The sequence below is a fragment of the Kosakonia sp. S57 genome, from assembly GCF_016516575.1.
In the GTDB taxonomy this organism is placed as follows: Bacteria; Pseudomonadota; Gammaproteobacteria; order Enterobacterales; family Enterobacteriaceae; genus Kosakonia; species Kosakonia cowanii.
Genome location: NZ_JACVUL010000031.1, coordinates 1 through 53644 on the forward strand (window position 1 = coordinate 1; position 53644 = coordinate 53644).

The following is a 53644-nucleotide window of genomic DNA, read 5'->3' on the forward strand; positions in this document are numbered from 1 at the left end:
CCAGACCTTGTCATTCACGCTTCGGTTCGCCGATTTCAGCGGGGACACAACTCCCTCGCTGTGAGACTTGATGTAAAGGGAAAATCTGTGTTGCTGAAGGAGTGCCTGATGGCGGCTGCGCCTTATCAGGCCTACAAAACCCTGTTTCTGAAACGGCGTAGGCCGGATAAGCGCAAGCGCCATCCGGCATTGGCGTTCAAAAAGGTTGCCGGATGGCACCTGAACCTTATCCACCCGACAAATCATCCTTATTAATCCCGAGCCGTTTCATACGGGAGAGCAGCGTCGTGCGCTTCAGCCCCAGCCGCTGCGCGGCGCCTTTTGGCCCGGCGACCACGCCGTTGGTCTCCTTTAACACGCGCACAATCAGCTGATACTCATCCTCCCCGTCGCGCGGCGACTCGGCGGGCGGCGTCGCGGGCATGGGCGGCATGGCGATCTCCGCCATCGAAAGCTGCAACACATTGCCGCGCGTCAGCAGCACCGCGCGCTCAATCATATTCTCCAGCTCGCGCACATTCCCCGGCCACTCCATCGCGCTTAGCACCCGCAGGGTTTCCGCCGGAATACTGTCGATATTGCGCCCCATCTTGCGGGCGATTTTGAAAGTGAAGGCTTTCACCAGCAGCGGAATATCTTCCGGGCGCTCGCGCAGCGACGGAAGCTGGATAGGGAACACATTCAGACGGTAGTAAAGATCGCTGCGAAACTCGCGATCGGCGACCATCTTCTTCAGATCGCGATTGGTGGCGGCGATCAACCGCACATCGGTGCGGATCAATTTGTTACTGCCGAGCCGCTCAAACTCCTGCTCCTGCAACACGCGCAGCAGCTTCGGTTGCAGCTCGAGCGGCATATCGCCCACCTCATCAAGAAACAGCGAGCTCTTATCCGCCAGCTCAAAGCGGCCGATGCGCTGGGCGCTGGCACCGGTAAACGCACCGCGCTCATGGCCAAAAAGATCGCTCTCCATCAATCCGGCCGGCATCGCCGCGCAGTTCATCTTCACCATCCGGCGGCTGTTGCGCTCGCTCAGGTTGTGGATAGCGCGGGCAATCAGCTCCTTACCGGTGCCGGTTTCGCCGAGGATCAGCACCGTGCTGTTACTGCGCGCCACCATCTCCACCTGTTTCAGCACCCGCGACATCGCCTCGCTGCGGCCGATGATCTCGCCGAATTCGCTGTCGACCTTATTAAGCTGCTCGGTCAGCGCGAGGTTCTCATCCACCAGCCGCTCCTTCAGGCGATGGATCTCCTGGTAGGCCAGCGCGTTATCCACCGCAATAGCGATACGCTCGGCGATCTGGCGCAGCAGCTTGAGGTTCGCCTGGGTAAAGACCTCCTTCTGGCACTGCGCCAGCTTCAGCACGCCGAGCAAATTTTTGCCCGACATCAGCGGCAGCAGGCAGAGCGTCTGGATCTGGTTGCCCCAGGTCTCAAACAGCATCCGCTCATAGGGGGCAAGCTTGTCGCGCTCGTGCAGGTTGAGCAGCAGCATCTCTTTACTCAGGAACACGCGCTCCGTCAGCGTGCCCGCCTCGTCCGCTTCCTGGGTTTCATGCGTCGGATTGGCCTCATCAAGGTAGTGCGTGGAGTAGATGGTCAGCTTGCCTTTGCGGCTACCGCGCAGCACCAGGCTGATGGCGTCAATGCCGAAGTAGTAGTGGATCTCTTTGGCGACTTCGCTCACCAGCTCATCCATATGCAGCCGCGAGAGCACGGCGTTGGTAATGGCGACCAGAATGCGGTAATCGTTGCGCTCCTGGCTGAGCAGGGCATAGTCCGGCGTGCGCCGGTCGCGGGTCTGCAACTGTTCAGCCACCACCGCGACTAGCTGCGTCAGCGTATTAAGGCGCTCCAGCTCGCGCTCGCTCCAGGGCTGGTCATCGTAGCGGAAGAACTCGCAGCCGCCGAAAATCTGCCCCTCCGCCGCCAGCGGCAGCAGCGCGTAGTGGGCGAAGGGCGGGTAAAGCCCGCTTGCGGCAAGGACGGGCCAGGTCTCATTAAACAGCTCCGCCGTGCAGTGCAGCGCCTGAGGGTGCGAGAGAATATGCCGCACCGGCCCGCTCGCCAGCAGCGCCTGATCGCCATACTCCGCGCCCTTTTCCGTTGTCTGAACACTGTAGCGGCTCGCCCGGTGGCTATCCGCATGCCACAGCACAATCGCCGCGCCCTGCGCCAGCCCCGCCTGACGCGCCAGCCGCGCCAGCGTTTCGCTGAGCGCCGCCACGTTCGGCTGCTGTAATAATATCCGCGTGATATCGAAAAGCCCTTGCTGTCCGAGATCGCTCATCGGTGTATACGACATTTTGCTCATCCAGAAACACACCAACTGGTGTGAAAAATAACAACTAGCAGATCCGCGGTAACGGCTCCGCATGGGGGAGATCTAACAGGCGTTTCACGCCGTAAAGCCCGGCTGACCGCACGCCCTGTTGTTCGACGACTTCGCCAATCATCGCGGCATCTTTACCTAAAGGGTGGGCGCGTAAGCGGCTGAGCGCCAGTTCGGCGCTGTCGCGCGCAACGGCGATCACCAGTTTGCCTTCATTGGCGAAGTTAAGCGCATCCAGCCCCAGCAGTTCACACACGCCGCGCACCGCCGGGTTAATTGGCAATTTGCTCTCTTGTAATTCAATGCCATACCCGCAGGCGGCGGCAAACTCATGCACTACCGCGTTGACGCCACCACGCGTTGCGTCGCGCAGGGCTTTGATGCCGGGCAGCTCGCGCAGCGTCTCAATTAACGGCGTCAGCACCGCGCAGTCGCTGCTTAACTCACCGTCCAGCCCCAGCCCTTCACGCAGGTTGAGGATCGTCGCGCCGTGGTCGCCCAGCGTGCCGCTTGCCAGCAGTACATCGCCCGGCTGTAACGAGGCCGCCGCCCAGTGAAGGGTGGCGGGGATCGCGCCAATACCGGCGGTATTAATAAACAGCTTATCCGCCGCGCCGCGCTGCACCACTTTGGTGTCGCCAGTGACGATGGCGATCCCGGCGCTGCGGGCCGTTGCCGCCATGCTCTCCACCACCTGTTTCAGGGTTGCCATCGAGAGCCCCTCTTCGAGGATAAAGCCGCAGGAGAGGTAGCGCGGGATCGCGCCGCTGACCGCCACATCATTGGCGGTGCCGCAGACGGCGAGTTTGCCGATATCACCGCCGGGGAAAATCAGCGGATCAATCACATAGCTGTCGGTAGAGAAGGCAAGCCTGTCGCCGCCCGCCGCCAGCGCGGTGAGATCGAGGCGTGCCTGATCCTCCTGCTCCGCCAGCCAGGGGTTGGCGAAGGCCTGCATAAAGAGTTCGCCTATCAGTTGCTGCATCGCCTGGCCGCCGCTGCCGTGCGCCATCTGAACCTCATTCATACTTCACACTCCTGAGCACGATAGTGATACCAGGCAGCGCATGCTCCTTCAGAGGAGACCATCAGCGCGCCAAAGGTGCTTTGTGGATTACAGGTGTTGCCAAACAGCGGGCAGTGGTGCGGTTTGCAGCGCCCGGTCAGCACGTCGCCGCAGCGGGCGCGCGGGTCGTCATAGACCTGCTGCATGGCTGGCTGGAAATGGGCTTCGGCATCAAAACGCTGATAGGGAGCGGTCAGATGCACGCCCGACTCGCCAATCATCCCCAGCCCGCGCCACTCGCTGTCGCCGCGCACGGTGAACACCTCGGCAATCGCCTCTTGCGCACGCCGGTTGCCCTCATCCGGCACTACGCGGCGATACTGATTCTCCACCTGGCTTTGGGCGGCAATTTTCTGTTCGACCAGCATCAGCACGCCCTGTAACAGGTCGAGCGGTTCAAAACCGGCGACCACCAGCGGGCGCTGAAACTCATCGGTGATAAAGGTATAGGCGTCGGTGCCAATCACCATGCTGACGTGACCGGGCGCGAGAAAGGCGTCAATGCCGTTATCGGGCTGCTCAAGCAGGCTGCGCAGGGTCGGGATCAGCGTGATGTGCTGGCAGAAGAACCAGAAGTTGTTGATATCCCGCGCCTTCGCCTGCTGTAGCGTAATCGCGGTGGCGGGCATGGTGGTTTCGAAGCCGAGGCCAAAAAAGACCACCTTACGCTGCGGGTTTTTCTCCGCCAGCGCCAGCGCATCGAGCGGCGAGTAGACAATGCGCACATCCGCACCGCGCGCCTTCGCCTGTAACAGTGAGCCGTTTTTGCCCGGCACGCGAATGGCGTCGCCAAAGGTGCAGAAGATCACCTCCGGGTGGCTGGCGATCTCCACGCAGGTGTCGATGCGCCCCATCGGCAGGACGCAGACCGGGCAGCCGGGACCGTGGATAAACTCAATATTCTCCGGCAGCAGCTGGTCGAGGCCAAATTTGAAAATGGCATGCGTGTGGCCACCGCACACCTCCATAATACGCAGCGGTCGCGCGGCGGTGTAAGCCAGTGCGTTAGCGCGTTCACGCAGGCGGGCGATAAGCTGCATCACCTGCTCCGGCGCGCGGTATTCATCGACAAAGCGCATTATCCCTCCTCGCCGTAGAGCAGCGCGCCGACATCCGGCTCAACATCAAACATGTTTTGCAGCGCCGCCAGCGTTTCGCGCGCTTCCGCTTCGTTGATGATGCTCATGGCAAAGCCGACGTGCACCAGCACCCACTGGCCGATACGCGAGCGACCCTGCTCATCTTCACTGCCGACCAGCGTTAAATCGACATTACGCTGGATGCCGCTGACATCAACTTTCGCCTGCAGGCCGTCAATGGCGCAGATTTGCCCCGGAACGCCTATGCACATCGTTGCGCCTCCAGCCACTCAAGCCACGCGTCCATGCCGTCGCCTTTGGTGGCGGAAACCAGCAGGATCTCAATCTCCGGGTTCACCTCCCGCGCGTAGGCGATGCACTGCTCAACATCGAAGTTGAGGTAGGGAAGCAGATCGACTTTGTTGAGTAACATCAGCGAGGCGGCGGCGAACATATGCGGATATTTGAGCGGCTTATCCTCCCCTTCAGTTACCGAGAGCACCGCCACTTTATGCCGTTCGCCGAGGTCAAAACTCGCCGGGCAGACCAGATTGCCGACGTTCTCAATAAACAGGATGCCCTGCTCGGCCAGCGGCAGACGCGGCGCGGCATCGGCAATCATCTGCGCGTCGAGGTGGCAGCCTTTGCCGGTATTCACCTGAATCGCCGGGGTGCCGGTGGCGCGGATGCGCGCGGCGTCGTTAACGGTTTGCTGATCGCCCTCAATCACCGCGCAGGGGAGGCGGTTTTTCAGGCGCAGCAGGGTTTCCGTGAGCAGGGTGGTTTTGCCGGAGCCGGGGCTGGAGACGAGATTCAGCACCAGCTGCTGGCGGGCCGCGAAGCGCGCGCGGTTGCGGGCGGCGATGCGGTTGTTCTTATCCAGCACGTCGATCTCAACTTCCAGCATCCGCCGCTGGCTGATGCCCGGCGCGTGGGTTCCCGCTGCGCCGTGACCATAATGCAGGTCGCCTTCGTCGAGCTGAGTTGGGCTGAACGCATCGGTTTTGACCCCGGTAATGGTCAGCGCCGGGCGCGTCGCCGGGGCGAAGGGGGCGCTGCGAAAGGCGGAGTGGGAGTTATGTTCATCGCCTTCTATATAGCGGTTTCCATCCTGACAACCACATGTCGTACACATTGCTTACTCCTCAATTTCCAGTCGCTGAATTTGCATACCGTCGTCGGCGACGATCTGCAACTGGTCGCTGTGGCATTGTGGACAGCGGCGTACACGCTGACTGAGTAACGTCACATACTGCTGGCAGGACTCACACCAGCACTCGGCCTGTTGTTGTTCGATATGCAGTCTACAACCTTCCGCCAGGCTGCCGCGGCAGACCAGATCAAAACAAAACGTTAAAGCGTCCGTTTCGACGCAAGAAAATGCGCCCACCTTCAGCCAGACGCCGGTGACCTTGCGTGCGCCATTTGCCGCCGCCTGTTGTTCAATCACCTCCAGCGCGCGCTGGCACAACGTGATTTCATGCATAACGCCTCCTTATCATTTCCCCTGCTAATGCAATAACAGTGCCACTCCCGATTTAGTCAGGGTGACGATGACGACAATGACGAGATGACACGTCGAAATTCGCCTTTATTTTTATAAAAACTATAAGAATCAATTAATTAAAAACTGGCATGGATGATGCTTATCAGCAGTTGTTTCAATTAAGCGGGTAAGCTGAGATGACGATTTGGGAAATTAGCGAAAAGGCGGATTACATCGCAGGACGGCACCACCGTCTGCAAGAGGCGTGGCGCAGTTACTGCAATACGCTGGTTCAGGGCATTACGCTCGCCAAAGCGCGTTTGCACCACACCATCGGCTGTGCGCCGGAGCAGCAGCTCTGCTTCGTGCTGTTCGATCACTTCACGGTTTATATCACCCTGAGCGGCGGCTTTAACGGCCACACCATTGAGTACGCGATTGCCAATAAAGGCAGTGAAGAGAAGCGTTTAATCGCCGAGGCGCGACTCACCAGCGACGGAAAAATTGATGGTCTGTTTGAGGTCCGCGATCGCGAAAAGGTGCTTGAGCACTACCTCGGCAAACTCGCCACCGTCTACGACAACCTCTATGCCGCAATGGAAGCCGATACGCCGGTCAACCTCACCACCCTTGCCCGCGACGGGCACTCGCCGGTGCTGGCCTGAGCTGGAGTGTCGACAGGTGTCGACATGACACCCATCGACATGTTTCGTCAAAAATGACTGCCCGTAAGCGGGCGACTCACCTGAGGATCGACTGGTGAACCGTTTTGTAATTGCCGACCCGGCGCTCTGTATTGGCTGCCACACCTGCGAGGCGGCCTGCGCCGAGACGCACCGCGCGTATGGATTGCAGGCGATGCCGCGCCTGCGCGTTATGCGCAGCCAACATGAATCCGCGCCGCAGCAGTGCCACCACTGTGAAGATGCGCCCTGCGCCGGGGTCTGCCCGGTGAACGCCATCAACCGCGAGGATGGCGCAGTGCAGCTCAATGAGAGCCTCTGCGTCAGCTGTAAGCTCTGCGCGATTGCCTGTCCGTTCGGCGCGATTGAGTTTTCCGGCAGCCGTCCGCTGGATATTCCGGCCAACGTCAACACGCCGAAAGCGCCCGCCGCGCCGCCGATGCCTGCGAAAGTGAGCTCGCTGCTCGACTGGGTGCCGGGCGTGCGCGCCATCGCCGTGAAGTGCGACCTCTGCTACTTCGACGCCGACGGCCCGGCCTGCGTGCGCATGTGTCCGACCAAGGCGCTGCACCTGGTCAGCCCGCACGATATCAATCGCGCCAGCCGCCGCAAACGCGAGCAGACCCTTAATAGCGATTACGGCGATCTGGCGCGGTTTGCGCAGAATAACGGGAGTGCAAAATGACGCTTTTCTCTTTGCTGAGCGCAGCGGTCGTCACACTGAGCGGTGCTGCGCTGCTGGCGGGCCTGCTGAGCGCGTTCAAACCCCTGAGTGGCTTCTTCGCGGGGCTGGGCGGTGCGGCGGGCTGTCTGCTGGCAACGGCGGCTGGTCTTGGTGCGCTGCTCGACGGGCAAACCGTGAGCGGTATTGTGCCGCTCATCAACCTTCATCTGTTACTCACGCCGCTCGGCGCCGTCTGGCTGCTGACGCTTGGCGTCTGCGGCTTCTTTATCAGCCTCTATAACCTGGCGTGGCATCGCCATCAGGCGGTAAAAGCCAATGGCCTGCTGATTAACCTCCTGCTGGCGGCGGCGATCTGCGCGGTGAGCGCAGCTAACCTCGGCGCGCTGGTGGTGATGGCGGAGATCATGGCGCTCTGCGCGGTGTTCCTCACCGGGTGCAGCGCCTCCGGCAAACTGTGGTTCGCCCTCGGGCGTCTCGGCACGCTGCTGCTGGCGCTGCTCTGCTGGCTGCTGTGGCAGCGCTACCAGACCCTCGATTTCAGCGTGTTGAGCCTGCACCCCCTGAGCGGCGGCCTCTGGCTGCTCGGCGTGATCGGTTTTGGCCTGCTGGCGGGGATTATCCCGCTGCACGCCTGGGTGCCGCAGGCCCATGCCAACGCCCCGGCCCCGGCGGCGGCGCTCTTCTCCGCCGTGGTGATGAAAGTTGGACTGTTCGGCATCCTGACGCTCTCTTTACTTGGCGGGCAACCGCCGCTGTGGTGGGGCGTGCTGCTGCTGGCGTTTGGTCTGCTGACCGCGTTTGTCGGCGGGCTGTATGCGCTGATGGAGCACAACATCCAGCGGCTGCTGGCTTACCACACGCTGGAGAATATCGGCATTATCCTGCTCGGCCTTGGCGCGGGCATCAGCGGGCTTGCGCTGCGCCAGCCTGCGCTGGTGGCGCTCGGGCTGGTCGGCGGTCTCTATCATCTTTTCAACCACAGCCTGTTTAAAAGCACGCTGTTTCTCGGCGCGGGCGCGCTCTGGTTTGCTACCGGTTTTCGCGATATCGAAAAACTGGGCGGCCTCGGTAAACGCATGCCGCTTATCTCACTGGCGATGCTGGTTGGCCTGATGGCGATGGCCGCGCTGCCGCCGCTCAACGGTTTCGCCGGCGAGTGGGTGATCTACCAGGCCTTCTTCCGCTTAAGCGCCAGCGGCAATTTTCTTCTGCAAGTGATGGGGCCGCTGCTGGCGGTCGGGCTGGCCATCACTGGCGCGCTGGCGGTGATGTGCATGGCGAAAGTCTATGGCGTCACCTTCCTTGGCGCACCGCGCAGCGCGCAGGCGGAAAACCCGCGCCCGCTGCCGTGGCTAATGAGTGTAAGCGTGGCGGCGCTGGCGATCTGCTGTGTGATTGGCGGGGTTGCCGCGCCGTGGCTGCTGCCGCGCCTGTTCACTGCCGTGCCGCTGCCGCTTGAAACGGCGAACACCGTGGTGTCGCAACCGATGATTGCCCTGCTGCTGATTGCCGCGACGCTGCTGCCGCTGGTGCTGCTCCTGCTGCTGAAGGGCGACCGTCTGCCGCCCCGCAGCAGGGGGGCGGCGTGGGTGTGTGGTTACGACCATGAAGCGTCGATGGTCATCACCGCCCACGGTTTTGCGATGCCGGTTAAAGCGGCCTTCGCGCCGGTACTCGCGCTGCGCAAATGGCTGGAGCCAACGCTGTCGCTGCCCGTCTGGCGGGGCGACGCCGCGCCGCTGCTGTTTCGTCGCCTGGCGCTGATTGAGCTGGCGGTGCTGGTGGTTGTGGTGATTTCCCGAGGAGCCTGAAGATGAGTTTTCTGTTTGCTGTTGTACAGGCGCTGGTGCTGTTCGCCCTTGCGCCGCTGCTTTCCGGCATTAGCCGCGTGGCGCGTGCGCGTCTGCATAACCGGCGCGGGCCGGGGGTGCTGCAGGAGTATCGCGATCTGTTCAAACTGCTCGGGCGGCAGAGCATTGCCCCGGCGGCCTCCGGCTGGGTCTTTCGCCTGACGCCGCTGGTGATGGTTGGCGTGATGCTGACGATTGCCACCGCGCTGCCGGTAGTGACGGTGGCCTCACCGCTGCCGCTGCTCGGCGATCTGATCACGCTTATCTACCTCTTCGCCATTGCCCGCTTCTTTTTCGCCATCGCCGGGCTGGATACCGGTAGCCCCTTCACCGGGCTGGGTGCCAGCCGCGAAGCGATGCTCGGCGTGCTGGTGGAGCCGATCCTGCTGTTGGGGTTGTGGGTGGCGGCGCTGGTCGCCGGGTCGACCCATATCACCCACATTACCAACACCGTTTATCACTGGCCGCTGCACGCCAGCCTGCCGCTCTTTCTTGCGCTCTGCGCCTGCGCCTTCGCCACCTTTATTGAGATGGGCAAGCTGCCGTTCGATCTGGCGGAAGCGGAGCAGGAGTTGCAGGAGGGGCCGCTCTCCGAGTACAGCGGCAGCGGTTTCGCCATCCTCAAGTGGGGCATCAGCCTGAAACAGCTGGTGGTGCTGCAACTGTTTGTCGGCATCTTTTTACCCTGGGGGCAGATGACCGCCTTCAGCATTGGCGGTCTGCTGCTGGCGCTGGTTGTCGCGCTGCTGAAACTGCTGCTCGGCGTGCTGGTTATCGCCCTGTTTGAAAACAGCATGGCGCGCCTGCGTTTTGTTGCCGCCTCGCGAGTCACCTGGGCCGGTTTCGGCGTCGCCTTCCTGGCCTTTGTCTCCTTGCTGGCGACCTATTAAGAGAGTTCATCTATGTCTGAAGAAAAGATCGGCCAACACTACCTTGCCGCGCTGCATGAAAAATTCCCCGGCGTGGTGCTGGAGAGCGCATGGCAGACGAAGGATCAGCTGACCCTGACCATCAAAATCAACTACCTGCCGGAAGTGGTCGAGTTCCTCTACTACCAGCAGGGCGGCTGGCTGTCGGTGCTGTTTGGCAACGATGAGCGCAAGCTCAACGGCCACTTCGCCGTTTACTACGTGTTGTCGATGGAGCAGGGCGTGAAGTGCTGGATCACCGTGCGCGTCGAAGTGGATGCCCTGAAACCGGAGTACCCCTCCGTCACGCCGCGCGTGCCGGCGGCGGTGTGGGGCGAGCGCGAAGTGCGCGATATGTATGGCCTGATCCCGGTAGGCCTGCCCGATGAGCGCCGTCTGGTGCTGCCCGATGACTGGCCGGATGAACTCTATCCGCTGCGCAAAGACAGCATGGATTACCGCCAGCGCCCCGCACCAACCACCGATGCGGAAACCTACGAGTTCATCAACGAACTGGGCGATAAGAAGAACAATGTGGTGCCAATTGGCCCGCTGCACGTCACCTCTGACGAACCGGGCCATTTCCGCCTGTTTGTCGATGGTGAGAACATTATCGACGCCGATTACCGCATGTTCTATGTCCACCGCGGCATGGAAAAACTGGCGGAGACCCGCATGGGTTACAACGAGGTGACCTTCCTGTCGGATCGCGTCTGCGGCATCTGCGGCTTTGCCCACAGCACCGCTTACACCACCTCGGTGGAGAACGCGATGGGCATTGTGGTGCCAGAGCGTGCGCAGATGATCCGCGCCATTTTGCTTGAGGTGGAGCGCCTGCACTCCAACCTGCTTAACCTCGGCCTTGCCTGCCACTTTGTCGGCTTTGACTCCGGCTTTATGCAGTTCTTCCGCGTGCGTGAAACCTCGATGAAGATGGCGGAAATTCTCACCGGGGCGCGTAAAACCTACGGCCTGAACCTGATTGGCGGTATCCGTCGCGACATGCTGAAGGATGAGATGATCCAGACCCGCCAGCTGGCGCAGCAGATGCGCCGCGATGTGCAGGAGCTGGTCGATATGCTGTTAAGCACGCCGAATATTGAGCAGCGCACGGTCGGCATTGGCCGCCTCGATCCGCAAATCGCCCGCGACTTTAGCAACGTTGGCCCGATGGTGCGCGCCAGCGGCCACGCCCGCGACACCCGCGCCGATCACCCGTTTGTCGGCTACGGCCTGCTGCCAATGACCGTTCATACCGAGCAGGGCTGCGATGTCATTTCGCGCCTGAAAGTGCGCATCAACGAAGTCTTTACCGCCCTGAATATGATTGATTTCGGTCTCGATAATCTGCCCGGCGGCCCGCTGATGGTCGAGGGCTTTACCTATATTCCGCACCGCTTTGCTCTTGGCTTTTCCGAAGCGCCGCGCGGAGATGATATCCACTGGAGCATGACCGGCGACAACCAGAAACTCTACCGCTGGCGCTGCCGCGCGGCGACCTACGCCAACTGGCCAACCCTGCGCTATATGCTGCGCGGCAATACCGTCTCTGACGCGCCGCTGATTATCGGCAGCCTCGATCCCTGCTACTCCTGCACCGACCGCATGACGGTGGTGGATGTGCGCAAGAAAAAGAGCCAGGTGGTGCCCTACAAAGAGCTGGAGCGCTACAGCATTGAGCGTAAGCACTCGCCGCTGAAATAGAAGGAGCGTTGCAAGCCATGTTTACCTTTATCAAAAAAGTGATCAAAACCGGTGCGCCGACAAGCGACTATCCGCTGTCGCCGATGCCGGTTGATAAAAATTTTCGCGGTAAGCCGCAGCACAACCCGCAGCAGTGCATCGGCTGCGCGGCGTGCGTCAACGCCTGCCCCTCTAATGCGCTGACGGTTGAGACCGATCTCGCCACCGGCGAGCAGGCCTGGCAGTTTAATCTTGGGCGCTGCATCTTCTGCGCCCGCTGCGAAGAGGTCTGCCCGACGGCGGCGATTACCCTGTCGCAGGAGTATGAGCTGGCGGTGTGGAATAAGGCCGACTTTCTGCAACAGTCGCGCTTTGAGCTGTGCCAGTGCCGCGAATGCGCGCGCCCCTTTGCCGTGCAGAAAGAGATCGATTACGCCATCGCGCTGCTGGCGCATAACGGCGACACCCGCGCCGAAGCGCACCGCGCCAGCTTTGAAACCTGCCCGGCCTGTAAACGCCAGCAGTGCCTGGTGCCAACCGACCGGATTGAATTGACCCGCCACATGAGAGAGGCCAGCTAATGAGCCAGCTTATTGGACCGCGCGACGCAGAGGGCATTCCGCTGCCCATGACGGTGGAGGAGTCCATCGCCAGCATGAAAGCTTCGCTGCTGAAGAAGATCAAACGCTCAGCCTACGTCTACCGCGTGGATTGCGGCGGCTGCAACGGCTGCGAAATTGAGATTTTCGCTACCCTCTCGCCGCTGTTCGATGCTGAACGCTTCGGTATCAAGGTAGTGCCGTCGCCACGTCACGCCGATATTTTGCTGTTTACCGGTGCGGTCACCCGCGCGATGCGCTCCCCGGCGTTACGCGCCTGGCAATCGGCGCCCGATCCGAAGATCTGCATCTCCTACGGTGCCTGCGGCAATAGCGGCGGGATCTTCCACGATCTCTACTGCGTCTGGGGCGGAACGGACAAGATCGTGCCGGTCGATGTCTATATTCCCGGCTGCCCGCCGACGCCTGCCGCCACGCTGTATGGCTTTGCGATGGCGCTCGGGCTGCTGGAGCAGAAAATTCACGCTCGTCTGCCCGGCGAACTGGACGATCAACCGGCGGAGATCCTCCATCCGCAGATGGTGCAGCCGCTGCGGGTCAAAGTGGATCGCACCGCGCGTCGGCTGGCGGGTTATCGCTATGGCCGCCAGATTGCCGATGACTACCTGCGCCTGCGCACCCTCGGTGAGCATGAAGTGATGAACTGGCTGGCGCAGGAGAACGATCCGCGCCTGACGGAGATTGTCAGCCACCTTAACCAGGTGGTGCAGGAGGCGAAAATCTGATGAGTGAAACGGTGGTCTTTAGCCAGCTGCGGCGCAAATTTATCGATGAAAACGAGGCGACGCCGCCGCAGGCGCAACAGGTGGTCTACTACAGTCTGGCTATTGGCCACCATCTTGGGGTGATCGACTGTCTGGAGGCGGCGCTCACCTGCTCGTGGGACGACTATCTGTTGTGGATCGCCACCCTTGAAGCGGGCAGCGAGGCGCGGCGGAAAATGGAAGGGGTGCCGCGCTATGGCGAAATCGTGATCGACAGTACGCATGTGATGCTGCTGGCGAACGCGTTTGACCGCGCGCTGGCGCAGCAAAGTGAAACGCAGCAGGCGTGGAGCCGCGAGCTGTTGTCGATGCTGCATGACATTTACCAGGAGAGCGCCATCTATCTGATGGTCAGGAGGTTACGTGACTGACGTTTTACTCTGTGTCGGCAACAGCATGATGGGCGACGATGGCGCAGGCCCGCTGCTGGCGGAGATGTGCGCCGCTAAACCTGCGGGAGAGTGGCGGGTGATTGATGGCGGTAGCGCGCCGGAGAATGATGTCGCCGCGATCCGCGATTTGCGCCCGGCGCGGTTGCTGCTGGTCGACGCTACCGATATGGGGCTTAACCCCGGCGAGATCCGCGTGGTTAACCCGGACGACATCGCCGAGATGTTTATGATGACCACCCACAATATGCCGCTCAACTACCTGATCGATCAGCTGAAAGAGGATGTTGGCGAGGTGATTTTTCTTGGCATTCAGCCCGATATCGTCGGCTTTTACTACCCGATGACGCCGGCGGTGAAGGCGGCGGTAGAGACGATCTATCAGCGGCTTGAGGACTGGCAAGGGCAGGGCGGTTTCGCCACCCTTTAACGCCGACGTTTTTCCGCGTACATCACTTTGCCGCTCTCCTCCAGCATATCGCGCAGGGTGGTGTACTTCTCATCCTGCTCAATCACGCCGTGGGAGTAGTTGATGTGGTAGTTTTTGCCGCCGCTCACCTCCAGCGTGTCCATTCGCGTTTGCAGATCGAAGAGGAAGGCATCGACATCGTGCTCGGCGCTGTTGCTGAGTAGCACGGCAAACTCCCCGCCGCCCATGCGCGCGGCGATATCCTGCTCCTGCAGGCATTTCGTCAGCGTGCTGGCGAAGGTTTTCACCACCGCATCCCCCTCTTTACTGCCCAGCACTTCATTGATCGACTTCAGGTTGTCGATGCTGAAATAGAGCAGGCTGAAGGGGGTGTTGTGCTCTTTCGACAAGGTGAAGCGCTTCTCGCCGGAGCGGTAAAAGCCGCGGCTGTTCGGCATGCCGGTCAGGGCATCGGTCATCGCCATACTGAGGATTAAAAACTCATCTTCGACGATGGCGGCGAAATCGAGCAGGGTGTTGATCTCCGCGCTGGAGAAGGGGCGCGGGTAGGTATCAATAATGCAGATGGTACCGGCAATGGCGCCATCCGGCAGACGCACCGGGCAACCGGCGTAGAAACGCACCCACGGCTCGCCGGTGACAAAGGGGTTATCGGCAAAGCGCGTATCCATCTGGGTATCTTTCACAATAAAGACGCCCTCTTCGAGAATGGCGTGGGCGCAGAAAGAGAGGTTACGCGGGGTTTCGTGGGTATCAATGCCGCCGCGAGAGAGCAGCCACTGGCGATCGCGATCGAGCAGGCTAATCACCGCAATCGGCACATCGAAGGTGGTTTTCGCCATGCGGGTTAAGCGGTCGAAGCGTTCGTCATCTTTTTTATCAAGCAGATCCATCATGTATAAAGAGTGCAGACGCTCTTTTTCGTTGACTGGCATAGCTGGAAAAATCATATGACATCCTCGAGAAGGCCCGTTTTCTCAAGTGTAGACATTTCTTGTAACGATTGCGTTATATATCCATGGCTTGAGGGGCGCCTTTACCCTTCGCACAAAAGGTGCATTGCCGCCTTCAGACGCGCCGCCTACAATCGACTGACTTAACACACAGGAGCAATGCTATGTCTGAACTTTCGCTGACTTATCGTCTGGGCGACAACGAAGTGGGTCGTCTGGGTTATGGTGCAATGCAGCTCGCAGGCCCTGGCGTGTTTGGCCCGCCGGCCGACGAAGCGCGCGCGTTGCAGGTACTGCGCGATGCGGTGGCCGCCGGGGTGAATCATATTGATACCAGTGATTTTTACGGCCCGCACGTCACCAATAAATTGATTAAGCAGGCGCTGCATCCCTACCCGGATAACCTGACGATTGTCACCAAAGTCGGCGCGCGCCGCGATGAGAAAGCCAACTGGCTGCCCGCTTTTAGTGATGAAGAGCTGACCCGCGCGGTGGAAGATAACCTGCGCAATCTCGGGCTTGATGTGCTGGATGTGGTGAATCTGCGCGCGATGTTTAGCGCTCATGGCCCGGCGGAAGGGTCGCTGGAGGCACCGCTGGAGACCTTAATTAAGCTTAAAGATCGCGGCCTGATTCGCCATATTGGCCTCAGCAACGTGACGGCGAAGCAGGTGGCGGATGCGCAGAAGATGACGCCCATCGTCTGCGTACAGAATCTCTATAACGTAGCGAACCGCCAGGACGACGCGCTGATTGATAATCTGAATGAGCAGGGCATCGCCTTTGTGCCGTTCTTCCCGCTTGGCGGTTTTTCACCGCTGCAATCGAGTGAGCTGAATGCGGTGGCGGCGGAGCTTGATGCCACGCCCATGCAGGTGGCGCTGGCGTGGTTGTTACAGCGTTCACCCAATATTTTGCTGATCCCGGGCACCTCCTCTCCGCAGCATCTGCAGGAGAACCTCGCCAGCGCGAAGCTGGTGTTGCCGCGCGAGGCGCTGGAGACGTTAAACAGCATCGGCGCGTAGCGCGCCAGGTATTGCCGGATGGCGGCTTTGCCTTATCCGGCCTACAAAGCTTTCAACCGATTCGGTTTACGTAGGCCTGATAAGCGCAGCGCCATCAGGCATTAAGCGGCGGTAATGCCGGATGGCGTCTCCCGCCTTATCCGGCCTACAAAACTCTCAACCGGTTCGGTTTGCGTAGGCCTGATAAGCGCAGCGCCATCAGGCATTAATCGGCGGTATTGCCGGATGGCGGCTTTGCCTTATCCGGCCTACAAAAATCAGGCATTACCCAACTTTAACCACCGACTCGCGGCACACCAACTCGCCCTGATGGGCGCGCGGGGGCGTTTCGTCCGGCAATAAAAGGATCGCCACCGCGTGGCGGATCATCTCATCCATCGGCACATGCAGGGTGGTGAGCGCCGGATTGTAATATTTGCCAATCACCGAATCATCGAACCCGGCAAGGGAAACATCCTCCGGCAGGCGCAGCCCGGCCTCCTGACACGCTTTTGCCACGCCAATCGCCATATCGTCATTCCCCGCCAGCACACAGCTGAACGGCACATTGCGCGCCAGCAGCTCGCGCCCGGCCTCATAACCGCTGTCGGTGCTCCAGCTTCCGCGCACCAGCAGCTGCGGATCCGGCTCGATTCCGGCGTTGCGCAGCGCCTGGTGATACCCCGCCAGACGGCTGTCGCCGGTCGGCGAACCCTCGGAACCGGCGACAAAGGCAATACGCGTATGCCCCTGCGCCAGCAGATATGCCACCATCCTTTCACTGCTCTGCCGGTGGTCAACAAACACGCACTGGCTGCGGTTGCGGCTCAGCTCGCGGTTGATCACCACAATCGGCGTCTCGCTGGTATCAATAATCTCGTCCAGCTCGTCGACCGTCAGGTATTTCGGGTAGATAAGGATCGCTTCACAGCGCAGCGACAGCAGCAGGTCGATAGCGTCGCGCTCCTCTTGCGCGCTGTGTTTTCCATCCGCCAGTACCAGCTGACGACCGTGCATTTCGCTGTCAGTCGCCGCATGGTAAATCATGCTGGAGAAGAACGGGCCGTTGTAGAGCCCGTTAGTGATCACCAGACCGACGGAGTTGGTTTTATTATTGGCAAGGTTGCGCGCCAGTTGGTTTGGCTTGTAACCCGTTTCGTCAATCGCCTGCATAATGCGGGCTTTAACCTCTTCGCGGACAAAGACTTTGCCGTTCAGCGCGCGCGATACCGTCGCTTTGGAGACGCCAGCCAGCCGTGCGACATCCAGTATCGTTACCATTCTTCATCCTCGCTCGTGTTATCTCTCTTGTCAGGCCAGCGACATCAGCGGCGCTCCCGCCGTGACGGCACCTTGTGACTGATGGTGAGTAAGCGTGAACTCATCGCTGTTCACCACCAGCACCGGCGTTGTTAAATCATACCCGGCCTGCTCAATTTTCGCCTTATCGAATGCCAGCAGAGGCGTGCCTGCTGTCACCCGGTCGCCCTCTTTCACCAGCGGCGTAAAGTATTGCCCCTGTAAATTAACGGTATTCAGGCCAACATGGATCAGTAATTCTGCGCCATTGTCACAGATCAGGCCGATAGCGTGATGGGAGTCAATTAATGTCGCGACCTGCGCATCGCACGGCGCAACCACTTTCCCCTCGGCGGGGACAATCGCGATGCCATCGCCCAGCACTTTGCCGGCAAACGCTTCATCTTTCACGCTCTCCAGCGCAATCACTTCGCCTTTAATCGGGCTGAGCATTTGCAGTGTGCCAACGGTAACTGTCGCCGGTTTCTGCTCTGCGGGCGTCTCTTCAACCGGATCGTCAAAGCCAACAAACTGCACCATCACCACGGTCAGCACAATCGCCGTCCCGGCACCGGCCAGTTCGCCAATAAAGGACATCGGCGCATCAGGGCTGATGGCGTTCACCAGCGTAAAGAGACCCGGCAGCGCGGCATAAGCATAATAGAGGCTGCCAAACAGGCTGGCGACCACTGCGCCGATGGCACCGCCAATACAGCCGCAGATAAAGGGCTTTTTAAAGCGCAGCGTAACGCCGTAAATCGCCGGTTCGGTAATACCAAAAATGGCGGTCACGCCCGCCGACAGCGAGGTGGCTTTCAGCTGTTTGTTACGGCTTTTGATAAACACGCCGAAGACCGCCGCCATCTGACCAATCACCGCGATGGTCTGGTAAGCCTGGAAGGAGTCATACCCTTGGGTGTCGAAGTTGGCCATGATCACCGGCGTAATACCCCAGTGCACGCCAAAAATCACAATCACCTGCCAGACGCCGCCAATAATCGCGGCCGCCAGCGCCGGAGCGGCATGGAACAGCGCGTTGTAGCCATTTGCCACGCCAATCGCCGCCCAACTGGTCAGCGGCCCAATCACAATCAGCGTCAGCGGCACAATCACTACAAAGCAGATAAGCGGCGTAAAGAGCGGGCTTACCACCTCCGGCAGCCATTTTTCCACCCGGCGCTCAAACCAAGACAGCGCCCAGACGAGGAACAGCGGCGGCAGTACCGAAGAGGTATAAACTGTTTCCGCCAGCGGGAAGAAGAGGAACTTCACTTCGTTACCGGCGGCGATTTTGCCCGCCAGCGCCGTCCACTCGGGGTTGATCAGCGCACAGCAGCAGAGCACGGCAATAAACGGGTTGCACTTAAAGTGGCGCGCGGCGGTGATAGCAATAAACACCGGCAGGAAGGCGAACGGCGTCCATGACATAAAGTTGAGCACCGCAAAGGTGCCGGTAGACTTGATATCCGCATCCGCAAGGCCGAGCAGGATCAACAAACCCTGTAAAATCCCGGCGGCGGCAAGAATATAGACGATTGGGGCAAACACCGCTGACATGGTGGCGATCACCGCATCGAGCCAGCGCGTTTTGGCTGGCGGCGCGTCATCGCCACGCTCTTTCACCATACCGCTCAGGGCGTTAAAAACATCGGCGACGTGGGTACCAATCACCACCTGGAATTGACCGCCGCTCTCAACGACCGCAATGACGCCGGGCAAGCTCTGCACGTTGTTTTTTGCCGTGGCGGGCGTTTCATTGAGGACAAGGCGCAGTCGTGTGGCGCAGCGGGAGAAGTTGCTGATGTTCTCTTCACCGCCGACCTCCCGCAGGATATCGCTCGCTAACTTATTGTAATCCCTGATAACGGCCATTTTTATTTACCTTTTATTATCGGAAACTGAGTAGGTGTAACTGGGTGAAACCGGTTTCATGCTAGCCTGGTGACGCTCTGCCGCAACCGGTTTCATGGAAAAGTGCGAACTGAATCACTCCTAAAAAAGAGGGGGTGCAGCGACATTTCGTTGCCGGGCGAAGCATCGCGTTGGGCGCTGCATAACACTGGCGAAACGGAACAGTGGAGGGAGTACTTATGATCGCAGTGTTATTTGAAGCGGATATTGCGCCTGGCGAGCAGCCGCGCTATATGCAACTTGCCGCAGAACTGAAGCCGCAACTGGCGGAGATTGACGGCTTTATCACTATTGAGCGTTTTCAGAGCCTGAGCACGGAGGGGAAGATTTTGTCCCTCTCCTGGTGGCGCGATGAGGCAGCGGTGATCGCCTGGAAGCAAAACGTCCTGCACCAGGCCGCGCAGGCAGAAGGGCAGCGCACCATCTTTTCGTTCTACCGCATTCGCGTCGCGCAGGTGTTTCGCGACTACACCTCGACCGACAGGAGAGCCTGATATGTACGATCTTCACGTGGTGCTGGATAACGCGCCCGGCTCGCTGGCGGCGCTTGGCGAAACGCTGGGTCGCAATGGCGTCGGTCTTGAGGGCGGCGGGGTGTTTACCGTTAACGCGCAGTGCCATGCTCACTTTCTGGTGGAAGAGGGGGAGCGCGCAGAGCAGGTGTTGAAGGCCGCAGGCTTTACGCTACAAAGTGTGCGAAAGCCGCTTATCCGCAAGCTAAAGCAGGAGAGGCCGGGCGAGCTGGGTGCAATTGCGCGCGCGCTGGCAAACGCCGGGATCAACATTGAGGTGCAGTACAGCGATCACGATAATCGCTTGATCCTGCTCACCGATAATGATCCACTGGCGCACGAGGTGACACAACATTGGGACGTTTCGAAAGTATGAGTTTACCTACCGACAATTCACCGCCAGTGCTGGAAACAGCCCTTGCCGCCATCGCCAGCGCCATGGCGGAACCGTCGCGCGCGCGGATGCTCTGTGCGCTGATGGATGGGCGGGCGTGGACCGCAACGGAGCTGTGCGCGGTGGTTGATATCGCCGCGTCAACGGCCAGCGCGCACTTAACCAAGTTACTAAACAGCGGGCTGCTGGTCTGCGTCTCGCAGGGGCGGCATCGCTACTACCGGCTGGCGGGCAGCGATGTCGCCGGGCTGCTGGAAAATATGATGGGTGTGTCGATGCGCGGTGCCAAAGCGCCCGCCACCCGCACGCCGCAAGCGCTACGCCGGGCGCGTACCTGTTACGATCACCTCGCCGGTGAGATCGCCGTTGGCATTTACAGCGTGATGCAGCGAGATGGGTGGATCACCGAAGCGGGTGATGCGGTAACCGAAACCGGCAGGCGCGAGCTTGCAAAACTCGGCGTAGCGCTCGACCCTCACACCCGCCGCAAACCCTGTAGCGCCTGCCTCGACTGGAGCGAGCGCCGCTTTCATCTCGGCGGCGATGCCGGTGCTGCGCTGCTTGTCGCCTTCGAACAGCGCGGCTGGCTGCAGCGCACGCCGGGCTACCGCGAAGTGACGATTACCGAAGAGGGAAGAAGCGCACTGTTTAGGGTGTTTGGTATAAAAAGCGCTGCGCAGTAAAGTTATGTCTCGTTTTAAAGCAAGGAAGGCTCAATGCGTATCATTGGTGTGACAACATTACTCGTAATCCTTTTTCTCAGCGCACCCGCGATAGCGGAGCCCACACAGCAAGCCTCTGAGCTGGTGAAAAAGTACACGCTGGCAGAGGCTGCGGATAAACCTGCCGTGTTAGAGAATTTCGACAAGCTCGCGCGCAAACATCCTGAAAATGTGAATGTTATTCGCAGTTATACCAGCCTGCTTGCTTCAAGAGGCGACTATCAGAAATCGCTCACTTATCTTGAGCCTTTTAACAGAGCTAACGCTAATCCATCATTATTGCTGCAAGAGTGCATGCTCAAAGAGCGTCTGGGTAAAAAAGAGGATGCGTGCTATCAACGTGTAATCAGCGAATCGGAAAGTAAGCATATTGAAAATATGGATTATCTGATGGCGCTGTTTTTTACCAACAACGATAAATTTCCGACGGTTAAGCAGCGTTTGTTAACAAAAAATCCGGCGCTAAGTGATGATTTCAATATCTTCTCGCAGGATAAACGCAGTGTACTGATGGTGATTTACCCGTAAGAGAATAAATATGAGCCCAGTCACTGGGCTCAAAAATTAGTTATCGCTAAATATTTCTGTATTACCGTTATTATCCCGAACGGCAAAGCCTACAGAGAATATGCGTGAAGAGGGGATTATCGCTTTCTCTCTTTTTTCGTCTGAGTCGAGGTAGACGGTGAAGTTATAGGAGTGCCCTTTTTCAAACTTATAGCCATAAGTCGGCATGCAACTGTCAGAGGTGGCCGCTATATCGTTGATATCATATTTTTCAAGCGCATTTTGCGGATTCCCGACTTCTGAGATTTTGACAGTCGCCACTTTTTCATCGCCTTCGGGTTGAACAAGAACACAAACATTATTCGCGACGGTAACAGCCTTAGCCCGTAGCTGCGGAGGCTGTGGGTTCTGATGGCAGGCTGCAAGCGATAATACTAACAGGCTTACTAACACCATTTTTTTCATCGGCTATTACCTTTGGTTTAAAAAGTGTGAAAGGTCATATTCCTACTGTTAAGAAGCCGTTGAGCTTTATTATCTCTTTGCTCATCACCTTCCTGGGTCGCCGAAATATAATCATCGTTTGAAGGGCTAAAGCCAGAGTCAAAATCTCAAAGCATCGGAATAAAATGTTTAATTTCGGCTTGTGTACTGTCTGAATCAAGTTCGAACATCCGCGGTTGTGACCATCCGCACTCGAAGTCGTCGCGTGTGTAGGCCGGATAAGGCAAAGCCGCCATCCGGCATGGCAGCAGATTGCTGCCTGATGGCGCTGCGCTTATCAGGCCTACGCAAACCCAATCATTTGTCGGCTGGATAAGGCAACGCCGCCATCCGGCGAACCTCTTACGAATGCTCCGTTATCGCCTGCGCGGCGCAGATCAGCGCCAGATGGCTCAACCCCTGCGGCAGGTTGCCGCTCCATTTTCCGGTGCGCACGTCGAACATCTCGTTGAAGGTTTCGACGTTGCCTTTATCGCAGATACACTCGAGGATCTCCTCCATCGCGGTTTTCGCGCACTCGATCTCGCCCATTGCCGCCCAGGCCTCCGCCAGCCAGAACGAACAGGCGACGAAGGTGTTCTCCTCCTCCTGCACGCCGCTGTAGCGGTAGGTCATGGCGCAGCCGTCGCCCAACTCTTCGCGGATTACGCGGTAGGTGGATAACATGCGCTGCGGATTAACGCTGTTGCCATAGCGGTGCACCAGCGCCAGCGACGCGTCGAGGCGATCCTCGCTTTGCGGGTAAAAGAGGTAGGCCTGTTTGTGCTCAGACCAGCAGTGCTCCTCAACCCAGTCGCGGATGCGGTCGCGCTCGCGCTCCCAGCGGCCTACCCAGGTCGGCTCAATATGCTTCTCGCGCGCCATCTCGACCGCGCGGTCGAGGGCCAGCCAGCAGGCCATTTTGGAGTGGGTATAGTGCTGATGCTCGGGCAGTTCCCAGATGCCGCAATCCTTTTGCCGCCAGTGATCGGCGCAGCAGTTCGCCAGTTCGCCCAGTAAACGTGACGTGCGCAGATCCAGCACATGCCCGGCGTTAACAAACAGCTGCGCCGTCGCCAGCATGTCGCCATACATACTCAGTTGCAGCTGATCGCGGGCGTTATTGCCGACGCGCACCGGGCGCGAATCTTTATAGCCACGCAGCGGCGGATAGGTCTCGGCGGGCACCGCTTCACCCTCCAGCGTGTAGCAAGCATGGAGCTGCACACCGTGGCGAATAATCGTTTTTGATAACCATGAGAAGGCGGCTTTGCACTCCTCCAGCGCGCCGAGAAAGGCGAAGGCTTTGATAATCAGGCAGGCATCGCGCACCCAGGCATAGCGGTAGTCATAGTTTTTCTCTTTGCCGACCCCTTCCGGGATCGACGTCGTTGCCGCTGCGGCAAGGGCACCGGTCGGCGAATACCAGAGAAACTTCAGCGCCAGCGCCGAACGCCCGACATGATTTTCATACGCCCCGCGGTAGCTGAGGCTTTTTGACCAGTCGACCCACGCGGTGTGGCTGGTCTCGATCCGCTCATCAATCGCCGCGAGATCCGGCACCGCCAGCGGCTCCTTCTCCGTCACCAGCAGCGCCACCAGCGTGCGGCTCTCGGGCGATGTGGTAAAGGTGCCGTGGATCTGCTCATCATCAACATCGACGATCGCCACATCCTCGCTGGTACGCAGCATCGCCATCAGATCGGCGATATGGTAGACGTTGCCGTGAGCGGTTTCGTTAAGCCACGGCGAGCAGGTTTCCGCCCGCGTGCCAAAGCGCAGGGAGAGCTTGATCTTCACCTCCCCCTCAAGGCCTTCAACGCGCCGCGCCAGCTCGCTCCACGGCAGGCGGCCTGCCAGCGTGCTGTTAATCGATTCGGTAATTAGCACTTTGCCGCTGTCGGTAGTGAAGGTGGTTTCCAGCACGTTACTGTCATCGCGATAGCGCCGCGTCACGCTGTAGGGCGCATCCGGCTCAAGCTGAAAAAAACCGCCGATATCGGGGTCGAGCAGGCGGTCAAACAGCGGGGCCGAATCAAGGTTGGGCGCGCACCACCAGTCAATCGAGCCATCCGGCGCAATCAGCGCCACGGAGCGGCCTTCGCCGATAGCCGCATAATCGCCCGCCTCGACAAAGCCATTTTCCCGCACGGGAGAGGTGTATTGCGCGTTCTTCACGGTCTGTTGTGTCCTGTTAAGAGGAGGGGAGAAGCGGACGTGGCCGCCGGGCGGCGACCACGAGATGCAGGATTGTGGCAATCCTTACAATGTGCCGGTACCCCCATCGGAGCACCATACCTGGCCGGAGCTATAGCTGCTTTCCGGCGACGCCATCGTGACGTACAGCGGCGCAATCTCAACCGGCTGGCCCGGGCGTTTCAGCGGTGCGCTGGCACCAAACTGCTGCACTTTCTCCTGCGGCTGACCGCCACTTGATTGCAGCGGTGTCCAGTAAGGACCCGGTGCCACGGCATTGACGCGAATACCTTTCTCGCCCAGCTGCTGCGCCAGGGATTTGGTAAAGGCGACAATCGAGGCTTTGGTCTGCGCGTAATCAAGCAGGATCGGGCTTGGCTGGTAGGCCTGCACCGAAGAGGTGTTGATGATGCTCGCGCCTTCCGGCAGGTGTTTCACCGCCGCTTTAGTGATCCAGAACATCGCGTAGACGTTGGTCTTAAAGGTGGCGTCGAAATCTTCCGTCGACAGGGTGAGGATCGATTCGTTGAACTGCTGGCGACCGGCGTTGTTCACCAGAATATCCAGCCCGCCAAGGCCTTTAACGGCTTCCTCTACCAGCTGCTGGCAGAAGGCTTCGGAGCGGATATCGCCCGGAATGGCAATCGCTTTGCGGCCTTCTGCTTCAATCAGTTTGATCACTTCTGCCGCATCGGACTCCTCTTCCGGCAGATAGTTAATCGCCACGTCGGCCCCTTCACGGGCATAGGCGATGGCGACAGCGCGACCAATACCAGAGTCACCCCCGGTGATCAGCGCTTTACGTCCGGTCAAACGGCCAGAACCGCGATAGCTGGTTTCGCCATGATCCGGCACCGGGATCATCTTGCTGGCAAGGCCAGGCGGCGTTTGCGGTTGCTCGGCAAAAGGAGGGGTCGGGTAGTGCGGCGCTAAAGGTCGTTTAGTGTTTTGCTCTGCCATGCTTGCTCCTTAAACGTTATGTAGACACGTGTTTAAGCCTGGCATAGATGTGAGCGTTGTCACGTTACGGGCAGGAAAACCAGGAATATGTGAAATAAAACGGCAGCGAAAAGCGGGGTTTTCGCTGCCGTCAGGATCAGTCGAGATCCGCGCCGTTGCTGGCGATCACCTTCTTATACCACCAGAAGGATTTCTTGCGGCTGCGCGCCAGCGTGCCGTTGCCCTGGTCGTCGCGATCGACATAGACAAAGCCGTAGCGTTTGCTCATCTCACCGGTGGAGGCCGCCACCAGATCGATGCAGCCCCAACTGGTATAACCCATCACCGGAATGCCATCTTCAATCGCATCGCCCATCGCGCGGATATGCTCGCGCAGGTAGCTGATGCGGTAATCGTCGTTGATCTCGCCGTTGGCATCGACCTCATCTTTCGCCCCCAGCCCGTTCTCCACCAAAAAGAGCGGCTTCTGATAGCGGTCATACATCATGTTCATGGTGATACGCAGACCAAGCGGATCGATACCCCAGCCCCATTCGCTCACCTCAACATGCGGGTTGCGCAGGGATTTGACGATATTCGCCGCGCTGGTGTTGGCGGCGTTCATATCTGCCGAGGCGCAGCGCGAAGCGTAGTAGCTAAAGGAGACAAAATCGACGGTGTTTTTCAGGATCTCGTCATCGCCTGCTTCTTTAACAATCTGCACCCCTTTCTCGCGGAATACGCGGGCGGAGTAGGCCGGGTAGCTGCCGCGCGCCTGCACATCGATAAAGAAGAGGTTTTCGCGATCCTTCTCCAGCGCCGTCCAGACATCGGCCGGTTTGCAGGAGTAGGGGTAGAAGTTACCGCCCGCCAGCATGCAGCCCACCTGGTTTTGCGGGTTCACCTCATGGGCGATTTTGGTCGCCAGCGCGCTGGCAATCAGCTCATGGTGCGCGGCCTGGTACTTCACCTGATCCTGGTTTTCACCCTCTTCGAACACCAGCCCGGCACCGGAGAAGGGGCTGTGCAGCATAATGTTGATTTCGTTGAAGGTAAGCCAGTACTTCACCAGCCCGTCGAAGGCTTCAAAACAGGTGCGGGCATAGCGGGTGAAAAACTCCACCATTTTGCGGTTGCGCCAGGAGCCATACTCCGTCACCAGGTGCATTGGCACATCGAAGTGGCACAGCGTCACCAGCGGTTCGATATTGTACTTTTTACACTCGGCAAACACCGCGCGATAGAAGGCGATCCCCTCTTCATTCGGCGTTAACTCGTCGCCTTTCGGGTAGAGACGGCTCCAGGCAATCGAGGTGCGGAACACCGTAAAGCCCATCTCCGCCATCAGCGCGATATCCTCTTTGTAGCGATGGTAAAAATCGATCGCCTCATGGCTGGGATAGTACTCATCGTCGCGCAGGGCAAAACGTTTCTCCTGCCCCAGTTTCACCGCCAGACGGTTCGCGCCGTGCGGGATCATATCGACGGTGGTCAGCCCCTTGCCGCCCTCCAGATATCCCCCTTCCGACTGGTTGGCGGCCAGTGCGCCGCCCCATAAAAATCCTTGCGGAAAAACAGCCATGCGTTACCTCACTCTATTAATCAGGCTTGTGCTTCTTTTACCGTTACCGGCTGCGCCATCGGTGCGTTTTTCTCCGCTTCGACCGGAATATCCTCAAAGCCGAGCAGCAGCGTCAGCACAAACGACAGCACTACCGCCAGCGCCATCACGCCAAACACCCAGACAATGGTCATCGGGTTTGCCGGATCGAAGAACTGCACGCTGGTAAATAACCCCGGTGCCGCCATGGAGTGGCTGGCAAGCCCGGCGATTCCGGCGACCGCGCCGCAGATAAAGCCGCTGATGAGGCTGGCGATCAGCGGGCGTTTCAGGCGAACCGCCACGCCGTAGAGCGCCGGTTCGGAGATGCCGGCGAGGATCGCCGAGGCCGCCGCCGCCATCGCTGTCTGGCGCAGCTCCGGGTTTTTCGTTTTCCATGCCACCGCCAGCGACGAGCCGCCAAGGGAGAGGTTCGCGCCGATTTCCGACGGCATCACCATCCCCTCTTTGCCCGTCTCGGCAATGGTCTGAATGATAGTGGGTGTAAAGACGCGGTGCATACCGGTCATTACCAGCAGCGGCCACAGCGCGCCCATAATGGCAACGGAGAGCCAGCCGAGATAGCCGTGAATGGTGTAAACCAGCGCGGAGATGGCGCTACCGATCCAGATCCCGAGCGGGCCAATCAGCACAATCGCCAGCGGCGCGGCAATCAATACAATCAGCATTGGCTTGAGGAAGTTTTTCGTTACCGCCGGGGTAATGCGATCGACCCAGCGCTCAATGTAGGAGAGGCACCAGGTCATCACCAGCGCCGGGATCACCGTGTAGGTATATTTCACCGCCGTCACCGGGATCAGCGCAAACTCGACGTGCTCGCCCTGCGCCGCTTTCGCCATCAGCTCAATAAAGCTCGGGTGCACCAGCACACCGGCAATGGCGATCGCCAGCGACATGTTGGTTTTGAATTTTACCGCCGCCGAGGCAGCCACCATCAGCGGCAGGAAGAAGAAGGCCCCGTCGCCAATCACCGTCAGGATGGTCAGGGTGGAGGAGCCTTTAGGCAGCGCGCCGGACATCTCCAGCACCATTGCCAGCAGTTTGACCATCGACCCGCCGATAATCGCCGGGATCAGTGGCGACATGGTGCCAATCAGCGCATCGAGAATGCCCGCGCCGATGCGGCGTAAGGTGAGTTTTTGTTTAGTCTGCGTCTCAACGGGCTGCATATCCTGCGGCAGCAGGCTGACCACTTCACGAAACGCCTGCGAAACCGTGTTACCGATAATCACCTGGCACTGGTTGTCGTTGCGTACCACGCCCATCACGCCGCTGATGCTTTTCAGAGTGGCGCTGTCGATGCGCGTTTCATCTTTCACCACGAAGCGCAGGCGCGTCATGCAGTGCGTTACGGCGGCAATGTTATCGACACCGCCCAGCGCATCTACCACCGAGTGGGCAAGCGCCGCATAGTTCTTAGCCATTGTTTTTTTATCCTGTTTAATCAATAGGGTAATGACTTATCGCACGCCCAGGCGGCGATGAAACATGAAATAGGTAACCGGTTCCACAAAATCATGATGAGTTTGTTCGGGTGAAACAAGACCTAAAAATAACCACTTTTCCAAAGCGTGATGGAGATCACCGGATAACCACAAGTGCGCGCTATTTGCAGGATGGTTATCTGTTCCAATACGCGTCGTGGCTGAAGTACACTTCGCCACAGGACATTTGCAGGAGCAGGACAGATGGCGACAATGCAGGAGGTGGCGAAGCGGGCAGGGGTGTCGAAAGCCACGGTTTCACGCGTTTTGACGGGCAAAGGCTATGTCAGCGAAGAGACAAAAACCCGCGTCTTTCAGGCAATTAGCGAGAGCGGCTACCGGCCAAACTTGCTGGCGCGCAGCCTTGCCAGCAGCACCACCCAGACGCTGGGATTAGTGGTCACTAACACCCTTTACCACGGCGTCTACTTCAGCGAACTGCTCTCCCACGCGGCGCGCATGACCGAAGACAAAGGGCGTCAGCTGCTGCTGGCAGACGGCAAACACAGCGCCGAAGAGGAGCGTCAGGCGATCCAGTACCTGCTCGATCTACGCTGCGACGCCGTCATCATCTACCCGCGTTTTCTCAGCGTCGACGAGCTGGATGCGATTATCGACAGCCACACTCAGCCGATTGTGGTGCTCAACCGCCGCCTGCGCAAAAACCTCAGCCACTGCGTCTTTTGCGATCAGCACGCCGCCAGCCAGCAGGCGGTCTCCGCGCTGATTGCGCGCGGTCATCGCGATATTGCGCTGATCACTGGCTCGCTCGATTCACCCACCGGCATTGAGCGTTTATCCGGCTACAAAGACGCGCTGCAACAGCAGGGCATTGCAGTACGTAACGAATTGATTGTCGAAGGGAAATGGACACCGCAAAGCGGAGCAAGCGGCGTGCGTGAACTGCTGGATCGCAAGGTCTCTTTCAGCGCGCTGGTGGCGAGCAACGACGACATGGCGGTGGGGGCTATCAAACAGCTGCATGACAGCGGCATTGCCATACCCGGTCAGGTTTCGGTCGTGGGGTTTGATGATATCGCCATGGCTCCCTTCACCGTACCGGCGCTCTCCAGCGTCAAAATCCCGGTTACCGGGATGATCAAAGAGACCATCAACCGCCTGATATTTATGCTCGATGGCGGCGACTTTATCCTGCAATCCACCTTTCCCGGCGAGTTGATCCTGCGCGACTCCATCACCAGCGGCCCCGGCGCCTGAGGTGTCAGCCGTCATCGACACTTCTGTCGATGACAGCGCTGCGCTTTTAATAACATCATTAAATTCAGCCACTTAAAAAGTGGCACGCTTTATGAATACTTCAGCGGGACAAGGCTCTTAGCTGGAGAAAATGATGAACCGATTTATTATGGCCGACGCCGCAAAATGCATTGGCTGCCGCACGTGTGAGGTGGCCTGCGTGGTCTCCCATCAGGCGGATCGCGATTGCGCGGCGCTCACCCCTGAAACCTTCCTGCCGCGTATTCACGTGGTGAAAGGCGTCAATGTGTCGACGGCGACCATGTGTCGTCAGTGCGAAGACGCGCCCTGCGCCAATGTCTGCCCGAACGGCGCCATCCGCCGCGACGAAGGTTTTGTGCATGTGATGCAGGAGCGCTGCATCGGCTGCAAAACCTGCGTGGTGGCCTGCCCCTATGGCGCGATGGAAGTGGTGGTGCGTCCGGTGATTCGCCACAGCGGCGCGGGCCTCAATGTACGGGCGGAAAAAGCCGAAGCCAACAAGTGCGATCTCTGCCACCACAGCGAGAGCGGCCCGGCCTGCATTCAGGCCTGCCCGACCAAGGCGCTGGTCTGTATCGATCGTAATGTGCTGGAGCAGATGAGCGCGGATAAACGGCGTCGCGCCGCGCTCGACAGCTCGCTCTCCATTACCTTCTAACCCCTTTACTTTCACTTTTAACAGGTCTGTTACTGATGAAGAAGATCACAAGTGTTTGCCCATACTGCGGCGCGGGCTGCAAACTGAAACTGGTTGTTGATGACGGAAAAATCATCCGCGCGGAAGCTGCCGACGGCCATACCAACCAGAATGAACTCTGCCTGAAAGGCTACTACGGCTGGGATTTCCTCAACGACACCAAGCTGCTCACCCCGCGCCTGACGCAACCGATGATCCGCTATCAGAAAGGGGGCAAGCTCACCCCGGTCAGCTGGGATGAAGCGATCCGCTACACCGCCAGGCGCCTTAGCGAAATCAAAGCCCAGTTCGGCCCGCGCGCCATTATGACCACCGGTTCATCACGCGGGACGGGGAATGAAACTAACTATGTGATGCAGAAGTTCGCCCGCGGCGTACTCAACACTAACAATGTCGACTGCTGCGCCCGCGTCTGCCACGGCCCCTCTGTTGCCGGGTTGCAGGAGACCCTCGGTAACGGCGCAATGAGCAACTCCATCAGTGATATTGAAAACTCCCGCTGCCTGCTTATTTTTGGCTACAACTGCGCCGATTCGCACCCGATTGTGGCGCGAAGAGTAATTAAAGCGCGGCAAAATGGCGCGAAAATTATTGTCTGCGATCCGCGTCGGATCGAGACCGCACGCATCGCCGACCAGCATCTGCAACTGAAAAACGGCTGCAATATGGCACTGGTCAACGCCTTCGGTTATGTGCTGCTCGAAGAGGAGCTGTATGACAAAGATTATGTCGCCAGCTTTACTACCGGGCTGGATGCCTACCGCGAAACGGTAAAAGAGTACGCGCCGGAAGCGGTGGAACACCTTACCGGCGTGCCGGCGAAACAGGTACGCCAGGCGATGCGCACCTTTGCCGCCGCGCCCTCCGCCACCATTATGTGGGGCATGGGTGTGACGCAGTTTGGTCAGGCGGTCGATGTGGTGAAAGGGTTATCGAGCCTTGCGTTGCTCACCGGCAACCTCGGCCGCGAGCATGTCGGCGTCGGCCCGGTGCGCGGGCAAAACAATGTGCAGGGTGCCTGCGATATGGGCGTCATCCCCAACCAGTTCCCCGGTTATCAGGATGTGGTTGATCCACAGGTACGGGCGAAATTCGCCGCTGCCTGGGGAATCGATCCGGCGGTGATGGATGACCAGGTGGGCGTGCGCATTACCGAAGTGCCGCACCTGGCGCTGGAGGGGAAAGTGAAAGCCTACTACATCATGGGCGAGGATCCGCTCCAGACCGAAGCGGACCTGGGCCTGGTGCGTAAAGGCTTTGAGGCCCTCGACTTTATCGTGGTGCAGGACATCTTTATGACCAAAACCGCCGAGCAGGCGGACGTGCTGCTGCCCGCTACTTCGTGGGGTGAACATGGCGGCGTCTTCACCTGTGCTGACCGCGGTTTCCAGCGTTTCGAAAAAGCGATTGAGCCGACCTACAACGTCAAACGTGACTGGGAAATTATCAGCCTGATCGCCACCGAGATGGGCTACCCGATGCACTACGACAACAATCAGCAGATTTGGGATGAACTGCGCGAACTCTGCCCGCTCTTTTACGGCGTCACCTACGAGAAGATGGGCGATATGGGCCATGTTCAGTGGCCCTGCCCGACCCTCGATCACCCCGGCACGCCGTACCTTTACCACGACAACAAGTTTGATACGCCGGATGGCAAAGGCCACCTTTTCGCCGCACCGTGGCGTGCGCCCGCCGAACGCCCGGACAGTGAATTCCCGCTGGTGCTCTGTACCGTGCGCGAAGTGGGGCACTACTCCTGCCGCTCAATGACCGGCAACTGCGCGGCGCTGCAAACCCTCGCCGATGAGCCGGGCTTTATGCAGATCAACCCGCAGGATGCCGATGCGCTGGGGATCCGTGACCGCCAGCTGGTGTGGGTAGAGTCGCGTCGCGGGAAGGTGATCACCCGCGCAGATGTCAGCGAGCGCATCAACCAGGGCAGCGTCTATATGACCTACCAGTGGTGGATCGGTGCCTGTAACGAGCTGACGCAGGATAATCTCGACCCGATATCGAAAACGCCGGAGACCAAATATTGCGCGGTACGGGTGAGTGCGATCAACGATCAATCCTGGGCCGAAGCGTACACTCAGCGCACCTATCAACAGATGAAGACGCGCCTGCGCGATGCGGCGCTGCAATGATGATATGAGCAAAAGCCCTGGGGTTTGCTTACGCGTTTATGGAAAAGTGCAGGGGGTGGGCTTCCGCCCCTTTGTCTGGCAACTGGCGCAACAGCTGGCGCTGAACGGCGATGTCTGTAACGACGCGCAGGGGGTAGAGATACGTCTCGCTGGCGACGCGCAGGCCTTTCTCCGCCTTCTGCACCAGCGCTGTCCGCCGCTGGCGCGCATCGATCGCGTTGAGCAGCACCCCTTTCACTGGCCTGTATTACCGCAGGCCTTCACCATCCGCGACAGCGCGGGCGGGGCAATGGATACGCAGATTGTTCCCGATGCCGCAACCTGCCCTGATTGCCTGGCGGAGATGTTCGACCCCGCCGGGCGCCGTTACCGTTACCCCTTTATCAACTGCACCCACTGCGGACCGCGTTTCACCATTATTCACGCCATGCCCTATGACCGCCCATTGACGGTTATGGCGGCATTTCCCCTCTGCCGGGAGTGCGAAGCGGAGTATCGCAACCCGCTGGACAGGCGTTTTCATGCCCAGCCGGTGGCCTGCGCGGAATGTGGGCCGCAACTGAGCTGGCATGATGCGAGCTACCGGGCAGCGGGCGAAGAGGCGTTGCAGATGGCGGTGGCGCTGATCAAAAGCGGCGGCGTGGTGGCGGTAAAAGGCATCGGCGGCTTCCATCTGGTCTGCGATGCGGGCAACGAGGCCGCCGTGCGCTACCTGCGCGCGCGAAAGCAGCGCCCGACGAAACCGCTGGCGGTGATGCTGGCGTCAAGCGATGGCCTCTCCCCTGAAGCGCAGCGCCTGCTGGCCACGCCCGCGGCGCCGATTGTGCTGGTGGAGAGCGCAAGCATCAGCGGCCTCTGTGAGGCCATTGCGCCTGGGCTTGATGAAATTGGCGTGATGCTGCCTTCAAATCCGGTGCAGCATCTACTGGCGCAGGCGTTGCAGCGCCCGCTGGTGATGACCTCCGGCAACCTCAGCGGTAAACCGCCCGCACTCACCAACGCTGCCGCCCAGGCCGAGCTGGCGTCGATAGTCGACGGTTTCCTGCTGCATAATCGCGAGATTGTGCAGCGTATGGATGACTCCGTGGTGCGGGCGAGCGGCGAGATGCTGCGGCGCGCCAGAGGCTATGTGCCCGATGCGCTGCCGCTGCCGCCGGGCTTTCGTGATATTCCGCCGCTGCTCTGCGTCGGCGCGCAGATGAAAAACACCTTCTGCCTGCTGCGCGGCGACAGTGCCGTGCCGGGGCAACATTTCGGCGATTTAACCGATGAGGGCGTCGAGGCGCAGTGGCAAAACGCCCTGCGCCTGATGCAGCAGATCTACGATTTCACGCCGCAGCAGGTGGTGGTGGACGCGCACCCGGCCTATCGCACTCGCGCATGGGCGGATCGCGCCGGTTTACCGGTTCGCACCGTGCTGCATCACCATGCCCACGCTGCCGCCTGCCTTGGCGAGCATGGCTGGCCGCTCGAGGGCGGGGATGTGATTGCCATAACCCTGGATGGTATCGGCATGGGCGAGGGCGGTGCGCTGTGGGGCGGGGAGTGTTTGCGGGTCAACTACCGCGACTGCGAGCACCTCGGCGGCCTGCCAGCGGTGGCGCTGCCGGGGGGCGATCTCGCGGCTCGCCAGCCGTGGCGCAACTTGCTGGCGCAGATGCTGGCCTTTGTTGAAAGGTGGCAGGATTACCCGGAAACGGCGCTTATCCAGCACCAGAACTGGCCAGTGCTGGAGCGAGCAATTGCGCGCGGCATTAACGCGCCGCTGGCCTCATCCTGCGGGCGGCTATTTGACGCGGTGGCCTGCGCGCTCGGCTGCGCGCCAGAGCAGCTTAGCTATGAGGGGGAGGCCGCCTGCCTGCTGGAAGCGCTGGCGGCAAAAGCGGAAAACGTTGAGCACCCGGTAAAGATGCCGCTTCGCGGGAACCGACTCGATCTGGCAACCTTCTGGCAGACGTGGCTGGGCTGGCAGGCGGCACCATCTGCGCGGGCGTGGGCGTTTCACGATGCGCTGGCGTGCGGCTTTGCCCGGCTTGCGCGCGAGCAGGCCCGCAAACACGGCATTACGAGGCTGGTGTTCAGCGGCGGCGTGCTGCATAACCGCCTGCTGAAAGCCCGCTTACAGCACTACCTGGCCGATTTCACGCTGCTCTTTCCCCACCAGCTTCCGGCCGGGGATGGCGGCATCGCCTTCGGCCAGGGGCTGGTGGCGGCCGCGCGGGCTATTGCCCCAGCGCCTTCAGCAGCGCAAAGGCCTCTTTCATGCGATCTTCACTGACCACAAACGCGCGCAGCTTATCATCAATGTCGATCCCTTTCGCCACCATGCCTGCGGCATCGGTAGCGATGTGCCAGCGCAGGTCGGCGCGCGAGGTTTCACTTGCCAGATGCAGCGGCATCAGCGGCGTTTTCACCTTCACCAGCATCGGCGGCAGCGTCAGTTGCGTCGGGCTGCCGGTCAGGTTTTTCGCCAGCGTCATGGCGCTGAGCTGAATGGGTTGCAGGAAAGGCAGCACCTGACCATTAATTTCGGCGCAGTCGCCTAGCGCAAAGATATGCGGCTGGCTGGTTTGCAGCGTGGTGTCGACGACAATTCCGCGGCGGGTCTGCAGCCCGGCGGCCTGCGCCAGCGCGGTGTGTGGCACCAGGCCGGTGGCGGCAACCACCACATCGGCATCGACACTGCGCTCATCATCCAGCCGCGCCCGCACGCCGCTCTCCTGAGCCTCAAGCCGTGCCAGCTTAGCGGCGAGCAGCAGGCGCACACCGCTTGCCGTCAGGCAGCGTTGCAGACGTGCGCTCACCTCCGGCGGCATCAGCGCCGGAAGGATGCTGGCGGCGTTATCCAGCAGGGTGACGGTTTTCCCGGCGCGCTGAAAATCCATCGCTAGCTCACAGCCAATCAGCCCGGCACCGACAATCAGAACCCGCTTCGCCGCGCGCAGTTGCTCTTCGCAGGCGTGGTACTCCTGCAAACTGTTGAGGGTCAGCATCATTTCACGCCCCGGCAGCGGCGGCACAAAGGCTTTCGCCCCGGTCGCCAGCACTAACTTATCGTACGGCCAGCTTCTGTCGGCGCTTTTCACCACCTGCGCAAGGGGATCGATGGCGGTGACAAAGGTGTAGGGGAAAAGGCGCACGTTGAACTGCTCGGCGAAGTCGCCCGCCGTCTGGCGGATCAGATCTTCGGCGCGCTGCGCCTGGCTTATCACATGGCTCAGTTCAGGCTTGCTGTACTCTTCCATACCGTCGGCGGCAATCAGCGTCAGCGGTACGTGGCTGTCCAGCTTGCGGATATTTTTCACCAGCGTGCGGGCGGCGAAGCCCGAGCCGATAATCACAATCCCGGCGCTCATTTTGCCTCCACTGCCAGTTCGTCAAACACCTCTTTACCCAGCGAACACTCCGGGCAGAGGAAGGAGTCCGGCACCTCAGACCACGGCGTACCCGGCGCGACATCCTGCATCGGTTCCCCTGTTTTGGGGTCATAAATCCACTGGCAGACGCTGCACTGCATACGCGGGCCGAGATCGGCAGTTGATTCTGCGCAGCCACAGGCAGCTTGCGCGGCGGGCTGGCTGAGCGGCTCCGGCAGCGGGGCGAGCGCCCACTGGCGGGCGATATCACGCCCGTGCTGGCGGCAGATCTCCAGCGCGTCGACATCCGGGCGCCATTTTGCTTTCAGGCTGAGGGACATCTCAAACCCGGCATCCTGCAAACGCGTCGAGAGGCGATCAACCGCGCCGCCGCTCCAGCCGTGGGAGCCGAAAGCGCTGGCGCGCTTATTGCGAAAACGCAGGCCGGTGATCTCTTCGACCAGTCCGGCGATCTTCGGCATCATCACGTTGTTCATCGTCGAGGTACCGACCAGCACCCCTTTGGAGCGGAAAACATTGGTGAGCACGTCGTTTTTATCGCTGCGCGCGACGTTAAAGATTTTCACCGCCACGCGCGGATCGACTTCGGTAATTCCCTGGGCGATGGCGTCGGCCATCATGCGGGTGTTGTTCGACATGGTGTCGTAGAAAATGGTGATGCGATCTTCCTGATAATCCGCCGCCCATTTCAGGTACAACTCAACGATCTGCGTCGGGTTATCGCGCCACACTACGCCGTGGGAGGTAGCAATCATCTCTACCGGCAGATTAAAGCCGAGGATCTCGGTAATTTTCGGCGTTACCAGTCGGCTAAAGGGGGTGAGGATATTGGCGTAATAGCGCTGGCACTGCTCAAACAGCTCGGCCTGATCCACCTCATCGTTGAACAGATGCTCGTCACAGTAGTGCTGGCCGAAGGCGTCATTGCTGAACAGCACCGCATCGCCGGTCAGGTAGGTCATCATGCTGTCGGGCCAGTGCAGCATTGGCGTTTCGACAAAGATCAGCTGTTTGCCGTTGCCGATATCCAGCGTATCGCCGGTTTTCACCACATGGAAATTCCATTCAGGGTGGTGATGGTGGCCGTTAATCGAGTCGATAGCGTTATGGGTACAGTAGATCGGCGTATCGGGGATATGCGACATCAGCTCCGTCAGCGCGCCCGCGTGATCCTCTTCGGCGTGGTTAATGACGATGTAGTCGATCATCGCCAGATCGATCTCGCCGCGCAGGTTCTGCACGAAATCGCGGCTGAATTTGTGATCGACAGTGTCGATCAGCACGTTTTTGCCCTCGCGGATCAGGTAGCTGTTATAGCTGCTGCCCTTCAGGGTTTTGTATTCGGTGCCGTGAAAATCACGGACTTCCCAGTCGCGTTGTCCAACCCAGTGAATGTTGTTTTTTACATGAATCGCCATGATCGTAGTCCTGTGCAGTTTCTCAATGTGATACATGGCTATTTCAAGAGGCGTGCCAGATTTTTATCATTTTGATATTGATATATTTTTTTAAAATAATCGAAAATTAGAATGTCATTATGACTATGATGAATACAGTCAATATGACACTATGTATTGTCAAAATGACAGTGGGGTCAGAATGAGTTTTTCACTGAATGTGCTGGCGGGTATCGCCATTGAGCTGCAAAGCGGGATTGGGCACGCGGATCGTTTCCAGCGGCTGATTACCACCCTGCGTCAGGTGCTGGCGTGCGATGCCTCGGCGCTGCTGCGCTACGAGGCGCGGCAGTTTATTCCGCTGGCGATCGACGGCCTGGCGCAGGATGTGCTCGGGCGGCGCTTTATTCTTGAAGGCCACCCGCGGCTGGAAGCGATTGCCCGCGCTGGCGATGTGGTGCGCTTTCCCGCCGACAGCGATCTGCCCGATCCCTACGATGGGCTGATCCCCGGCCAGGAGAAACTCAAGGTGCACGCCTGCGTCGGCCTGCCGCTGTTTGCCGGGCAAAACCTGATTGGCGCGCTGACTCTCGACGGCATGTCGCCGGATCAGTTTGACGCCTTCAGCGATGAGGAGCTGCGGCTGGTCGCCGCGCTGGCGGCAGGCGCGCTCAATAACGCATTGCTGATTGAAGAGCTGGAGCGGCAGAACATGCTGCCCGGTGCGCCCGCGGCGTTTGAGCAGGTCGCGCGCAGCGAGATGATCGGCCTGTCGCCGGGGATGGTGCAGCTGAAAAAAGAGATCGCCATCGTTGCGCCTTCGGATCTCAATGTGCTGATTGGCGGCGAAACCGGCACTGGTAAAGAGCTGGTGGCGAAGGCAATCCATGAAGCCTCGCCACGCGCCGACAAACCGCTGGTCTACCTCAACTGTGCCGCGCTGCCGGAGAGTGTCGCCGAGAGCGAACTCTTCGGGCATGTGAAAGGAGCCTTTACCGGAGCCATCAGCAACCGCAGCGGCAAGTTTGAAATGGCCGATAAGGGCACGCTGTTTCTCGACGAGATTGGCGAGCTTTCGCTGGCGCTACAGGCGAAGCTGCTCCGCGTGTTGCAGTATGGCGATATTCAGCGCGTCGGCGATGACCGCAGCCAGCGTGTTGATGTGCGGGTGCTGGCTGCTACCAACCGCGATCTGCGTGAAGAGGTGGTTGCCGGACGGTTTCGCGCCGACCTCTATCACCGCCTGAGCGTCTTTCCTTTACAGGTGCCGCCGCTGCGCGAGCGGGGCGAGGATGTGGTGCTGCTGGCGGGCTATTTTTGCGAGCAGTGCCGCCTGCGTTTTGGTCTCGGGCGCGTGGCGCTAAGCCCCGCTGCGCGCGGGCATTTGCAGCGTTACGGCTGGCCGGGAAACGTGCGCGAGCTGGAGCATGCCATCCACCGGGCGGTGGTGCTGGCGCGCGGCACCCAGCATGCCGGGGATATCGTGCTGGAAGCGCATCACTTTGCCCTGAGCGATGAGCCTGCACCGCCGGCAAAGCCGGTAAGCGTGCCGTTAAGCGGGCAAAACCTGCGCGAAGCGACGGAGGCGTTCCAGCGCACACTTATCTCCCGCGCGCTTGAGGAGAGTGGCGGCAAGTGGGCCGCTTGCGCCAGGGCGCTGGAGATGGACGTCGCCAACCTGCACCGGCTGGCGAAGCGTCTTGGGCTGAAGGACTAGAGAATACCGGCCTGGTAAAAGTCCTGCAGGTTGATGGCACCGACCAGTTCACCTGCATCATCTACCACCGGCGCGGCGGCGATTTTGCGCTGCATCAGGCGCTCTTTGGCATCCACTGCGCGGCTGCTGGCGTCAAGGGTAATGCCGCCCGGCGTCATCGCCTCGCTGACCGCCGCGGTTAAGGCACCGCCCGCCACCAGCCAGCGGCGCAGGTCGCCATCCGTAAACACCCCATGCACATGGCGCCCGGTGTCGCAGACCGCAACCAGGCCCAGTCCGGTGCGGCTTAGCTCCAGCATCGCGTCCATCACGCTGCTGGTCAGCATCACCTGCGGCACCTGATCTGCTTTGCGCATCAGATGATGCACTTTGTTCAGCAGCCGTGCGCCCAGCGCGCCCGCCGGATGCGAGCGGGCAAAATCCTCTTCGTCAAAGCCGCGCGCCTGCATGACTGCAATTGCCAGCGCATCGCCCATCATCAGCGTGTTGACGGTGCTGGAGGTTGGCGCGAGATGCATCGGGCAGGCTTCGCGCTCAACGGCAATATCAAGCACCGCGTGGGCAGCGAGCGCCAGCGGTGAGCGCGATTTACCGGTCATCGCCAGCAGCGTGACGGCTTTCTCGTCAAGACGCGGCAGGATCAGATCCAGCTCTTTTGCCGAACCGGAGTAGGAGATAAACAGCATCACGTCGCGGCTCTCGATCATGCCGAGATCGCCGTGCAGCGCCTCTGCCGGGTGGACAAAAAAGGCCGGGGTGCCGGTGCTGGCGAAGGTGGCTGCAATCTTCTTGCCGATATGCCCGGATTTACCGATCCCGGAGACAATCACTTTGCCCTGGCAGTTCAGCACCGTTTCAGCGGCGCGGACGAAATCGTCGCCAAGGCGCTCCGGCAGGCGGCTTGCTTCCTGTAGCTCCAGCAGCAGAGCCTGGCGGGCGGCGTTAATAAAAGCGTCACGCATTTTCTTCTCCGGCAATAATCACATCGATTCCTTTCTCTTCCAGCGCGGCGCGAACGTCCGGCGGGATCCCGGCGTCGGTAATCAGTTTATCGACGCTCTCAAGGCTACAGACAATATTGGGGCTTTTACGGCCAAACTTGGAGGAGTCTGCCATCAGGATCACCTCGCGGGCGGCGTTGCACATCGCTTTGCTGACGGTGAAGACCTCATTAAAGGTGGTCACTCCGGCGTTGAGATCGATGCCGTCGGTGCCCATAAACAGCTTGTCGAAGCTGAACTGCTCAAAGGCGTTCTCCGCCAGCTGGCCGTGGAAGGAGGCGGATTTTTTGCGGAATGTGCCGCCGGGCATCAGGATGGTCTGTTCGTTATCCAGCTCTGAAAGGGCGTTGACGATATGCAGGCTGTTGGTCATCACGGTGATGTTATTGAAGTGGCTGAGCAGCGGCACCATTTGCAGCACCGTGCTGCCCGCGTCGAGGATGATCGAGTCGCCGTCGTGGATGTAGCCAACGGCTGCTTCGGCAATCAGACCCTTTTGCACGGTGTTGATCAACGTTTTGTGATCGATGGGCGGATCGGCCTCGTCTTTATTGAGCACCACCCCGCCGTAGGTGCGGATCACCGCGCCGGACTGCTCCAGCGCGACCAGATCTTTGCGGATGGTTGTGCCGGTGGTATCAAAGTGGTGTGCCAGCTCTTCAACAGAACACTTTCCCTGCTTCTGCAGATGCTCAAGAATTGCCGCCTGACGCTGACGTGGTTTCATAGGCGAAGATATCCTGCGTTACGTTGCGAAATGATAATTTCGCAAGCTATTAGCGTTCACAACGAAATTATCCATGTTTCATTTTAAGCGCCAATGATAGAGCATTCTGACAGCCGGGATCATGGGGAAAGATCACATCGGGCTCTAATTCCTCTCTTTTTACGCCGATTAAGCGCTCAATTTTGCTCGGGCGGGCAAAAACCGTCAGGCCGCGCATCAGCAACGTGTCGCTGACGCGATCGTGTTGATCGAAGGCCACCGCCAGCACCACGCGCGGTTTGAAGCGCCCGCCCGAGCGACCAACGCCAACGCGCCCGCGCTGGCAGAGCGCGTCGAAAGCTTTGTTGAACTGGCGGATTTGCCAGCCGCCAAGCGCCAGCTGGCTGAGCCAGGCGATAATGGCGAGAGTGATAAGGGATGAAACCATCGGTGTCTCCTTTATAAATCGCTGAACCCGTAGGCCTGATAAGCGCAGCGCCATCAGGCGTTGGTGCGGCGGTTTGCCGGATGGCGGCTGGCGCCTTATCCGGCCTACAAAACCATAGCGCCATCAGGCGTTGGTGCCGAATCAGAACATCACCTGACCGCCGGTGACGTTGATTGACTGGCCGGTACAGTAGGAGGCTTTCGGGCTGGCGTAGAACATCAGCACGTTCAGCACATCCTGATAATCGCAGCCGCGCTTCAGCGGCACTTTATCAACGTAATGCTGCTCCACTTCCTCTGCCGGAATGCCAAGCTTGCTGGCATATTGCGGGATCAGCGACTGGAACATTGGTGATTTCAGCAGGTTGCCGAGCATCAGCGAGTGCACGGTAATGCCATACTCCGCCAGATCCAGCGCCAGGGATTGCGTCAGCCCCACGCCGCCGAACTTCGCCGCGCTGTAGCCGGAGTTGTGCTTGCTGCCCACTTTGCCCGACTTGGAGTTGATCTGGATAATGCGCCCCTGGATGCCGTCGCGGATCATCAATTTGGCGAACTCGCGGGCGCAGAGGAAATAGCCCACCAGGTTAACCTGCAATGAGCGGTCAAAATCCCCCAGCGCAAAGTCGCTGATAAACGCCGCTTTGGCGATCCCGGCGCTATAGACCAGCAGATCGGCGCGACCAAAAATCTCATCGACGCCGCGCGCCAGCGCCAGCACGCTCTGCTCGCTGGTGGCGTCGGCACCAAAGCCATAGGCCATCCCTTCGCCATACTCGCTGTTAATTTCCTGTGCGACTGTCGCCGCTTTATCACTCTGAATATCGACAACCGCCACGCGGTACCCTTCTGCGGCAAGCCCACGGCTGAGGAACGCCCCGAGGGTCTGTCCTCCACCAATGACAACGGCAACCTGTTTCATACTCTTCTCCTTTAGACCTTAAGCGACAAATTTTAAAATGCAGCCCGGCGCGACAGCGTCCGGCACCGGGCCGGCGACGTGCACCGTGCCCGGAAACTCCGCCTGCGTCTGCCCGTCGAAACGCAGGGTGATATGGCCCAGCTCGCGCAAATTCTGCTCGGCGACCTCGCCGACGGCGGTGACGGGGTAGTGCTTTTCACCGAGGGTAAACTGTGCGCCCGGCAGCAGCGCGCCGCAGAGCGGGCCGTGGTTATGGATAAAACAGAACTCGGCGACATCGGCAGGCGCGCCCTCCCTGAAGGTGATCAGCATGTTGTCGCTGAGCGCTTCCGGCGCGCTTTCGCCAATTGCGGTTATGGTGGTTTGATAGATAACAGTCATGCATCACCCCTTATTGATAGATAAAACCGGAGACAAACCAGGCGATCAGCACCGTTGGCGCACCGGTTAAAAAGCGGCTTACCAGCACGGACGGGACGCCGACGCGTACCGTCTCCTGGCGGGCTTCTGCCAGCGACAGGCCAACGGGAATAAAGTCGCAGGCGGCCTGGGCGTTAATGGCGAACAGCGCTGGCAGCGCAAGGTGCGGAGGGATGTGCCCCTGGCCTATCTGCACGCCAATCAGCACGCCAATGACCTGAGCGATAACCGCCCCCGGGCCAAGAAAGGGTGAGAGCAGCGGGAAGGAGCAAATCAGCGCCAGCGTTACCAGCCCAAGCGGATGGCTGGCCAGCGGCGCGAGGCCGTGAGCGATCCAGTCGCCCAGCCCGGAAGCCATGATGATGCCGATCAGCGCCGAGACGAAGGCCATAAACGGCAGGATGGTTTTCAGCACCGTATCAATGGTGTCGCGACCGGCCTGGAACAGCACCGCCACCGCCGAGCCCATGCCCATGCCGACTTTCGCCAGCAGGCCGTCGCTCTGCTCGGTGATCTTTTTCGTGGTGTCGTAATCCCGCGGCTGGGGCGCTCTGGCAGACGGAGCTTCACCCTGCAGCCGGATATTCTCCTCTTTCACACCGGAGACATAGATATCCTCAAGGATGTATTGCGCCAGCGGCCCCGACTTGCCCGTCGCATGAATATTGACGGTCGGAATGCGGCGTTTGGGGTAGATGCCGCAGCGCAGGGTGCCGCCGCAGTCAATCACCGCCACGCCGATCTCCTCCTCAGGTGGTTCGCCCTCTTTAAAGCCGTCCACCGCCTGCCAGCCGGTCAGCTGCGCCAGTTTGTCGACGATAGCCGGACGCGTGCCCGCAGTGATATAGACGATCTTCTTCTCGCTGCTGGCATCAATCTCCAGCGGGCCGCCCCAGCCGCCGGCACCTTTTTCAATAATGATTCGGCTCATGATTTCGCTCCGGCGAGGTGAACCTCTTGTGCAAGCTGAATGCCCATTTTTCGCTCAAAAATGCGGGTGGTGAGATCGGTTACCCAGCCACGGAAGAAGTTGGTGACCAGGCCTACCAGCAGGTAGCTCACCGCCAGCGGACCGAGGGGTAAGCCGAGCGTTGTAAGGCCGCTGGCGATACCGAGGTAGACAAACAGCTCGCCGGGGTTGATATGCGGGAAGAGGCCGTTCATCGAGTGGCAGCTGTAGGAGGCGGCGGCGTAGTAGCTTGGTTTGTATCGCTCCGGCATAAAGCGCCCGAGGCTGAGCGTCATCGGGTTACAGAACACAAATGTGCCGATGCAGGGCAGCAGTAAGTAGCGGGCGATCGGATTGCCCGCGCAGCGCTGGGCAAGTTTTTCAATGCGGTGTTGGCCAATAAAATTAATCAGCGCGTTCATGATCACCAGCAGGCTTATCAGCAGCGGCAAAATACCGGTCACCATGCCGGTAAAGACCTCACCGCCTTTCTGAAACAGCCCGATGAACCATTCGGCACCATGCGTGATGGTTTCCATTGTTCTCTCCTGTAGGGGGTTTTTGTTATGTCACCGGGCGCTATCATAATCATGATGAAAGGTCTTAATGTGTTATTTAGATCTCAATATGAAAGAAAAAATGATCATTCTGAAAGTTTTTGCGAGGTGCTTCGGTTTTAAATGAATGAAAAGGGGAGGGGATACAGGGGAAATGCGATCCTCTACGCAGGTGATGCCGCACTTCCTTGTCGGCGGGGAAATGCTTTACCATACTTGCCCCCTGGCTGAATTCGTTTAAGTGGATATCCCATGTTGAAGCGTTGTTACGCGGCGTTATTGCCCGCGTTTGTTGTGCTCTGTGCCTGTAGCAGTAAACCCCCGCTCGCTGAAGCTCCCCAGACCGTGTCGCCCGCGCCATCGGGCGGCTTTCTGCTTAAGCCACAACATGAGGTGGTGATGAGCGGCGGCGACTTTGCCAATAACCCGGCGGCAGAGCGCTTTATTGATGCGATGGTGAGCAAGCATGGATTCGATCGTCAGCAGCTGCATGAGATCCTTTCGCAGGCGAAACGTCTTGATTACGTATTGCGCCTGATGGACAAACAGGCGCCGACGACCGCGGGCCCAACCGGGCCAAACGGTGCGTGGTTGCGCTACCGCAAGCAGTTCATCACGCCGGATAACGTGCAGAACGGTGTCGCTTTCTGGAACCAGTATCAGGATGCCCTCGACCGCGCATGGCGTGTCTACGGCGTACCGCCGGAAATTATCGTTGGCATTATTGGCGTGGAAACGCGCTGGGGCCGCGTGATGGGCAAAACCCGCATTCTCGACGGGCTGGCGACGCTGGCCTTCGACTACCCGCGCCGCGCAGACTATTTCGCCAGTGAGCTGGAGACCTTCCTGCTGATGGCGCGCGATGAGAGCGACGATCCGCTGGAGCTGAAAGGCTCTTTCGCCGGTGCGATGGGCTACGGCCAGTTTATGCCGTCCTCCTATAAGCAGTATGCGGTGGACTTCAACGGCGACGGCCATATCAACCTGTGGGATCCGGTGGATGCGATTGGCAGCGTGGCTAACTACTTCAAACAGCACGGCTGGGTGAAGGGCGATCAGGTTGCGGTTCCGGCTAACGGCCAGGCACCGGGTCTGGCGAACGGCTTCAAAACCAACTACAGCCTCGGACAGCTGGCGGCGGCGGGTCTGACACCGCAACAGCCGCTGGGCGATCATCAGCAGGCGAGCCTGCTGCGCCTCGATGTCGGCACCGGGTATGAGTACTGGTACGGTTTGCCGAACTTCTACACCATCACCCGCTACAACCACAGCACCCACTACGCGATGGCGGTCTGGCAGCTTGGCCAGGCGGTAGCGCTGGCGCGTATTCAGTAAATTGCTTTCCCCTCCTGCGGGAGGGGATTGAAACATTTCGACGCACTCCCGTTACGCTCCGCGATTTACATCATTATCACTACAGCTTATTGTTACGTTATAACATATGAGGTGTGTGAATGATTCCCGTAACCCTTTTCTCCCTTTCCGCTGCGAGCCGCCTGCTGCTGGCGGCAGGGCTGTTGCTGCTGCTTTGGTTACTGACTGAGTGGGCGGTTGCGCTGCCATGATTGAACTGGACCACCTGGTGGCAGGCTATGAGCGGCTGGCGATCACCCCGGCGCTCTGCGGCACGCTGGCGCGCGGCAGCATGACGGCGATTGTTGGTGCCAACGGCTGCGGCAAATCGACACTGCTGAAAACGCTGGCGGGATTTTTACCCCCGGTCAGTGGCGTGCTGCGCTGGCAGGGCGCGCGGCCGACCATCGGCTGGCTGGCGCAGCGCCACGCGCTGGAGGCGCAATTTCCCCTGACGGTGCAGGAGGTGGTGAGCATGGGCTGCTGGCCGCGCATCTCGCTGTTTGCTGGCCTGAACCGCGATGCGCGCAAACGGGTGGCGCAGGGGCTGGAGCGTGTCGGGCTTGCGGAGATGGCGCACGAGACCATCGATACCCTCTCCGGCGGGCAGTTTCAGCGCATGCTGTTTGCCCGCATCTGGGTGCAGAACGCGCCGCTGGTGATGCTCGACGAACCTTTTACCGGCATTGATGAAGCGACGTCGCAGCTGCTGATGGAGCAGATGGTGGATATGCACCGCGCCGGGCAGACGCTGCTGGCGGTGCTGCACGACAGCGCGCGCGTGACGCGCTACTTTCCGCAGACGCTGCGGCTGGATGAGAAACGGGCGCAGTGGGGGGCGACGCTGAGCCTTGAGGAGAACTGCGCATGATCTGGCATCTCTTTTTCCAGCCCTTTATCGAATACGGGTTTATGCGCCGCGCGCTGGTGGTCTGCCTCGCGCTCTCTGTCAGCACCACGGCGCTCGGCATCTTTTTGCTGCTACGGCGCATGAGCCTGATGGGCGATGCGTTATCTCACGCCATCCTGCCCGGCGTCGCGGTGGGCTACTTGCTGAGCGGCATGTCGCTGCTGGCGATGAGTGTCGGCGGGTTTATCGCCGGGATTGCCGTCGCGCTGGTGGCGGGGTGGGTCAGCCGCCGGACGCCGCTAAAAGAGGATGCCAGCTTTGCCGGTTTCTACCTTGGCTCACTGGCGCTGGGCGTGACGCTGGTGTCGCTACGCGGGTCGAACGTCGATCTACTGCACCTGCTGTTCGGCTCAATTCTGGCGGTGGATCGCGACGCGGCGCTGTTTGTCGCCGGGGTTTCCAGCCTGACGCTGATTACCCTTGCCGTCTGTTATCGCGGATTGGTGAGTGAGGCGTTTGATAGCGCCTTTTTACAGGTTAACGCACCGCGCTTGCCGGGCATGCTGCACGGGCTGTTTCTGGCGCTGCTGGTGCTCAACCTGGTGGCCGGTTTTCAGGTGCTCGGCACGCTGATGGCGGTGGGGGTAATGATGCTGCCCGCCGTGGCGGCGCGCTGCTGGGCGCGGACCTTGCCGCGCCTGTTACTGCTGGCTGCGGCGATTGGCGCACTCTGCGCCTGGCTCGGCTTAAGCCTGTCGTGGCTGGCGGGTTTGCCTGCCGGCCCGGCGATCGTGCTGACTGCCAGCCTTATCTTCTTTTTATCCATCTTATTCGGCACGCGCAGCGGGCTGGCAAACAGCCTGCGCGCGCTTTTTACATAAAGGGGAACATAATGAAACGTACAGGGGTGATTCTGGCACTGGCGCTCGGTCTGATGGCGCAGAGCGCAGTGGCAAAAACCATCAACGTGGTGACCAGCTTTTCGATATTGGGCGATATCACCCGCCAGGTGGGCGGAGATCATGTAAAGGTGACCTCGCTGGTGGGGCCGGATGGCGATCCGCACACCTTTGAGCCTTCGGCAAAAGATAGCGCGCTGCTTAATAATGCGGATGTGGTGGTGGTCAACGGGCTTGGGCTGGAAGGTTGGCTCGACAGGTTAGTGAAGGCCTCCGGTTTTAAAGGCCAACTGGTGATCGCCTCTGACGGTGTGCAAACCCATACGCTGGAGGAGGATGGTGCGACAGTCACCGATCCTCACGCGTGGAACAGTGCCGCGAATGGTGCCCTCTATGCGCAAAATATTCTCAAGGCGCTGGTGAAAGCCGACCCGGCGGATGAAGCGGCGCTTAACGCCTCGGGACAGCGCTATATTGAGCAGCTGAAAGAGATGGATAGCTGGGCGAAAGAGCGCTTCAGCGCCATTCCGCAGGCGAAACGCAAAGTGCTCACCAGCCATGACGCCTTCGGCTACTTTGCCCGCGCGTATGGCGTTGAGTTTATGGCACCGCAGGGGCTCTCATCGGAAAGCGAGGCCAATGCATCGCAGGTGGCGGCGCTTATCAAACAGATTAAAGCTGATGGCGTGAAGGTGTGGTTTATGGAGAACCAGCTCGACCCGCGCCTGGTAAAACAGATCGCGAATGCCACCGGCGCACAGCCGGGCGGCGAGCTCTACCCGGAAGCGCTGAGCGCAAAAGGGGGCGTGGCGGATACCTATCAGAAAGCCTTTCGCCACAACGTGGACACTATCGCCAATAGCATGAAGTAATCCTGCGCGGATAGCCTGTAAACTACCCGGTGACGCGACGGCGCACCGGGCTTCTCCTCACCACGTCCCCGCTATATCACACTGCTTTTTTCGGAAGTCGCCTCGTAAAATTGCCATACCATCCCCATATTTGACGGGAAAGTGCTATCTTTCACGCCACGGTTTAATGGAGGCATGGGAGCCATCATGACGGACAGTGAATTAATGCAGCTCAGCGAGCGCATCGGGCTGGCGCTAAAGGCGCGTGGCGCGACGCTAACCACCGCTGAATCCTGCACCGGCGGTTGGGTTGCGAAAGTGATTACCGATATCGCAGGCAGCTCCGCCTGGTTTGAACGCGGGTTTGTGACCTACAGTAATGAAGCGAAAGCGCAAATGATCGGCGTGAAAAGCGAGACGCTGGATACGCACGGCGCAGTGAGCGAGCCGGTGGTGGTCGAGATGGCGATTGGGGCTCTGAAAGCCGCGCGCGCTGACTATGCGATTTCGATTAGCGGCATCGCCGGGCCGGATGGCGGCAGCGAAAGCAAGCCTGTCGGCACCGTCTGGTTTGGGCTTGCCTGCGTTAACGGAGAAGGGATTACGCGGCGCGAATGCTTCCAGGGAGACCGTGAATCGGTGCGTCGTCAGGCGACCGCCTATGCACTTACGACCCTCTGGCAACATTTTCTACAAAAGGCTTGATACTGTATGATTATACAGTATAATTGCCGCAACAAATCAGTTATTCACCACGGGGCGTAACGCGCTTCACTCTGCATGACAGGAGTAATAATGGCTATCGACGAAAACAAACAAAAGGCGCTTGCAGCTGCACTGGGTCAGATCGAAAAGCAATTCGGTAAAGGCTCCATCATGCGTCTGGGTGAAGACCGCTCCATGGATGTAGAGACTATCTCTACCGGCTCACTCTCCCTCGACATCGCGCTGGGCGCGGGCGGTCTGCCAATGGGCCGTATCGTCGAAATTTACGGGCCTGAGTCGTCCGGTAAAACCACCCTGACTCTGCAGGTTATCGCTGCGGCGCAGCGCGAAGGCAAAACCTGTGCGTTTATCGATGCGGAACACGCGCTGGATCCGGTGTATGCCCGCAAACTGGGCGTTGATATCGATAACCTGCTCTGCTCCCAGCCGGATACCGGTGAGCAGGCGCTGGAAATCTGTGACGCGCTGGCGCGCTCCGGCGCGGTTGACGTGCTGGTGGTCGACTCCGTTGCGGCGCTGACGCCGAAAGCGGAAATCGAAGGCGAAATCGGTGACTCTCACATGGGCCTCGCGGCACGTATGATGAGCCAGGCGATGCGTAAGCTGGCCGGTAACCTGAAGCAGTCCAATACGCTGCTTATCTTCATCAACCAGATCCGTATGAAGATCGGTGTGATGTTCGGTAACCCGGAAACCACCACCGGTGGTAACGCGCTGAAGTTCTACGCTTCCGTTCGTCTCGACATCCGCCGTATCGGCGCGGTGAAAGAGGGCGATGTGGTTGTCGGTAGCGAAACCCGCGTGAAGGTTGTGAAAAACAAAATCGCGGCACCGTTTAAACAGGCTGAATTCCAGATCCTCTACGGCGAAGGCATTAACTTTTACGGCGAGCTGGTTGACCTGGGCGTGAAAGAGAAGCTGATTGAAAAAGCGGGCGCCTGGTACAGCTACAACGGCGACAAGATTGGTCAGGGTAAAGCGAACGCGACCTCCTGGCTGAAAGAGAACCCGGCTGCGGCGAAAGAGATCGAGAAGAAGCTGCGCGAAATTCTGCTCAGCAACCAGACTGCGACGCCAGAGTTCACCGTTGACGACAAAGACGCGGGCGTTGAAGAAACTAACGAAGATTTCTGATAACGTTATCCGTAATCAAGGGCTGCTGATGCAGCCCTTTTTGTTTTTATGGTGACAGGATTTTACGATGTCCGATAACTCCTCTTCTGATAACACCTCCCGCCGCAGCGCCATGGCGCGCTTACGCGATCGCGCCATGCGTATTCTGGCAATGCGCGACCATAGCGAACTTGAGTTTCGCCGCAAGCTTGCCGCACCCATCATGACGAAGAAGGGCCCGGAAGCGGTTGACGCGACGCCGGAAGAGATCGATCAGGTTGTGGCGTGGTGCATAGAGCACGGCTTTCTTGATGACAGCCGTTTTGTCCGCCAGTTTATCGTCAGCCGCGCGCGCAAAGGGTATGGCCCGGTACGTATTCGCCAGGAGCTGAACCAGAAAGGTATTGCCCGGGAAACCAGCGAAAACGCGATGCGCGAATGCGAGATTGACTGGGTAAGCAGCGCCCGCGATCAGGCGCAGCGCAAATATGGCGAGCCGTTGCCCACTGAATTTGCTGCAAAAGTGAAAGTGCAACGCTTTCTGCTCTATCGCGGCTTTATGCAAGAAGATATTCAGGAAATATGGCGAAATTTTGCCGACTGAGCGCATACGGGATTTTACTTCCCACTAAAGAAAACTTATCTTATTCCCACTTTTTCCAGTAGCGGATGCGTCTGCCATGCGATGGCGATGGCCCGCTACCACATTTCGTTAGCTTGATTTCAGGATAATTATGAGCAAGAGCACCGCTGAGATCCGTCAGGCGTTTCTCGATTTTTTCCATAGCAAGGGACATCAGGTAGTTGCCAGCAGCTCCCTGGTACCGAATAACGACCCGACTTTGCTGTTTACCAACGCCGGGATGAACCAGTTCAAGGACGTTTTCCTTGGGCTCGACAAACGTAATTATTCCCGCGCAACCACGTCGCAGCGCTGCGTGCGTGCAGGTGGCAAACACAACGACCTGGAAAACGTCGGCTACACCGCACGTCATCACACCTTCTTTGAAATGCTGGGCAACTTCAGCTTCGGCGACTACTTCAAACATGATGCTATCCAGTACGCATGGGAACTGCTGACCGGTGAAAACTGGTTCAAGCTGCCGAAAGAGCGTCTGTGGGTGACGGTGTACGAAACCGACGATGAAGCGTACGAAATTTGGGAAAAAGAGGTCGGTATCCCGCGCGAACGTATTATTCGTATCGGTGATAACAAAGGCGCAGCGTATGCTTCTGACAACTTCTGGCAGATGGGCGATACCGGTCCGTGTGGCCCCTGCACCGAGATCTTCTACGATCACGGCGACCACATCTGGGGTGGCCCGCCGGGCAGCCCGGAAGAGGATGGCGATCGCTATATCGAGATCTGGAACATCGTCTTTATGCAGTTCAACCGCCAGGCTGATGGCACCATGGAGCCGCTGCCGAAGCCGTCCGTAGACACCGGTATGGGCCTGGAGCGTATTACAGCCGTGCTGCAGCACGTGAACTCCAACTATGAAATCGATCTGTTCTCGAAGCTGATCCAGCAGGTTGCGAAAGTGACCGGCGCAACGGATCTGAGCAACAAATCTCTGCGCGTTATCGCTGACCATATCCGCTCTTGCGCCTTCCTGATTGCGGACGGAGTGATCCCATCGAATGAGAACCGCGGCTACGTGCTGCGCCGCATCATTCGCCGCGCGATTCGTCACGGCAACATGCTCGGCGCGAAGGATACCTTCTTCTATAAACTGGTTGGCCCGTTGATTGAAGTGATGGGTTCCGCCGGGGAAGAGCTGCAGCGCCAGCAGGCGCAGGTTGAGCAGGTTCTGAAAACCGAAGAAGAGCAGTTTGCACGTACGCTGGAGCGCGGTCTGGCGCTGCTGGATGAAGAGCTTTCCAAACTGCAGGGCGACACGCTGGATGGCGAAACCGCCTTCCGCCTGTACGACACCTACGGTTTCCCGGTCGATCTGACCGCGGACGTCTGCCGCGAGCGCAACCTGAAAGTCGATGAGGCGGGCTTCGAAGCGGCAATGGAAGAGCAGCGCCGTCGCGCACGCGAGTCCAGCGGCTTTGGCGCAGACTACAACGCGATGATCCGCGTTGATAGCGCAACAGAATTTAAAGGCTACGATCAGCTTGAGCTGAACGGCAAAGTGACCGCGCTGTTTGTCGATGGCAAACAGGTTGAGTCGATTGCCGCCGGCCAGGAAGCGGTTGTCGTGCTTGATGAGACCCCGTTCTATGCGGAATCAGGCGGCCAGGTTGGTGATAAAGGCGAGCTGAAAGGCAACGGCTTTACATTCGCCGTCCTGGATACGCAGAAGTATGGTCAGGCGATTGGTCATGTCGGTAAGCTCAGCAGCGGTTCGCTGAAAGTGGGCGACGGCGTGAAAGCGGAAGTTGACGAAGCGCGTCGCGCCCGTATCCGCCTTAACCACTCTGCCACCCACCTGATGCATGCCGCGCTGCGTAGCGTACTTGGTACGCATGTCGCGCAGAAAGGGTCGCTGGTGAATGACAAAGCGCTGCGTTTTGACTTCTCCCATTTCGAAGCCATGAAGCCGGCGGAAATCCGCGCGGTGGAAGATATGGTGAATGCGCAAATTCGTCGCAACCTGCCGATCGAAACCAACATCATGGATCTCGAAGCGGCAAAAGCGAACGGTGCAATGGCGCTGTTTGGCGAGAAGTATGAAGATCGCGTTCGCGTGCTGCAGATGGGGGATTTCTCCACCGAGCTTTGCGGCGGTACGCACGCTTCGCGCACCGGTGATATTGGTCTGTTCCGCATTGTGTCTGAATCCGGCACCGCGGCGGGCGTGCGTCGTATCGAAGCCGTTACCGGCGAAGCGGCGATTGCCAGCCTGCATGCGCAGAACGATCAGCTACAGGATATTGCTCAGTTGCTGAAAGGTGATAGCCAGAATCTCGGCGACAAAGTGCGTTCAGTGATTGAACGTACGCGTCAGCTGGAAAAAGAGTTGCAGCAGCTTAAAGCACAGGCGGCAGCGCAAGAGAGCGCAAACCTCTCCGGTAACGCGATGGAGATCAACGGCGTTAAGCTGCTGGTGAGCGAGCTGGAAGGTGTCGAGCCGAAGATGCTGCGTACCATGGTGGACGACCTGAAGAACCAACTCGGCGCTTCGGTTATCGTTCTTGCCACTGTTGTTGAAGGTAAAGTTTCTCTTATCGCGGGCGTCTCTAAGGATGTGACTGACCGCGTCAAAGCAGGGGAACTGGTAGGAATGGTCGCCCAACAGGTTGGGGGCAAAGGCGGTGGACGTCCGGACATGGCGCAAGCCGGTGGTACCGATGCGGCCGCGCTGCCTGCTGCTCTCGCCAGTGTTAAAGATTGGGTAAGCGCTAAACTGTCATAATTACAAAGCGAACGCACAAGCCATAACCTCGAGGTTATGGCTTTGTTGCCACTACGCTATTGATAACGAGAAAGTCAGGTTGAAGTTGTGTATATCGGCTAAACTTACGTCTACAGAATGTAATGCCATGGCTGCTTGCATGTTATGAGTTTGTCATCGCTTATGTTTTGGCGTTGTATGACGGATAATGCCGGGATACAGAGAGACCCGACTCTTTTAATCTTTCAAGGAGCAAAGAATGCTGATTCTGACTCGTCGAGTTGGTGAAACCCTCATGATTGGGGATGAGGTCACTGTGACTGTATTAGGGGTTAAGGGTAACCAGGTGCGCATTGGCGTAAACGCCCCCAAAGAAGTATCGGTCCATCGTGAAGAGATCTACCAGCGTATCCAGGCTGAAAAATCCCAGCAGTCCAATTTCTGATGCCATTATGCGTCTCGCGGTTGTTCGGCGAGACGCAACCCTCCCGTCGATTCTCCCGCTTCTCTGTCTCATTTTTATTGCAGATTTCCTGCATCTGATACTTTCTCGCGCCATTTTTGTTTATCACACATCTGTAATGTCATGCCTGGCGGGCCGTGAATTTTTGCTGATAAAACATCCTTTTTGCCCTTTTTAGCGCCTAATTGCCTGCGAAGTGTGCAAACGATTCAGGGCTGGGAAAAATTGTTTGACTTATAAGTCCCAGAAAGTAATATGTGCGCCACGCAGCGACGATGAGCTCTTAACGAACTCTTCGAAGCACTCGTAAGAGGCGTGTGGTGAGGTGGCCGAGAGGCTGAAGGCGCTCCCCTGCTAAGGGAGTATGCGGTCAAAAGCTGCATCCGGGGTTCGAATCCCCGCCTCACCGCCATTTTGCATCCGTAGCTCAGCTGGATAGAGTACTCGGCTACGAACCGAGCGGTCG

The 53644-nt window shown here is 59.1% G+C and carries 52 protein-coding genes and 1 tRNA gene; 30 read left to right on the plus strand and 23 right to left on the minus strand.

Translation table 11 applies throughout. The features are described 5' to 3' along the window. The coding region (locus IAE48_RS24190; protein WP_233631711.1) for a hypothetical protein at positions 1–255 on the plus strand (255 nt) is incomplete at its 5' end. Here the strand turns inward: IAE48_RS24190 and flhA are convergent. From flhA to hypA, 6 genes are read right to left on the minus strand one after another with little or no spacing between them, the layout of a single operon-like run. Then, a complete protein-coding gene (flhA, locus tag IAE48_RS22300) occupies positions 227–2308 on the minus strand; it encodes a formate hydrogenlyase transcriptional activator FlhA (protein ID WP_200135623.1) in 2082 nt (693 codons plus the stop codon). The genes IAE48_RS24190 and flhA overlap by 29 nt on opposite strands. A 43-nt stretch (positions 2309–2351) precedes the next feature. Then, positions 2352–3362: a hydrogenase expression/formation protein HypE gene (gene hypE, locus IAE48_RS22305; RefSeq protein ID WP_200135624.1), complete on the minus strand. Its 1011-nt coding sequence runs from the start codon at positions 3360–3362 to the stop codon at positions 2352–2354. After that, positions 3359–4480, minus strand: a complete 1122-nt coding sequence (gene hypD, locus IAE48_RS22310; protein ID WP_200135625.1) for a hydrogenase formation protein HypD — start codon at positions 4478–4480, stop codon at positions 3359–3361. The genes hypE and hypD overlap by 4 nt, the downstream gene beginning before the upstream one ends. Further along, on the minus strand, positions 4480–4752 hold the full coding sequence (locus IAE48_RS22315; RefSeq protein WP_042718782.1) for a HypC/HybG/HupF family hydrogenase formation chaperone: 273 nt from the start codon (positions 4750–4752) through the stop codon (positions 4480–4482). The genes hypD and IAE48_RS22315 overlap by 1 nt, the downstream gene beginning before the upstream one ends. After that, complete coding sequence (gene hypB, locus IAE48_RS22320; RefSeq protein WP_200135626.1) at positions 4743–5615, minus strand: hydrogenase nickel incorporation protein HypB; 873 nt, start codon at positions 5613–5615, stop codon at positions 4743–4745. Before hypB ends, IAE48_RS22315 begins: the two co-directional genes overlap by 10 nt. Before the next feature lie 3 nt (positions 5616–5618). Beyond that, on the minus strand, positions 5619–5966 hold the full coding sequence (hypA, locus tag IAE48_RS22325; RefSeq protein ID WP_023480549.1) for a hydrogenase maturation nickel metallochaperone HypA: 348 nt from the start codon (positions 5964–5966) through the stop codon (positions 5619–5621). Between the two features lie 197 nt (positions 5967–6163). Between hypA and hycA the strand changes: the two genes are divergently transcribed. The 9 genes from hycA to hycI all read left to right on the plus strand — a co-directional run bounded on the left by hycA (position 6164) and on the right by hycI (position 13978). Next, positions 6164–6631, plus strand: a complete 468-nt coding sequence (gene hycA / locus IAE48_RS22330; protein ID WP_200135627.1) for a formate hydrogenlyase regulator HycA — start codon at positions 6164–6166, stop codon at positions 6629–6631. 94 nt (positions 6632–6725) lie between these two features. After that, complete coding sequence (locus IAE48_RS22335) at positions 6726–7334, plus strand: 4Fe-4S dicluster domain-containing protein (protein WP_200135628.1); 609 nt, start codon at positions 6726–6728, stop codon at positions 7332–7334. Continuing rightward, entirely contained in the window at positions 7331–9145 is a 1815-nt protein-coding gene (gene hycC / locus IAE48_RS22340) for a formate hydrogenlyase subunit 3 (protein ID WP_200135629.1), read from the plus strand. Before IAE48_RS22335 ends, hycC begins: the two co-directional genes overlap by 4 nt. 2 nt (positions 9146–9147) lie before the next feature. Then, on the plus strand, positions 9148–10074 hold the full coding sequence (locus IAE48_RS22345; protein WP_200135630.1) for a respiratory chain complex I subunit 1 family protein: 927 nt from the start codon (positions 9148–9150) through the stop codon (positions 10072–10074). Between the two features lie 12 nt (positions 10075–10086). Continuing rightward, on the plus strand, positions 10087–11796 hold the full coding sequence (gene hycE, locus IAE48_RS22350) for a formate hydrogenlyase subunit HycE (protein ID WP_094421840.1): 1710 nt from the start codon (positions 10087–10089) through the stop codon (positions 11794–11796). Positions 11797–11813: 17 nt separating this feature from the next. Further along, complete coding sequence (locus IAE48_RS22355; RefSeq protein ID WP_023480689.1) at positions 11814–12356, plus strand: formate hydrogenlyase complex iron-sulfur subunit; 543 nt, start codon at positions 11814–11816, stop codon at positions 12354–12356. Next, positions 12356–13120 carry an NADH-quinone oxidoreductase subunit B family protein gene (locus tag IAE48_RS22360; RefSeq protein ID WP_054804324.1) on the plus strand — a complete coding sequence of 255 codons (765 nt, stop codon included), beginning with the start codon at positions 12356–12358 and terminating at the stop codon, positions 13118–13120. The genes IAE48_RS22355 and IAE48_RS22360 overlap by 1 nt, the downstream gene beginning before the upstream one ends. Then, the gene (locus IAE48_RS22365) at positions 13120–13530 is read left to right on the plus strand and encodes a formate hydrogenlyase maturation HycH family protein (protein WP_200135631.1); all 411 of its coding nucleotides are present in this window, start codon (positions 13120–13122) and stop codon (positions 13528–13530) included. Before IAE48_RS22360 ends, IAE48_RS22365 begins: the two co-directional genes overlap by 1 nt. Continuing rightward, positions 13523–13978 (plus strand): hydrogenase maturation peptidase HycI, encoded by a 456-nt coding sequence (gene hycI / locus IAE48_RS22370; protein ID WP_200135632.1) that lies wholly within the window; start codon positions 13523–13525, stop codon positions 13976–13978. Before IAE48_RS22365 ends, hycI begins: the two co-directional genes overlap by 8 nt. On the opposite strand, the gene IAE48_RS22375 is transcribed toward hycI, so the two are convergent. Then, positions 13975–14928 carry a diguanylate cyclase gene (locus IAE48_RS22375; RefSeq protein ID WP_094421838.1) on the minus strand — a complete coding sequence of 318 codons (954 nt, stop codon included), beginning with the start codon at positions 14926–14928 and terminating at the stop codon, positions 13975–13977. The two genes, hycI and IAE48_RS22375, sit on opposite strands and share 4 nt — an antisense overlap. 167 nt (positions 14929–15095) lie before the next feature. Between IAE48_RS22375 and IAE48_RS22380 the strand changes: the two genes are divergently transcribed. Then, a complete protein-coding gene (locus tag IAE48_RS22380) occupies positions 15096–15956 on the plus strand; it encodes an aldo/keto reductase family oxidoreductase (RefSeq protein WP_200135633.1) in 861 nt (286 codons plus the stop codon). Between the two features lie 264 nt (positions 15957–16220). Here the strand turns inward: IAE48_RS22380 and IAE48_RS22385 are convergent, their stop codons facing one another. Further along, positions 16221–17216 carry a LacI family DNA-binding transcriptional regulator gene (locus IAE48_RS22385; RefSeq protein WP_200135634.1) on the minus strand — a complete coding sequence of 332 codons (996 nt, stop codon included), beginning with the start codon at positions 17214–17216 and terminating at the stop codon, positions 16221–16223. 30 nt (positions 17217–17246) lie between these two features. Continuing rightward, entirely contained in the window at positions 17247–19106 is a 1860-nt protein-coding gene (locus IAE48_RS22390; protein ID WP_200135635.1) for a beta-glucoside-specific PTS transporter subunit IIABC, read from the minus strand. A 218-nt stretch (positions 19107–19324) separates the two neighbouring features. Here IAE48_RS22390 and IAE48_RS22395 point away from each other — a divergent pair, with 218 nt between their 5' ends. Genes IAE48_RS22395 through IAE48_RS22410 form a run of 4 tightly spaced genes read left to right on the plus strand, consistent with a single transcriptional unit; the run spans position 19325 to position 21301 of the window. After that, positions 19325–19639, plus strand: a complete 315-nt coding sequence (locus IAE48_RS22395) for an antibiotic biosynthesis monooxygenase (protein WP_023480622.1) — start codon at positions 19325–19327, stop codon at positions 19637–19639. A 1-nt stretch (position 19640) separates the two neighbouring features. Then, positions 19641–20033: an amino acid-binding protein gene (locus IAE48_RS22400; RefSeq protein WP_200135636.1), complete on the plus strand. Its 393-nt coding sequence runs from the start codon at positions 19641–19643 to the stop codon at positions 20031–20033. Next, complete coding sequence (locus tag IAE48_RS22405; protein WP_200135637.1) at positions 20030–20734, plus strand: helix-turn-helix transcriptional regulator; 705 nt, start codon at positions 20030–20032, stop codon at positions 20732–20734. The genes IAE48_RS22400 and IAE48_RS22405 overlap by 4 nt, the downstream gene beginning before the upstream one ends. 33 nt (positions 20735–20767) lie before the next feature. Further along, the gene (locus IAE48_RS22410) at positions 20768–21301 is read left to right on the plus strand and encodes a hypothetical protein (RefSeq protein WP_200135638.1); all 534 of its coding nucleotides are present in this window, start codon (positions 20768–20770) and stop codon (positions 21299–21301) included. Between the two features lie 36 nt (positions 21302–21337). Here IAE48_RS22410 and IAE48_RS22415 read toward each other — a convergent pair whose 3' ends face one another. From IAE48_RS22415 to ascF, 5 genes are all read right to left on the minus strand, one after another. Continuing rightward, positions 21338–21745, minus strand: a complete 408-nt coding sequence (locus tag IAE48_RS22415) for a putative T6SS immunity periplasmic lipoprotein (RefSeq protein WP_200135639.1) — start codon at positions 21743–21745, stop codon at positions 21338–21340. A 381-nt stretch (positions 21746–22126) separates the two neighbouring features. Continuing rightward, the gene (locus tag IAE48_RS22420; RefSeq protein WP_200135640.1) at positions 22127–23941 is read right to left on the minus strand and encodes a glycoside hydrolase family 15 protein; all 1815 of its coding nucleotides are present in this window, start codon (positions 23939–23941) and stop codon (positions 22127–22129) included. An 84-nt stretch (positions 23942–24025) separates the two neighbouring features. Then, a complete protein-coding gene (locus tag IAE48_RS22425; RefSeq protein WP_023480577.1) occupies positions 24026–24919 on the minus strand; it encodes an SDR family oxidoreductase in 894 nt (297 codons plus the stop codon). Between the two features lie 136 nt (positions 24920–25055). Beyond that, on the minus strand, positions 25056–26480 hold the full coding sequence (locus tag IAE48_RS22430; protein WP_200135641.1) for a 6-phospho-beta-glucosidase: 1425 nt from the start codon (positions 26478–26480) through the stop codon (positions 25056–25058). Positions 26481–26500: 20 nt separating this feature from the next. Beyond that, positions 26501–27943 (minus strand): PTS cellobiose/arbutin/salicin transporter subunit IIBC, encoded by a 1443-nt coding sequence (gene ascF / locus IAE48_RS22435; RefSeq protein WP_094421819.1) that lies wholly within the window; start codon positions 27941–27943, stop codon positions 26501–26503. Positions 27944–28207: 264 nt separating this feature from the next. Here ascF and IAE48_RS22440 point away from each other — a divergent pair, with 264 nt between their 5' ends. The 4 genes from IAE48_RS22440 to hypF all read left to right on the plus strand — a co-directional run bounded on the left by IAE48_RS22440 (position 28208) and on the right by hypF (position 34364). Then, a complete protein-coding gene (locus IAE48_RS22440) occupies positions 28208–29221 on the plus strand; it encodes a LacI family DNA-binding transcriptional regulator (protein ID WP_200135642.1) in 1014 nt (337 codons plus the stop codon). A 133-nt stretch (positions 29222–29354) separates the two neighbouring features. Then, positions 29355–29900 carry an electron transport protein HydN gene (gene hydN, locus IAE48_RS22445; protein ID WP_023480526.1) on the plus strand — a complete coding sequence of 182 codons (546 nt, stop codon included), beginning with the start codon at positions 29355–29357 and terminating at the stop codon, positions 29898–29900. 35 nt (positions 29901–29935) lie between these two features. Beyond that, complete coding sequence (gene fdhF, locus IAE48_RS22450) at positions 29936–32086, plus strand: formate dehydrogenase subunit alpha (protein WP_200135643.1); 2151 nt, start codon at positions 29936–29938, stop codon at positions 32084–32086. Between the two features lie 4 nt (positions 32087–32090). After that, the gene (gene hypF / locus IAE48_RS22455; RefSeq protein WP_200135644.1) at positions 32091–34364 is read left to right on the plus strand and encodes a carbamoyltransferase HypF; all 2274 of its coding nucleotides are present in this window, start codon (positions 32091–32093) and stop codon (positions 34362–34364) included. Here the strand turns inward: hypF and norW are convergent. Next, entirely contained in the window at positions 34309–35442 is a 1134-nt protein-coding gene (gene norW, locus IAE48_RS22460; protein WP_200135645.1) for an NADH:flavorubredoxin reductase NorW, read from the minus strand. The genes hypF and norW overlap by 56 nt on opposite strands. After that, positions 35439–36881, minus strand: coding sequence for an anaerobic nitric oxide reductase flavorubredoxin (gene norV / locus IAE48_RS22465; RefSeq protein ID WP_200135646.1), 1443 nt, complete (start codon positions 36879–36881; stop codon positions 35439–35441). The genes norW and norV overlap by 4 nt, the downstream gene beginning before the upstream one ends. A 181-nt stretch (positions 36882–37062) precedes the next feature. Here norV and norR point away from each other — a divergent pair, with 181 nt between their 5' ends. Beyond that, on the plus strand, positions 37063–38577 hold the full coding sequence (gene norR, locus IAE48_RS22470) for a nitric oxide reductase transcriptional regulator NorR (protein ID WP_200135647.1): 1515 nt from the start codon (positions 37063–37065) through the stop codon (positions 38575–38577). Here norR and gutQ read toward each other — a convergent pair. The 7 genes from gutQ to IAE48_RS22505 form a co-directional block, all read right to left on the minus strand. Continuing rightward, entirely contained in the window at positions 38574–39539 is a 966-nt protein-coding gene (gutQ, locus tag IAE48_RS22475; RefSeq protein ID WP_200135648.1) for an arabinose-5-phosphate isomerase GutQ, read from the minus strand. The genes norR and gutQ overlap by 4 nt on opposite strands. After that, the gene (locus IAE48_RS22480; protein WP_042714694.1) at positions 39532–40305 is read right to left on the minus strand and encodes a DNA-binding transcriptional repressor; all 774 of its coding nucleotides are present in this window, start codon (positions 40303–40305) and stop codon (positions 39532–39534) included. The genes gutQ and IAE48_RS22480 overlap by 8 nt, the downstream gene beginning before the upstream one ends. 67 nt (positions 40306–40372) lie before the next feature. Then, a complete protein-coding gene (gene gutM, locus IAE48_RS22485; protein WP_200135649.1) occupies positions 40373–40732 on the minus strand; it encodes a transcriptional regulator GutM in 360 nt (119 codons plus the stop codon). Between the two features lie 141 nt (positions 40733–40873). Beyond that, a complete protein-coding gene (srlD, locus tag IAE48_RS22490; RefSeq protein ID WP_042714692.1) occupies positions 40874–41653 on the minus strand; it encodes a sorbitol-6-phosphate dehydrogenase in 780 nt (259 codons plus the stop codon). Between the two features lie 18 nt (positions 41654–41671). After that, complete coding sequence (gene srlB / locus IAE48_RS22495; protein WP_042714690.1) at positions 41672–42034, minus strand: PTS glucitol/sorbitol transporter subunit IIA; 363 nt, start codon at positions 42032–42034, stop codon at positions 41672–41674. Between the two features lie 10 nt (positions 42035–42044). Continuing rightward, entirely contained in the window at positions 42045–43004 is a 960-nt protein-coding gene (locus IAE48_RS22500; RefSeq protein ID WP_094421802.1) for a PTS glucitol/sorbitol transporter subunit IIB, read from the minus strand. Then, the gene (locus tag IAE48_RS22505) at positions 43001–43561 is read right to left on the minus strand and encodes a PTS glucitol/sorbitol transporter subunit IIC (RefSeq protein WP_023480559.1); all 561 of its coding nucleotides are present in this window, start codon (positions 43559–43561) and stop codon (positions 43001–43003) included. Before IAE48_RS22505 ends, IAE48_RS22500 begins: the two co-directional genes overlap by 4 nt. A 270-nt stretch (positions 43562–43831) precedes the next feature. On the opposite strand from IAE48_RS22505, the gene mltB reads away from it, so the two are divergent. From mltB to IAE48_RS22555, 10 genes are all read left to right on the plus strand, one after another. After that, complete coding sequence (gene mltB / locus IAE48_RS22510) at positions 43832–44914, plus strand: lytic murein transglycosylase B (RefSeq protein WP_094421800.1); 1083 nt, start codon at positions 43832–43834, stop codon at positions 44912–44914. 226 nt (positions 44915–45140) lie between these two features. Beyond that, the gene (locus tag IAE48_RS22515) at positions 45141–45803 is read left to right on the plus strand and encodes a metal ABC transporter ATP-binding protein (protein ID WP_200135650.1); all 663 of its coding nucleotides are present in this window, start codon (positions 45141–45143) and stop codon (positions 45801–45803) included. After that, positions 45800–46663 (plus strand): metal ABC transporter permease, encoded by an 864-nt coding sequence (locus IAE48_RS22520; RefSeq protein WP_042714680.1) that lies wholly within the window; start codon positions 45800–45802, stop codon positions 46661–46663. The genes IAE48_RS22515 and IAE48_RS22520 overlap by 4 nt, the downstream gene beginning before the upstream one ends. An 11-nt stretch (positions 46664–46674) precedes the next feature. Beyond that, positions 46675–47553 carry a metal ABC transporter substrate-binding protein gene (locus IAE48_RS22525; protein ID WP_094421798.1) on the plus strand — a complete coding sequence of 293 codons (879 nt, stop codon included), beginning with the start codon at positions 46675–46677 and terminating at the stop codon, positions 47551–47553. A 186-nt stretch (positions 47554–47739) separates the two neighbouring features. After that, positions 47740–48237 carry a nicotinamide-nucleotide amidase gene (gene pncC / locus IAE48_RS22530; RefSeq protein WP_094421796.1) on the plus strand — a complete coding sequence of 166 codons (498 nt, stop codon included), beginning with the start codon at positions 47740–47742 and terminating at the stop codon, positions 48235–48237. Positions 48238–48327: 90 nt separating this feature from the next. Continuing rightward, positions 48328–49392, plus strand: a complete 1065-nt coding sequence (recA, locus tag IAE48_RS22535) for a recombinase RecA (RefSeq protein WP_023480527.1) — start codon at positions 48328–48330, stop codon at positions 49390–49392. Between the two features lie 67 nt (positions 49393–49459). Continuing rightward, on the plus strand, positions 49460–49975 hold the full coding sequence (gene recX, locus IAE48_RS22540) for a recombination regulator RecX (RefSeq protein ID WP_200135651.1): 516 nt from the start codon (positions 49460–49462) through the stop codon (positions 49973–49975). 130 nt (positions 49976–50105) lie between these two features. Beyond that, complete coding sequence (gene alaS / locus IAE48_RS22545) at positions 50106–52736, plus strand: alanine--tRNA ligase (protein ID WP_200135652.1); 2631 nt, start codon at positions 50106–50108, stop codon at positions 52734–52736. Positions 52737–52974: 238 nt separating this feature from the next. Beyond that, on the plus strand, positions 52975–53160 hold the full coding sequence (csrA, locus tag IAE48_RS22550; protein WP_023480680.1) for a carbon storage regulator CsrA: 186 nt from the start codon (positions 52975–52977) through the stop codon (positions 53158–53160). A gap of 337 nt (positions 53161–53497) precedes the next feature. Next, a tRNA-Ser gene (locus IAE48_RS22555) sits at positions 53498–53590 on the plus strand. Positions 53591–53644 lie beyond the last annotated feature (54 nt).

What these genes read in the sequence shown, in the direction of transcription:
- ascF (WP_094421819.1), bottom strand. Translation starts at nt 27,943, where the DNA reads ATGGCTAAGAACTATGCGGCGCTTGCCCACTCGGTGGTAGATGCGCTG.
- IAE48_RS22520 (WP_042714680.1), top strand. Translation starts at nt 45,800, where the DNA reads ATGATCTGGCATCTCTTTTTCCAGCCCTTTATCGAATACGGGTTTATG.
- hypB (WP_200135626.1), bottom strand. Translation starts at nt 5,615, where the DNA reads ATGTGTACGACATGTGGTTGTCAGGATGGAAACCGCTATATAGAAGGC.
- alaS (WP_200135652.1), top strand. Translation starts at nt 50,106, where the DNA reads ATGAGCAAGAGCACCGCTGAGATCCGTCAGGCGTTTCTCGATTTTTTC.
- csrA (WP_023480680.1), top strand. Translation starts at nt 52,975, where the DNA reads ATGCTGATTCTGACTCGTCGAGTTGGTGAAACCCTCATGATTGGGGAT.
- norV (WP_200135646.1), bottom strand. Translation starts at nt 36,881, where the DNA reads ATGGCGATTCATGTAAAAAACAACATTCACTGGGTTGGACAACGCGAC.
- IAE48_RS22380 (WP_200135633.1), top strand. Translation starts at nt 15,096, where the DNA reads ATGTCTGAACTTTCGCTGACTTATCGTCTGGGCGACAACGAAGTGGGT.
- norW (WP_200135645.1), bottom strand. Translation starts at nt 35,442, where the DNA reads ATGAGCGCCGGGATTGTGATTATCGGCTCGGGCTTCGCCGCCCGCACG.
- norR (WP_200135647.1), top strand. Translation starts at nt 37,063, where the DNA reads ATGAGTTTTTCACTGAATGTGCTGGCGGGTATCGCCATTGAGCTGCAA.
- IAE48_RS22360 (WP_054804324.1), top strand. Translation starts at nt 12,356, where the DNA reads ATGAGCCAGCTTATTGGACCGCGCGACGCAGAGGGCATTCCGCTGCCC.
- IAE48_RS22405 (WP_200135637.1), top strand. Translation starts at nt 20,030, where the DNA reads ATGAGTTTACCTACCGACAATTCACCGCCAGTGCTGGAAACAGCCCTT.
- IAE48_RS22365 (WP_200135631.1), top strand. Translation starts at nt 13,120, where the DNA reads ATGAGTGAAACGGTGGTCTTTAGCCAGCTGCGGCGCAAATTTATCGAT.
- IAE48_RS22395 (WP_023480622.1), top strand. Translation starts at nt 19,325, where the DNA reads ATGATCGCAGTGTTATTTGAAGCGGATATTGCGCCTGGCGAGCAGCCG.
- IAE48_RS22400 (WP_200135636.1), top strand. Translation starts at nt 19,641, where the DNA reads ATGTACGATCTTCACGTGGTGCTGGATAACGCGCCCGGCTCGCTGGCG.
- flhA (WP_200135623.1), bottom strand. Translation starts at nt 2,308, where the DNA reads ATGTCGTATACACCGATGAGCGATCTCGGACAGCAAGGGCTTTTCGAT.
- recX (WP_200135651.1), top strand. Translation starts at nt 49,460, where the DNA reads ATGTCCGATAACTCCTCTTCTGATAACACCTCCCGCCGCAGCGCCATG.
- IAE48_RS22480 (WP_042714694.1), bottom strand. Translation starts at nt 40,305, where the DNA reads ATGAAACCACGTCAGCGTCAGGCGGCAATTCTTGAGCATCTGCAGAAG.
- IAE48_RS22515 (WP_200135650.1), top strand. Translation starts at nt 45,141, where the DNA reads ATGATTGAACTGGACCACCTGGTGGCAGGCTATGAGCGGCTGGCGATC.
- IAE48_RS22410 (WP_200135638.1), top strand. Translation starts at nt 20,768, where the DNA reads ATGCGTATCATTGGTGTGACAACATTACTCGTAATCCTTTTTCTCAGC.
- hypD (WP_200135625.1), bottom strand. Translation starts at nt 4,480, where the DNA reads ATGCGCTTTGTCGATGAATACCGCGCGCCGGAGCAGGTGATGCAGCTT.
- hycA (WP_200135627.1), top strand. Translation starts at nt 6,164, where the DNA reads ATGACGATTTGGGAAATTAGCGAAAAGGCGGATTACATCGCAGGACGG.
- hypA (WP_023480549.1), bottom strand. Translation starts at nt 5,966, where the DNA reads ATGCATGAAATCACGTTGTGCCAGCGCGCGCTGGAGGTGATTGAACAA.
- pncC (WP_094421796.1), top strand. Translation starts at nt 47,740, where the DNA reads ATGACGGACAGTGAATTAATGCAGCTCAGCGAGCGCATCGGGCTGGCG.
- hydN (WP_023480526.1), top strand. Translation starts at nt 29,355, where the DNA reads ATGAACCGATTTATTATGGCCGACGCCGCAAAATGCATTGGCTGCCGC.
- gutM (WP_200135649.1), bottom strand. Translation starts at nt 40,732, where the DNA reads ATGGTTTCATCCCTTATCACTCTCGCCATTATCGCCTGGCTCAGCCAG.
- gutQ (WP_200135648.1), bottom strand. Translation starts at nt 39,539, where the DNA reads ATGCGTGACGCTTTTATTAACGCCGCCCGCCAGGCTCTGCTGCTGGAG.
- IAE48_RS22430 (WP_200135641.1), bottom strand. Translation starts at nt 26,480, where the DNA reads ATGGCTGTTTTTCCGCAAGGATTTTTATGGGGCGGCGCACTGGCCGCC.
- hycE (WP_094421840.1), top strand. Translation starts at nt 10,087, where the DNA reads ATGTCTGAAGAAAAGATCGGCCAACACTACCTTGCCGCGCTGCATGAA.
- recA (WP_023480527.1), top strand. Translation starts at nt 48,328, where the DNA reads ATGGCTATCGACGAAAACAAACAAAAGGCGCTTGCAGCTGCACTGGGT.
- srlD (WP_042714692.1), bottom strand. Translation starts at nt 41,653, where the DNA reads ATGAAACAGGTTGCCGTTGTCATTGGTGGAGGACAGACCCTCGGGGCG.
- IAE48_RS22415 (WP_200135639.1), bottom strand. Translation starts at nt 21,745, where the DNA reads ATGAAAAAAATGGTGTTAGTAAGCCTGTTAGTATTATCGCTTGCAGCC.
- hypF (WP_200135644.1), top strand. Translation starts at nt 32,091, where the DNA reads ATGAGCAAAAGCCCTGGGGTTTGCTTACGCGTTTATGGAAAAGTGCAG.
- IAE48_RS22440 (WP_200135642.1), top strand. Translation starts at nt 28,208, where the DNA reads ATGGCGACAATGCAGGAGGTGGCGAAGCGGGCAGGGGTGTCGAAAGCC.
- fdhF (WP_200135643.1), top strand. Translation starts at nt 29,936, where the DNA reads ATGAAGAAGATCACAAGTGTTTGCCCATACTGCGGCGCGGGCTGCAAA.
- IAE48_RS22345 (WP_200135630.1), top strand. Translation starts at nt 9,148, where the DNA reads ATGAGTTTTCTGTTTGCTGTTGTACAGGCGCTGGTGCTGTTCGCCCTT.
- mltB (WP_094421800.1), top strand. Translation starts at nt 43,832, where the DNA reads ATGTTGAAGCGTTGTTACGCGGCGTTATTGCCCGCGTTTGTTGTGCTC.
- hypE (WP_200135624.1), bottom strand. Translation starts at nt 3,362, where the DNA reads ATGAATGAGGTTCAGATGGCGCACGGCAGCGGCGGCCAGGCGATGCAG.
- IAE48_RS22425 (WP_023480577.1), bottom strand. Translation starts at nt 24,919, where the DNA reads ATGGCAGAGCAAAACACTAAACGACCTTTAGCGCCGCACTACCCGACC.
- IAE48_RS22355 (WP_023480689.1), top strand. Translation starts at nt 11,814, where the DNA reads ATGTTTACCTTTATCAAAAAAGTGATCAAAACCGGTGCGCCGACAAGC.
- IAE48_RS22525 (WP_094421798.1), top strand. Translation starts at nt 46,675, where the DNA reads ATGAAACGTACAGGGGTGATTCTGGCACTGGCGCTCGGTCTGATGGCG.
- IAE48_RS22505 (WP_023480559.1), bottom strand. Translation starts at nt 43,561, where the DNA reads ATGGAAACCATCACGCATGGTGCCGAATGGTTCATCGGGCTGTTTCAG.
- IAE48_RS22375 (WP_094421838.1), bottom strand. Translation starts at nt 14,928, where the DNA reads ATGATTTTTCCAGCTATGCCAGTCAACGAAAAAGAGCGTCTGCACTCT.
- IAE48_RS22315 (WP_042718782.1), bottom strand. Translation starts at nt 4,752, where the DNA reads ATGTGCATAGGCGTTCCGGGGCAAATCTGCGCCATTGACGGCCTGCAG.
- hycC (WP_200135629.1), top strand. Translation starts at nt 7,331, where the DNA reads ATGACGCTTTTCTCTTTGCTGAGCGCAGCGGTCGTCACACTGAGCGGT.
- IAE48_RS22390 (WP_200135635.1), bottom strand. Translation starts at nt 19,106, where the DNA reads ATGGCCGTTATCAGGGATTACAATAAGTTAGCGAGCGATATCCTGCGG.
- IAE48_RS22385 (WP_200135634.1), bottom strand. Translation starts at nt 17,216, where the DNA reads ATGGTAACGATACTGGATGTCGCACGGCTGGCTGGCGTCTCCAAAGCG.
- IAE48_RS22500 (WP_094421802.1), bottom strand. Translation starts at nt 43,004, where the DNA reads ATGAGCCGAATCATTATTGAAAAAGGTGCCGGCGGCTGGGGCGGCCCG.
- srlB (WP_042714690.1), bottom strand. Translation starts at nt 42,034, where the DNA reads ATGACTGTTATCTATCAAACCACCATAACCGCAATTGGCGAAAGCGCG.